The following is a 50132-nucleotide window of genomic DNA, read 5'->3' on the forward strand; positions in this document are numbered from 1 at the left end:
CAACCAATCAAAGGCAACCCCATCCTCGCGCACCATTTGAATTTCCATATCTCGCACTTGGACGCCGGAAGCCACGGCTAGTTGCATGGGCAGTTGTTCTCCGGGAATTTCTTCTCCGTTGCGGAATCGTCTAAACGGAAGGGCTGCGGCTTGCTCTCCGGTTCCAGAAACATTTGTATCGGGCGGCACTATCAACATCGACTGGGCAAACCGGTTAGCACGAATTACTTGACACTGTGGGTCGTCGGCGATCGTAATACCGACGGGTACAGCATCAAGTATCGATTGCAGTTCATTAACTCGTCGCTCTAGTTCTTGGTTGAGCCGTTGAATTTCTTTTTTGGTAGCTTTGCGTTCGGTAATTTCATGCACCGTCACATTCACGCCCAAAACGCGATCGTCCTCGGCTTTCAGCGGATAGAGACTCAACAGCCAATCCTGTTCGACTCCCGGCTGTGCTGAGTTCGTCCTGCGAACTTCGAGCTGTTGAAGTGGAACTTTAGTTTCAATAACTTGTCGGTAAAGCGGCTCTAAATCATCTGCCATTTCTGGCAAGATTTCGCGCAATGTTTTGCCGATGTGGGCGGCGGCTGGAACTCGGTTAATTTCTGCGAGGCGATCGTTGAGGCGCACAAACCGCAACTCAGTATCAAGGAAGCAAAGTCCGATCGGCGCGCTAGCATAAATCGCCTCGATTTCTGCTAGTTGTTGCTGCACTGTTTGCGCTTGTTTAACAAAAGCAGCCCGAGCCGCTTTCTCCTCGGTGACATCTTGAAAATAAACGGCAAGTCCCGAGGCGATCGGATAGGCTCGTACCGCATACCAAGCATTGAGCGGCGGATAAAAAGATTCAAAACTAACCGTAACTTGGAACGTGGCGGCGTTGCGATATTCCTTTTCAAACAAACTGCCCACTGATTCGGGAAACTCTTCCCAAATGCTGTTGCCAATCAAATCTTTCGAGGGTCGATTCAGCCACCGCGCTGCTTGCGAATTGAGGTAGGTAAAGCGCCAGTCTCGATCCAAAGCAAAGAACCCGTCGGAAATACTTTCGAGGGTGTCTGACAGTTGTGGCGCGGGCGCGTTACAGACTGGTTCGGGCTGAGGTTGAGCGATAGGAGTGAAGGTTGTTACTACCGCATAGGGAGTCGATCGATCTCCCTGAAATAAAGGTTGAGAATTGAGCGTCAACCAAATCAATTCTCCCTGTGGCCGATCAAAGCCCATGATGACATTTAAACAAGGTTGCCCGGTTTGCAGCGCCACCATCGCCGGATGCGTCTCGCCGGGAAAATCCGACCCATCTTCACCCACAGTCTTCCACCGACTGTTGATTGAAGTGCATAAAAGCATCTGTTCTGCTGTCATCCCCAACAGATCCTGGGCGTGACAATTGCAGCCCTGAATGCTACCGTCTGCCAATTGCAGAAGCATCCCTACATCGGTTGGCCAAGGCGCGGCTCGGTAGAACACTTTGTTAGAATCCGTTGAAACAGATGGGTCGATTTTTGCTTGGGGTTCAGTATTGCGTGGGTTTTGCATCGGTTTCTAACAACGCTCATTTTACTTTTGGCAAAGCAAATCGCGATCAATAATAGGGAAATAAGCAGAGGAACTTTTGATTTGAGCAGGGTGACACTTCAAACCTAAGATGGATGTCGATCATTCTGCGGTAATATCGATCTCTAGACAATTTATTTTATCGTAGAGTCCCACGTCTGAACCAGTCGCGGGATTGAGCACAGGCGACGGGGAATTTTCTGGCTGTTTCAAATGGCAGGTTAGTCCATCTCATTATTTTTCGCGTTGCTGCATATTACCAATGGCTGTTGCTCGTTTTCGGGTGCGAACAGATGGTACTTGCACACAGATAAATAAGTAGATGAAGCTTGCAAATACATAACCCCTCTCTCGCAGCGAGTGAAACGAAGCAATCGCTCTTGTTATCCCCGCCTTACATTCTGTTACATTGTAAACTTTATTTGCGCCTAACTACTTAGAATCCCCGTTTGTTTGTGTAAATCTAACCGGAAATTTAGGCAATATTTTGTTCGTCTCAACGGTAAATGGGCGATCGCATTTACCTGAATACAGGGTCGCCTACTTGCTCAATTCCCAACGTTTGTCTCACCTTTGCCGTTCATCTCACAAACTTAATCCTATGCACATATTCACAGCAGCCGATCGCACCTATATTCTGGGGTTAGCAGCACTTCTCAAGTCTGTAGATCTGAATATTAGCCAATCTGGGGAGGAGCCGGTCAAAATTAGCGTTGTATCTACCAGGATATATTCACAGCAAAAGGAACAGTTACAGAATTGCTGCAAATACCAGATTGAATGGCAAGAATTGCAATCTAATTACGGCCAACTTCTTTCGATATCAGGTTCTAAACTTCCTTACGTTAAATTGGAGCCGCGAAAATATACCAAAGAAACAGAAAGGCTGATTTGGCTCGACAGCGATACGATCGTTCTGGGCAGCTTAAAGCCGCTGTGGAACCTAGATTTTCAAACTCTGCCGATAGCAGCAGCCGCCAACTTCTGGGGAAATCCCAACAATTATCTAGATCCAAACCCTTATTTCAATAGTGGTGTTTTAGTTTACAACATGAAGCTTTGGGAGGAAGAGCAACTGTCGGAAAAGTTGCTCCAAAATGCTAGAACCCACGTTTGGGGCGATCGCGATCAAGGTGCATTAAATTCTGTTTTAGTGGGAAGGTGGAAGCAATTAGACCAAAGATGGAACAACCACAATACTGATGATATGTCAAGTAAAGTGATGCACTTTATGTCAAGACCAAAACCGTGGGAAAGCACTGCCCCCAATCAATTATGGCTTGATATGTTGTCTCAGACACCGTTTAAGGACGAACTAGAAAAAATTCCAAATAAGTTTAAGGGGCTGTCGAGCTTTCACGTAAAATACCAAAGACTTGACAGGTGGTTGAGCGAACCGATACTCAAGTTTAAGAGTTACCTGAAACAAAAAAAACGTTAAGGTCAAAATTGGTCTTTCATGCCGCGCAATCGAGCGAAGGTTTGCACTGGATCGGAGGTGTTGGCTGCTGATTGCAGGTTGGGAAAATCCCAGCGCAAAAATGGGTTTGTGCTTTTTTCGAGGCCGATCGATGATGGTATTGTAGGTTGCGATCGACTCCGCGCTTCCTTGACTTCGGCAAAGCGCTGCTGTAAATCGGGATTGTCGCCATCCACAGTCAAGGCAAATTGCAGGTTGTTCAGCGTGTATTCGTGGGCGCACCAGACTCTCGTACTATCGGGCAAGTTTCGCAGTTGCCCCAGAGAGGCTAACATTTGGGCGGGAGTGCCTTCTTTGAGCCTGCCGCAGCCTCCTGCAAATAAGGTGTCGCCGCAAAACAACTCGCCTGTTTCGCTGGGGTTGCTGGGGGGGAAATAGTAGGCGATGTGAGCTTTTGTGTGGCCGGGTAGGAAGAAGACTTCGGCGGTTCTGTTGGCAAAAGAAACTCGATCGCCCGCTTGTAAAAACACTTGCTGTCCGGGAATTCTGCCTCGGTCTTCTGCGCCACCGTAAACTTTAATTTGGGGAAAGCGATCGATCAGTTCCTGATTGCCGCCTATGTGGTCGCTGTGGTGGTGGGTAATGAAAATTTCGGTTAATTCGGCTCCGAGTGCTTGCAGTTGCTCTAATACTGGCTGCGATCGTGCTGGATCGACGACGGCTGCTGTGTGGCGATCGGGGTCGTGCAGCAAGAAAATGTAATTGTCGGAGAGTACCGGAAGCCGATAAACCTGCATAGAAAAGTGCCTCTCTCGGAAAAATATTATATAATTAAGTTAGCCAGAACGCTATCCGAAGGCTGATTGCAGATTTATTAAGTCCGCATATCTATCTTGGGAAGTAAAACTCTGATACGTTATTTCTGCTATTGATCCAAGTGATTTACGGTTGGTACGCAATATTTTTGGGTCAAGAACTGCAATCCACTTTAATTATTTTAGCGTAAAAGCGATCGAATAAATGCGAACATCTCACAACAAATCGAACTTAACAATTTCTCAAAAAGTCGATCGGATTGTAGCGTCTGGTAAGATTACTCGCCGGGAACATTTAGTTTTGACTTCGGCTATCCTGTCAGATGATAAAATTTCAGAAGAGGATCGACATCAGATTAATCGCATATTTGATTATATCCAAATTGGTCGCCTCAAGTTTATCGATTGAATAGAAAGACTTGCACAGTCAGCATCTATCTGGAGTGTAAAAAGCGTTTTTTAGGAGTGCGATCGTCCCGTCTCGCACAGCAAAGCCTATATATTTCGCTTTAATTCTCCGGCTCACGCGGAGTGTGAAAGCGTCAGATGTGGAAGTCTCAAATTAACAAGGCTATTGGCAATCCCAGCTACAAAAACAGGCAGAAGAAAATGAGTGCAGAAAAACAAACTATTTTGGTGACGGGCGGAGCTGGATATATTGGCTCTCACGCGGTATTAGCGCTGAAAAACGCCGGTTACGGTGTGGTGATTTTGGATAATTTAGTTTACGGTCACAAAGATTTAGTAGATCGGGCTTTGCAGGTGGAGTTAGTAGTTGGCGACACGAACGATCGCACTCTCCTAGACAACTTGTTTGCTACGCACAAGATTGATGCTGTAATGCACTTTTCTGCTTACGCTTATGTGGGCGAATCTGTTACCGACCCAGCTAAATATTATCGCAACAATGTCATCGGTACTATTACGCTTTTGGAAGCAATGCTCGCTGCTGACGTGAAGAAATTTGTGTTTTCTTCTACTTGCGCGACTTACGGTGTACCGCAGAAAATTCCTCTCACCGAAGACCACCCACAAAACCCGATCAATCCCTACGGTGCTACTAAGTTAATGGTAGAACGGATTTTGTCTGATTTTGACGCTGCGTACGATTTCAAGTCTGTTTGTTTCCGCTATTTTAACGCGGCTGGGGCTGACCCTAATGGGTTGTTAGGAGAGGATCACAATCCCGAAACTCACTTGATTCCGCTGGTGTTGTTCGCTGCTTTGGGAAAACGAGATTCGATCGCGATTTTTGGCACGGATTACGATACTCCTGACGGTACTTGCATTCGGGATTACATTCACGTTAACGATTTGGCATCTGCTCACATTTTGGGATTAGAATATTTGTTAAATGGTGGCAAATCTGATTTCTTTAATTTGGGCAATGGCGGCGGGTTTTCGGTGAAAGAGGTGATAGAAACGGCTCGCCAAGTGACTGGAAAAGAGATTAAGGCTGTTGAGTGCGATCGGCGTCCTGGAGACCCGCCTGCTTTGGTTGGCAGCAGCGAGAAAGCCATCAAAACCTTGGGTTGGTCTCCAGAATATCCCGACATTAAGAACATTATCTCCCATGCTTGGCAGTGGCACCAAAAGCGTCACAGCTCTTAGTATGTAGGGTGGGCATTGCACACCTTACCATTACACCAAAGTTTGATTAAATTGTTGTGGGGTGGGTTTCCCGCCCGCCCCAAAAATACAATATGCTAATAATATCTGCTAAGTCGGGGCAACTCGGAAATCGACTGCTGCTTTTTGCTAATTTTATTGCTTGGTCGATCGAGCATAATTTGACTGTTCTAAATCCGGCTTTTGACGAATATGCAGAATTATTTGTGGGAACCGCGGGGGATTTTTTGTGTTGTTATCCTCCTCCATGTTTTACCGCAGCAGGCAACAACTTTGTCAGAAGTAAATATTATAATTTTATTAAGTATTTAAGCAACAAAAAATTATTAAAAACGCAAGAAATAACCAGAAAAGAACCTTTTAGCTGGCTAAAATATCAGGAGATAGAACAAATCAAGCAGGGTTCAATAGTTTGTTTTCAAGGCTGGCTGTTTCGAGATGGCTGGTTTGTAGAAGATGTTTCCAAGTTACACAAGTACGCCGACCCGATTAGAGCCTACTTTGAACCATTAGAGCGATATAGAATCAATGTAGATCGTTTGATATTGAATTTAAAAAATAACTCTGATATGCTCGTCGGAATTCACATCCGCCAAGGGGATTATGCTCAGCATCAAAAAGGGAGGTACTTTTACACAACTGAGCAATATTTACAAGTCATGAATTCTGTGGTAAGGCTATTTGAAGGAAAAAAAATTAAGTTTTTGATTTGTTCTAATCTTCCGCAAAATCAGAGTTTATTTGAAAATTTTAACTGTGGATTTGGCAGCGGTCATTTAATTGAAGATATGTATGCTCTGGCTGAGTGCGACTATGTTGTCGGACCGCCTAGCAGTTATACTATGTGGGCTTCTTTTTATGGAAATAAACCTCTTTACATGATCGTAAATGTCAATAAAACAATTAACCTGAAAGATTTTGTACATTTTTATGAATGGCAAGGAATTTTTCACTATCGAGATGACTGGAGTGAGAGCTTTTGGGAGTGGACACACGCTCGGTAAATAAGTAAATCAATGAATTCAAATAAATTAGCACTTAAGGGATTTATCACTATTTTAACTGGTCTTTACTCTTTCCAGGATTGCGTTCATTTTCTGGCGTCTGTCAGGAAGTTTCACCGCGAACCCATTATTATTTTAATAGATAGAGTCCCTCTAATTTTATATCCTTTACTTCAGGTGTTTGGAAATGTCATATTGAAACCTGCACCGTCTCACGAAAACCCTGTTTTAGCGTCGCGGCAAGCTAAGCTGGCTTTGTACGGGGAATCTTTATTTGAGAAAACTATTTATATGGATTGTGATATTTGTTTGCTGTCGCCAATAGATGAGGTATTTGATTTTCTTGATGGGGTGGATTTGTTGGTAACGGAAGATGTGCAGCCTGCGATTGCTAAAGCTGCAAATTTATTAAGAGTCAAGCAGGATATTCTGTCAACTTTGCAGTCTGTCGGGTTGCCGCTAAACGAAAATAGCATTCAATACAATGGCGGATTTATCGCTTTTACGAAAAGCAGTAAAACTCAGGAATTGTTCACAAACTTTAAGAAATATTTCGATATGGTAGTGGCGCATCAAAATGTGTTACTATTGAAAGACCAGGGAGCTTTTGCGGCGGCTGTTGAATCGGTGAAACCGAAAATGACAACTTTGTCCCCGGTTTACAACTACTTGGATAAGTGGAAAGATGTTTATACGATCGACAAACCGATTAAAGTAATGCACTGCACTTATCCTTACCGTCCTCAGTACGCCAAGAACGTAACGCGATCGCTCTTTACTAGAATAGTCGATCGCACGGCTAAAATATTTTTACCCAATCAACTTAACAATCCCTGGCGTTTAAAATAATTAAAGTTTGTTGGCCAACTGCATCAAAAGCAACAAAATTCAGCCCCAAATTAAAAAAATTAGCCTCAACATATCCGAAAATTTACCTAGAAGAATTATTGCTGGCTGGAATAACAGTCTTGGGTTCATCATTGTGTTTTTTTTACCAAAAGACGCGTTGCTGCCCTTTGCCCTGGTTAAAAACCCGGTTGCTTTGGTCGGGAGTGCGTGAGTCCCCATCGCCTTGACAAAAGCTCGGTTAAGCAGGAAAATTAAACAAATGTTTTAAACAAAATACTCAGTGAAAGTTTCATTAGTAGTGAGCGATTTGTCAGGCGGAGGTGCAATTCGTGCTTTTTTATTAGCTCAAGTCTTGATAGAGCTTAAATGTGATGTAGAAATTGTTGGATTTCAGTTTGGTAAGGAATTGTACGCTACTCCTCCTAGAGAAATCCCAGTATGTGCGATACCGGGTAAAAATTATCCGGGGTTTTTAATGGATGCTCAAAAACTTTGGAAAAAAATAGATGGGGATATTATTTATGCAGTCAAACCTAAACCTACAAGCTTTGGGTTATCACTGCTGAAAAAACTGGCGAGTCGCCACTTTATAATTTTAGATATAGACGACTGGGAACTGAGCTGGTACGGCGGAGATGAATGGAAATACCGTCCCTCTTTCAAACAACTTTATCGAGATATTTTTAAACACAACGGTCAATTAAGAGAACCAGATAATCCCCTCTATCTCAAGTGGATGGAAAGTCTCATTCACAATGCTGATGCAGTCACCGTTGATACTGAGTTTTTAAAACAGCGTTTTGGTGGTGTATATTTGCCTAATGGTAAGGATACTGCAATGTTCGACCCTGCTAAATACAATCCTGAATTGAGCAGACAGCGTTACGGCTTATCCGGGTATAGAGTTCTGATGTTTCCGGGGGCACCGCGACCTCATAAAGGCGTGGAGGATGTTTTGATGGCCCTCGAACAGTTAAATGAGCCCGATTTAAAATTAGCGATCGTCGGCGGGAGTCCTTATGATGATTATGATGATAAACTTGTGAAACAATGGGGGCGTTGGATTATTAAACTGCCAAGGTTTCCAGTGGAGACAATGCCGTCGGTTGTAGCGGCGGCTCATATTGTCGTTGTTCCTCAGCGAGAAACTCTCACAGCCGTGGCTCAGTTTCCGCTCAAGCTGACAGATGGCATGGCAATGGCTAAGCCTGTTTTGTCTACGCGAGTGGGGGATATTCCAGAAATTTTAGGGGGAACGGGTTATTTAGTGGATCCGAGTTCTCCCGCTCAAATTTCACAAAAGATTCAATGGATATTTCAAAATTGGACAGCGGCTAATTTACAAGGAATGAAAGGGCGGGAAAGATGTGTAAAAAAATATAGTATTCAAGCAATGAAACCGATACTTTCAGATATAATCGCAGGTATGTAAATGTTATTTTAAAACTACTCACGGGAGGAAGAAAAACTGTCTGTTATTAAAGAATATTTTGAGATGCCGTACTGTTTAGCTGGGAATGCTTCATGTCTGCCAATAAGCTACTCCTAAAATTTGCCAGACGATATCCCGGCAGGATTTTCTTAACTGTGATGCTGGGCTTTTCTGGCGCTTTATTCAACGGTATCAGCACTACTATGATTGTACCAGTGCTTTTAAGTTTTTTAGAGGAAGCGATCGAGCTGCGTGGTGCTCCACCTCTAATTAAAACTTTGATGTATCCATTTGAGGGAATGCCCGGAAATCAGCGTTTAATGTTGATGACCGGGGCGGTTGTGCTGGCAATTTTTTTAAAAAATGTTGCGAGTTATATCAATACTTTAGTAGCTACTTCTCTGACGCGCTCTCTGACTTTTGATTTGCGAGAAGCCGGCTTGCGGTTGTTGTTAGAAGTAGATTTAGATTTTTACTCTAAAACTAAAGTCGGGGATTTAATTAATAGATTGGGCGGAGAGATTGGTCGGACTGCTAGTGCAGTTGGTACGGCTATCGGAATGTTTACTACCTCAATCACAGTTTTGGTGTTTGTGGGTCTGCTACTTTCGATCTCGTGGAAACTGACGGTGACAGCTACAGTTTTGCTGGCGTTAGTTGCTTGGACAAATCAATATATTATTAACCGTTCCAAGCATTTTGGCCACCTGCTTTCTGAAATGTCGAAAGATTATTCGGTGAGGGTGCTGGAAACGATTACTGGGATTCGGCTGGTTAAGTCAACGGGGAACGAGGAAAGGGAGTATCAGCGGATCAAGCATTTAATTCAAAGGCGAGAACAAGCGGATTTTCAGGCTCAGGTAAATTATGCGGCGATCGCTCCAATTAACGAAGTTGTTAATTTGATAGTTATAATTTTGATTGTATTCATAGGTCGCACAATATTTGCGAATGAGATAGAGTCTATTGCGACAATTTTATTAACCTATTTATTGGTACTGTTTCGATTGATTCCTTTAATTTCACAGTTGAATAGCGGGCGCAGTCAATTTGCAAATACGTCGGCTAGTGTAGAGGTGGTTAATGATTTTTTGAGCTGCGAGGACAAGCCATTTATGCTGAACGGTTCTGTGCCTTACACTCATTTGCGATCGGGAATTCATTTTAATAAAATATCTTTTAGTTATCCTAACCACAAAAATTTAGTTTTGCAAGGAATTGATTTGTTTCTACCCCACGGCACTACTTTGGCTTTGGTAGGAACTTCGGGTTCTGGCAAGTCAACTTTGGCAGATTTACTGCCGAGATTTTACGATCCTACTGAAGGTAATATCTCGATCGATGGCAGGGATTTGCGCGAATTCGATCTAAAAAGTCTCAGACAAGCGATGGGTATTGTTAGCCAAGATACGTTTTTGTTTAATGCTTCAGTGCGCGAAAATATTGCTTATGCTAGACCCCAAGCGACTGAGGAAGAAATTGTGGAAGCGGCGAAGGGAGCGAATGCTTACGAGTTTATCCAATTATTGCCGGATGGGTTGGAGACTCAAATTGGCGATCGGGGCGTGATCTTATCGGGAGGGCAGCGTCAGAGAATTTCAATTGCTAGAGCTCTGCTGCAAAACCCGGAAATCTTAATTTTAGATGAGGCAACGAGTTCGCTGGATACGGTTTCGGAAAGGTACGTGCAAGCGGCGATCGAGAAATTGAGTTGCGATCGCACAACGTTGGTAATCGCCCACCGCCTCTCCACAGTCCAAAAAGCCAACAAAATCGCCGTGATCGATCGCGGACAAGTAGTAGAAATGGGTTCCCACGAAGAATTGCTAGCAAAAGGAGGTTACTACACTCGCTTGTATTCAGTGCAATTTGCTGAAGAAACCGCTCGTGATGAAGCTCTAATTAGAGGTTCTTACGAAATTCGCACTCGCCTGACTCCCATGATAGCTTACCTCAAAATGCTAGTAGATGAAATGGTAGACTCTCCCGAAGAAAGAGACGAGTTAATCCGAGAATCATTTCACTCTGCTGCTAATATTTTCACTACTTTAGAATTTATAGAAAAGACTATTAAGCGTCAGGCTGTTAAAAAGTAGTCAGTTGGCAGGTGGCAGTTGTTATTTTCCCAATTCCCAATTCCCAATTCCCAATTCTCAATTCCCAATTACCATGTCTAAATATTATGTATTTTTTACTAGAAATGTTTTGCCACAACCCAATGTAGCGAGCTTAGTTCAAGTTGCACACTCTGCAAATGCCGCAGCAAATCTCGGTTATCCAGCAGTTTTGGTATACCTCCGCAAAGGATGGAATGCTTGGAATCCCGTTGATTTACTTCGTCCTTTTCAACCGAGGAAACGGGATGACAAACTTGCCAAAATTTACAATCTTCAGGAACAATTAAAAGTAGCAGATTTGCCCGTCCCGTGGCCGATAGACCTTTGGGACAGCAAGTGGACGAGTTCTAGTACAATAGTCTCAAAATACTACTTACCGATTCACCTGCTTAAATCCACTAAAATTGTCCACAGCCGCGACTGGAACTTTGTCAAAGCAGCAGTTAAAAACGGAATTCCCGCTATCTACGAACAGCACCACCATGAAAACAAGCAATTTGAATCAGAAATTGTCCGCAATCCTCTGTTTCAGATTTCCGTAACTGTTGCCGATACAGTGCGAGACAGCATGATTTTGAATGGGATGCCACCGGAAAAAGTAATTACGCTGCACAACGGTTTTAACCATTTGTTTCTCGCCCGACAAACAGAAGCAGCCCAGAATTGGCGACAGCAATTATTAGAAGATGACAGACAGCATTTAGCAGTTTATGCAGGCGGACTTTACCCGTTTAAAGGTGTTGATATGTTGGTGGATGTGGCTAAGGAATTGCCGCTGGTTCAATTTGCGATCGCGGGCGGTGATTCATCCCAAGTAACAGCATACCACCAGTTAGCAAAATCCAAGCAAGTTAACAACATTAAATTTCTCGGCTACCTCCCTCAAAATCAACTGGCTAGCTTGCTGCAAGCAGCCGATGTTTTGACTCACCCTCACTGTTTGACAGAAGCCGCGACGTTCACATCTCCTTTAAAATTCTTTGATTACATGGCATCGGGAACTCCGATTGTAGCGACGGAGATTGCATCATTAATGGAATTTAAATCGGGAAATATAGCAGCAACTTGGTGCGAACCGGATAACCCGCACCAGTTCGCGCAAAGCATTCGAGATTGTTTAACCAAATATCCGAGGAAAAGCGAAGGTTATGCAGAAACAATGGATTTTGTCAAGCAGTTTTCGTGGGAAAATAGGATAGAGAGAATTTTGAGTTATGTGGATGACCAAGTGCGATCGCAAATCATTCATTAATCCTGATCCGATAATTTTAAAATCCTCCGGGGCGAGTTTTACCAACAATCATCGCCTAAAATTAATAATCTCATAAACCCGCCCCGCCCCCACGCAAAAACCCGATTTATTATTAGATATGAACCAAAAAATCATCGGCACAATCACCACCTACCCAGGGATGAGTCAAAGCGACTGGCTGTGGCAACAAACCCCCCACAACTTCGGCAAATGGGGCAACATTCAAATGCTAGCAAATCACCCAGAACCCGACTTTTTACTGATGTATCAATTTGACTTTCCCCAACAACCCAAAAAGCAATCGTGGGTCGATAAAATACGTCGCTACAGGCATCAAAACGCAGAAAACGACATCCAAGAAAAATTGCGCGGTGTCCCCAAGGAACGCATAATTTACCTGATCCGCGAGCCGCCCTTGCCAGAAGTTATTGAAATTACTAAAGCCAACTACGAACAAGCCAAACTTTATTGCGGTTACGTTTCCGGACCTGACGATTTCGCCCCAAAACCCGATTATATGCCCGCGATTTGGTATCACTCTAACTCGTTTCGAGAACTCGATGAAATGCCTGCGCCGCCGAAAACTAAATCCTGTTCTTGGATTACTTCAGGTGTTAGCCGCAGCGCCAATCACCGCCAGAGATTAGACTTTATCAAATTGCTGCGATCGCAAGAATTGGATTTTGACCTTTACGGGCGAAACTTGCCAACTTGGGCGCGCGGGAACGGCACTGTGAACAATAAATGGCACGCCGTCGCACCATACTATTACAACTTAGCTATTGAAAATTATGCAGAAAACGATTTGTATGTCAGCGAGAAGCTTTGGGATGCTTTTTTAGCTTGGTGTTTGCCGATTTATTACGGCGGTTCGGCGGCGGATAAATTGTTGCCGACGGGGAGTTTTCTGCGGCTTCCCAGTCTGGATGAGAAAGGAGTAGAATTTATTAAAGAGGTTGTGGCTAATGCGGATTATTGGCATGAAGCGAGGGAGAAAATTGCCGAAGCCAGACAAATCATTCTCCATGAATTGAACTTGCTTAATTGGCTGTCTAAGTTTGTATCTTAGGAAATAGGGCAATGACCGAAAACCAAAATCAACCCAAAAAATACGATGCCGTCAAGGGCGGTGAATCTCAAGTGCCATTCGCTGCGGCTGTTTTAGGCGGGATTCCCGGCGTTAAGAGTCGTTTGGCTTCACCGATTGTCGAGGTAAAAATTGCTGCGCTGTCTGAAGCAATCAGATATGGAGATGTTGGTTTAGATTTGATCGTTGGGGCACTGCAAGATGAATCGCTGCAGGTGAAGTTGGCAGCCTTTTTGGTGCTGAAGGATAGAGATGAACCAAATATAAAAAAGCAGTTACAAAAATATTTTCCTACTTTTGACTTTGATGCGATAACAGTAAATGCTAAAGGAAAAGAAAACAGTCGCTGCCGTTATTATGCTCACTTCTTCGCCGAAGACTTGGGGAATGGAGTTGTGCTGGAAATGGTTTATATTGCCGGAGGCACATTTATGATGGGTTCGCCTAACAGTGAACAAGGACGATATGATTACGAAAATCCGCACCATCTAGTCACGGTACCGGCTTTTTTTGCAGGCAAATACCCCATCACCCAAGCACAGTGGGAAGCAGTAATGGGAAACAACCCATCGGGTTTCAAAGGTGAAAAACGTTGTGTAGAAAATGTATCGTGGGATGATGCCGTCGAATTCTGTGCCAAAGTCTCGCAAAAAAACGGGAAAAAATATCGCCTCCTGAGTGAAGCAGAATGGGAATACGCCTGTCGTGCGAAAACCACAACCGAATTTCATTTTGGAGAAAACATTACCCCGGATTTAGTCAATTATCACGGATACTACCCCTACGCAAACGCTCCCAAAGGACTTTCCCGTAAAGAAACAACCAATGTCGGGAGATTTCCCCCCAATGCCTTTGGACTGTACGATATGCACGGCAATGTTTGGGAATGGTGCAGCGATAGGTGGCACGAAAACTATAACGGCGCACCAACTGACGGAAGTTGCTGGGAAACGGGCACATCTGAATACCGTATGCTGCGTGGCGGTTCCTGGGACAACTATGCGGTCAATTGTCGCAGTGCCGATCGTAACTGGCTTTCGGCGGGCGGTCGCCGCAGGAAGATCGGTTTTCGCGTAGCTGCGGATTTGGCGTAGTCTCCGGTTTTCGGTTCTGTGCTGCGGTCACCCGGACTCGCCCTTTTCTGTTCTTTTACCCTTTAAATGATTCGGCGGTGGAAATCGCAACTACATAAACCAAGTCCGCCTTCGCGAGACTATAGATATGAACGGAATTTGCACGCTAGCCAACGATACAGTTTACGACCAACTAATTGCCTTGCTCAACAGTATTGAAATTATCTTAGGCTCAAATATTTCCGTCTGTATTTATCCTTTCGACGAGCAAATCGAGCAAATCAAAGCTGAAATAGTCAACCGTCCCAACGTCTTTGTTTATGAAGATAACGCATCTATTCAGCTATGGGATAAATTCATGCAAGCAGCCGCACCCGAGCGTTTGAACCGCAAAAAATTTCGGCTTTACGGCGCACACCGGCGCTTTTGCGCTTTCGACGGCCCGTTTGAAAAGTTTATCTATATGGATGCGGATACTTTGGTGATGAATTCCCTGGATGCGGTTTTTCAGAAGTTAGAGGAATCGGATTTTGTGGTTTATGATTTTCAATTTCGCGACCCAACTAAAGTATACAATATTCAGTCGCCAAAACTCCTAGAAATTTTTGAGCAAAATCGGATCGATTCGGAAATATTTTGTTCGGGATTTTACGCCAGCAAGCAAGGATTGTTTGAGCAAAATACTAGGGAATGGCTGTTAGCTCAACTGCAATCGGGCGAGGCGGAAATTCTCTATGAAGGTGCGGGAGAACAGCCGTTACTCAATTATATGGTGATGAAAACGGGGATGAATAGCTATAATTTTGCTTACAGCCTCCCGGATGGCGAAAAAACCGGGTGCAGCGTCACTTCTAAACATTTTGAAGAGCAAGATCAGATTTTGTACGACAAGGGAAACCGACTTACTTACATTCATTATATTGGTGTGCCGCCGGATTTAATTCGGAGAGTTTGTGCAGGGGAAAATATTGAGTTTCCCTATCGCGATTTGTTCCTGCATTACCGCTATCTCCGCGAACCGTCCAAGCGTCCGATTTTTGCCCAAGCGCCAAAGTCTTATACTGAGGTTTCTGCGCCGAATTTGTTAAAAAGGGTATTGAGAAGGTTGAGGAGAAATGTATGAGTCGCGGTATTTATATTGTTGCGAATGATAAGGTGATCGAAAGTGCGATCGCCCTTTTAAATAGCATACGTCTGTACAATTGTCAAGTACCTGTTTTTCTGATTCCCTTCGACGACAATTATCAGCAAGTCGCAGCCGCACTCAGCCGTCTCCACGACGTGCGATTGTTCCCAAATCTGGAGTTTGTGGAACAGTTTACCAGAGAAATTGGCCAAACGTTCGATCGCAACTTTTTAGCCCTCCCCAACAAAATGCGAAAACTCGCCGCCTGGTTTGGCCCCCTAGACGAATTTCTGTACATCGATACCGATATCATCGTCTTTGAAGACATCGCAGACAACTTAAACAAACTATCAGAAGTAGACTTTTTTTGCTGCGATTACCACTACCTCAGCGAAAAACTGCGAAATGTATTTTCACCTACTGTAAAAGAACAAAATATCTTTACAGACTCACAGCTTCAAGATGTATTTAACAGCGGTTTTTGGGCTTCCAGAAAAGGAACTATTACAGAATCGCAAATGTATGAGATTTTGCGAGAATGTTCGCAGCATCGAGAATATTTTGACTTTACTCAAAATGTCACAGACCAACCTATACTAAATTATATCATTCTTAAACTGATTCCCAAGCGCTGCAATCTTGTTAAAGATTCAGCAACCGAACCGGGAAGCTGGGCTGGTTCCAAGCATTTTCAGGAAATAAATTATGTTCTTTATGACAAAGGCAAAAGGTTAAAATATATTCACTGGGCTGGAATCCCGATTAAATCTGGCAGCCCTTATTGGAAACTTTGGAAACATTATCGTTATCTCAATGAGGAACAACCAAATTTAGTGCAAAAAATATTTCGGGCTTTCAGTAGGTGAGGATAAAATCATATGTTCTATCATTGTCAACAAGCTTTGAGGAACAGGCAAGATAGCTGTTCCACGATTCATAAATATTGTTGTATTTTTGACGCCAAACAAGCTTTGAAGAACAGGCAAGATGCCTGTTCCACAATCAATAAATTTTATTTCTTGTGGTGTGGGCATCTTGCCCGCACCTAAAAAGCAATATATATGCGCTGGGTTACTTATTAACTAAAAAACTATGGCTGATGGCATTTATATTCTGGCAAACGATTTTGTTTTCGACCAATTCGTGGCTTTATTAAACAGTCTCGAAGTCAATGGGGCGAAAAATATTCCTGTTTGCATTATTCCCTACGATGATAACTTGAAAAAAGTGCGATCGCACATTTCCACCCTACACAATGTCACCCTTTTTGAAAATACCGATTCCATCGATTTCTGGGAATACTTTGCGACTCAAGCTTGGACATCTCATCGCAAAGCTCAAAAAGTTTGGCTAACTAAAGGTTGGCAGCAAGTTCACTGTTTGGGAATGCACAGAAAATTTTGCTGTTTTGACGGCCCTTTTGATAAATTTATCTATTTTGATGCCGATACTCTGTTAATGGGTTCTCTAGATTACATCTATCAAAAACTTGATGAGTTTGATTGGGTAGCCAACGATTTCCAATACAAATCTGACCTCAATTATGTATTTGACTTATCCTCCCAAAAAGTCGCAGAAATTTTCAATTTTGAACGACTGCAATCACAGATTTTTTGTGCTGGTTGGTTTGCTTCAAAAAAAGATATTTTAAATTGCAATAATTCCAAGCAAGTTTTAGAAAAATTGATTTCAGGAGACTCGGAAATTTTATCTTTGCGGGGAACTGACCAACCTTTATTTAACTATTTAGTCGCCCGCAGCAATATCTCTTTTTACAACTTTGCATATGCTGAACCCGAACAGGTAACGGGAAATCATTGGTCTTCTCAATTTGAGGTGATAGATTATGTTCTATATGACAAAGGGCGACGATTGACTTACTTGCACTACATGAGTATTTCGGCTGCAAAGTTTACTCGATTGTGTGCTGGCGAAGATGTTGAGATTCCCTACCGAGACGTATTTCTCCACTATCGCTATTTGAATTCGCCGGAAACACAGCCAAAACTCGCGCCTCCAAATTTGTTGGTTCGCTTGGGGAGAAATCTCAAAACTTGGGGAAGTCAAAAAGTTAACAATTTTCAATTTAAGCTGCGGAATTTCTGGGATAGATAGCATCTAACTGTACAAAGACTGAATCCACTCCCATTCGCGCCTTAAGCCTTCTTCTAAAGCAACCTGCGGCTGATAACCTAAGATTTTCTTGGCTTTAGACACATCAGCGCTAGTGTGTCGGGCGTCTCCCCTCGCAGCTTCAGTAAAATCTATCCGAATAGGTCGATCGACAATTCTCTCTATTGTATCAATAACTTCTTTTAAAACTACCCGACTTCCCCCACCAATATTAAAAACTTCCCCCGCAGCTTCCGGAACCTCAGCCGCCGCTAAATTCGCCGCAACGCAATCGCTGATAAACGTAAAATCCCGCGTTTGCAATCCGTCGCCGAAAATTGAAATCGCCTCATCAAACAAAATCGACTTAAAAAACTTGTGAAAAGCCATATCGGGGCGCTGTCTAGGCCCGTAAACAGTAAAATAGCGCAGCGAAGTAGTCGGAAGACCAAAATTTTTGTAATAAAGCCCGCACAAACGTTCACCGGCTAATTTCGTAATTCCGTAGGGAGAAACCGGGTGCGGACAAGCATTTTCATTCGTGGGAAAAGATTCAGCATTGCCGTAAATAGAAGAAGAAGAAGCATAGACAAACTTTTGCAATTTTGGCGCATCTTTTGCAGCTTCTAACAATACTTGGGTGCTGTTAATATTGCGTTCGGTATAACTGCGAAAACCGTCGCCCCAGCTAGCACGAACTCCTGCTTGCGCCGCCTGATGAAATATTACCTTAACATCGGATAAAAGACCTCGCCAATTTAGAGACAAAATATCGCCTTCCACCAATTCAAAACCCGGATACTTCTCAAATCGTGCAATATTCTTGCGCTTGAGATCCGGATCGTAATAATCGTTGAACTCATCAACACCGATAACCGTGTCCCCTCTATTTAAAAGAGTTTCTACTAAGTTAGAGCCAATAAATCCCGCCGCACCCGTAACAACAACAATACTCATTAGATTTTAGATTTTAGATTTTAGATTTTAAAAATTTTACAGAAATTATTGCATAAGTTGTCCTATTCTTCTTTCTCTTTCTCTTCCTCTGCGTTCTCTGCGTTTCAAAAAACATCAAATAGGATAATCTTAGAGAACTATCAACCCCCTTCCTTCAGATAAAAAGAGGTTGATAGTTAACCTTTCATTGTTCAAAAGAATCTAAATCCAGCGCTTGGGAACCTCCGCGTTCTAACTCGATCAAAAGCTTACCCAACTGAGTCCAAACTAGCCAACCTGTGAGTACCGTCAGTGGCAAAGCTAGGGCATAAGAAAGTAGTTTTGGGAAGCCAAAAATCTCCATTCCAGAAGCTAAAAATACGCAAATACCGCCAGCCATTCCCAGAAAAGGTATGACCAATTGCAGCCTTGGCAGGTTAGCCAAGGTGCGAGTAGAACGATTTTTAGACCACTGTTGTACGGATTGTTTGAGAGTTGCTTCAAATGCTACACCGGAGGCCATCCCTGCTAGCAGTCCAGCCGACATTAAAAAATAGGGAGGTTCTGGAAAATAATACACGAATAATTCCTTAATTTGGGTAATTTGGGTAATTGGGAATTGGGAGTAGGTAATTGAGAATTGGGAATTGGGAATCGGCAAAAGTAGAATTATTTTTCTTTCTTCTTCCCTCTACCTTCTTCCTTCTTCCCTCTACCTTCTTCCTTCTAATTAAAACCGAGTTAGCGCCGCTGCTCCTGCTGTGGAAAACTCCGTCAAAGCGCCTAGAGCAACGTTGAAAAGGCGACCGGGCTGCAAATCTTCCTTGACTAAGTTCCACAGGCTGCGAACTTCTTCGGTGTGGATTCGATCGTCCTCAATCAAAGCTAACATTAGCTGGCGTCTCAAAAACGACCCTTCCTCTGACAGCAAAAATTGCAAGCCTAGTTGTGCTGTTGGTAGCAAGTCGAAACTACGATCGGATCGGGCGATCGCGATCATGTCCTCCAACCTGTTCCACTGGAATTTGCCATCTTTGAATAATACCTCAATCAGTCGCCGCCGCAGTGCCGGAGATTCTCCGTTCAACAAACGCCGCGCTACATAAGGATACGCCACCTCGACTATCTTGAAATTGGGATTCAGCGTCAGGGCCAAACCTTCTTCTGTCACCAGAGAGCGAATAATTAAGGCAAATTTCGCCGGCACCCGGAAAGGATAATCGTACATCAACTCCGAAAACTGGTCTGTAATCGTCTTGAAGTTAAAATCTGACACCTTTTCGCCGACGATATCACCCAGTACAGATTCCAACGCCGGAACGATCGGCATAATATCTGTATCTGGTGTCAAAAAGCCCAGTTTGACAAAATCCTTGGCTAACTCTAAGTAATCTTTGTTGATCAAATGAACGACAGAATCAACCAAAGTTTCTTTAGTTGTTTCTTCCATCTGATCCATCATCCCAAAATCAATGTAAGCCATGCGGCCGTCCGCTAAGGCAAACAGATTTCCCGGATGGGGGTCAGCATGAAAAAATCCGTGTTCCAGCAACTGCCGCAAACCGCTGCGGACTCCGACTTCAATTAAACTATCGGTATCCAAACCTGCGGCTTTAACACGTTCTATATCTGTCAGCTTGATGCCCTCAATCCATTCGAGAGTGAGAACGCAATTTGAAGTATAGCGCCAGTAAATGCTCGGAACTTTTACTGTCGGGTCGTCGGCAAAATTTGTAGCAAATTTCTCGGCGTTGCGTCCTTCATTGAGATAATCAATTTCCTCGAACAATTTGATACCGAATTCATCCACGATCAAACAAAGGTCGTGACCGAGATTCAGCGGCAACAAGGGGCCCAACCATCCAGCGGCCCAGCGCATTAAATAAAGATCCAGGCTCAAGACTGGCAGCAAATTCGGTCGCTGAACCTTCACTGCTACTGCTTCCCCGGTGAGGAGGCGAGCTCGGTAGACTTGACCGAGACTTGCCGCGGCGACAGGTTCGGGAGAGATTTCGCTATAGGTTTCGCTAATTTTGCGATCGAGTTCTGCTTCAATAATCTCGAAAGCGCGCACGGAGTCAAACGGCGGCAATTGATCCTGAAGTTTGATCAATTCTTCGAGAAAGTCTTTGCGGATCAAATCCGGTCTGGTAGAAAGGGCTTGGCCGACTTTAATGAAAGTGGGGCCCAAGCGAGTGAGTATTTGTCGCAGGTGGGCGGCCCGTTCCGGCTGGTGTGCTGCGACTTCGTGCTGCCAACTGTCCCACAGCATCCCCAGAACGAAGCCCGCAAAAGACCAAATAACGGTAATGGCGCGCCAAATTGCTTTCCAAGGACGGTTGCGGTAATACTGAGCGATCGCTTGTGGATCGTAGCGTCTAGCCTGAGTGAATTGATACTGAGGCACTCGTTTATTTTCCTCTTATCTTATGAAAATTACAGGTTAAATTGAGAATTGGGCATCGGCCATCGGGCATCGGGCATTAGGGATCAGGCATCGGGCATCGGGGATTGGAAGTCGAAAGTTCAAATATTATTTATTCTTTCTTCTTCGTTCTTCCTTCTTCGTTCTTCCCTCTTTCCTCTTCCTTCTTCCTTCTTCATCATTGACCGATCGCATTGCAAGGTTTAGGCGAGCGGAAAATGCACCCGTTCGAGGCGGATTGCTAGCCTAAATTTGTTTCTTTTCATTAAATATAGTACATAAAAGTACAAGTGATCGGTCAAAATACTTAACGGCTCTCCCTGACCGCTGCACATTCTCACAACACTGCAAGCCTGCAATTCTTTTCTCCTGCTGCGTTTCGCTCGCTTATGCCATCGCGCCAAAGCTACCGGATGCGATCGGCCTTTGCCAAGCAATCTTTAAGCCCATAAATCGTCCGCTCTTGTTGATCCCTCGACAGTTCCGGAAACATCGGCAAAGACAAGACTTCGCGACAAACTTGCTCAGCCTTTGGCAACTGACCTGCTTGATAACCCAAAGATTTGTAAACAGGTTGCAGGTGCAAAGGTAACGGATAGTAAACCATCGAACCGATGCCAGCTTCCTGCAACTGAGCCCGCATCCAATCTCGAAAATCGCCAGAGAGATTTTGCGCCTCTTCTGGACTTGTCAGCCGGATCGTGTATTGATTCCAAACTCCTTTTGCTTCCGGCAACTCTTTGGGGACGGCAACTCCGGGCACGCGGGAGAGAAATTCGCTGTAAAGTGCCGCTTTCTCCTGCCGCTGCGCGTTCCAACTGTCGAGATACCGCAATTTAATGCTGAGAATCACCGCTTGCAGGGCATCTAAACGGCTGTTGTACCCGATTTCTTCGTAGAAATATCTAGAAGACTGTCCGTGTTCTTTGAGCACTCGCATCGAAGCTGCGAGTGCAGGATCGTTTGTCGTCACCGCCCCACCGTCACCGCAAGCGCCTAAGTTTTTGGTCGGATAAAAACTGAAGCAGCCGACATGGCCGATGCTGCCGACTTTTCGAGACTGCCACTGGGCCCCGACAGACTGGGCGCAATCTTCAATTACGGCTAAGTTGTGTCGAGTCGCAATTTCCATCAACCGAGTCATGTCTACGGGTTGACCGAAGATGTGCACTGGCATAATTGCCTTGGTTTTTTCAGTAATTGCCGCTTCGAGGAGCTCGACATCCAGATTAAAAGTATCGCTGTCAATATCGACAAATACTGGAGTCGCGCCGACGGCGCTAATTGTCTCAGCCGAAGCAAAAAAGGTAAAAGGAGTGGTAATCACTTCATCGCCGGGGCCAATTTTGAGAGCTCGCAAAGCCAAAATCAAGGCATCCGTGCCGGAGTTGCAGCCAACGCACTCGGAAACGCCGATGTAGTCGGCGAACTCTCGTTCAAAACTCTTTACGGCCGGGCCGCCTACGTAGCCGCCAGAGGCAAGCACTTTTTGCACCGCAGCGGTTATCTCGTCGCCAATCTGCGCGTATTGGCGGGTTAAGTCGAGGGGGGGAACATTATTCACTCTTCACACCATAAATTTCAAGCATTATCAAAGCAAATTCTTGCAGCAAAACTGTTTCTCAGAAACCTTTATTGCAATATCTTATATTTGGACAGGCAAACAATCACATTATCGAAAGGGTGGGCCGGTGTTAATTCTGCTAGATTTTACAGATTTGGGTTGGGCTTTGGGGATGGTGGCGATCGCGATCGGGCTTTCGGCGTGGCAGGGATTGGGGCTGGAGGGGGCGATCGCGATCGCGGCGGGGCGCACCCTGATCCAGCTAATCTTAGTCGGATACGTGCTCGCAGTCGTATTTGACCCGGAGGGGAAAAATCCTTGGCTGGTTTTAGCAGTTTTAGCAATCATGCTGACAACAGCTAGCATGGTTGCCAGCAACCGCATCAGCAAAAAAATCAAGAACTTACTGCCCTTAGTTTGGGGTTCAATTTTTATCAGTACGGCCTTGACTCTCGCCTATACAAATTTGCTAATTTTGCAACCTGACCCTTGGTACGAACCGCAATACCTGATTCCTTTAGCGGGTATGATATTGGGCAATGCCATGAACTCCGGGGCGATCGCCGGCGAAAGACTTCTCAGTACAGTTAATAGCAGCCAGTTAGAAATAGAAACCCATTTAAGTTTAGGTTCCACTCCGCAGCAAGCAGTAAAACAGTACCGCAAAGATGCCATCAAAGCTGGATTAATCCCGCTCTTAAATACAATGACAGTCGTAGGAATCGTGACTTTACCCGGGATGATGACTGGTCAAATGCTGAGCGGTGTCAGTCCTCTCGATGCAGCATCTTACCAGATTTTGATTATGTTTGTGTTAGCACTGGCAACTGTAATCGCAACTCTGCTGTTGACTGAGGGATTGTCCCGGAAGTTTTTCAATCAAGATGCACAATTGATAAAATGGTAATTGGGAATTGGTGATTGTAGATGTAAATTGATTATGATTACCGTAGGGACGGGTTCACCAATATCTCCCATACAAATGATAAATATCATAAACCCGCCCCGCCCGTGACTTTATCGACCACAAGATCCGGTCGGGGCAGGTTTAGGGAATATCGGGCTGATCTTACTCAGCAGATCCAATGATTGGAATTAATCGTTCCTCGATTTCATCAATATAGGCTGTTAAGCCTGTATGAACACCGTTTTTTCGTAGAAGTTCCAGACTCGTCTCTTCCCAGCACTGTTGTTCGCGTTCCATCTTGCCACCTGTTAGCTTTTCGAGAACAACTTTAGGATTTCTAATGCGATCGGGTTCTGTCAATGAGTTAGAGCGTAGTCTGTGTGACTCCTCGCAAGGATTAAACGTCAATTGTGTCGTTATCTCTTTAAGGATTTGTTCTTCGTCTTTATTAGATGGAATAAACCCATTCAAAACCCAGGCTTCCCGCATTCTGTGGGGTGTACCAATAATAATTGCTAATTTAGGTTGTTGATCGATATGTTCTAAACGTGCTTGCTCGATATGTTCTCTTCGCTCAGGTTGACTGTCTAAATCACGCATAAAAATAACTGCTTTAATATCTCTCTTTTGTTTGTGTTGTAAAAAGCTGATTAATTTTATAATTTTATTAGCTGATTGACCATCAGTTTTAAACCTTCCATTTGATCTGAGGGTGGGGAATTTAAATTTATCGGAAAAACGTTTAGTTATATCATCGATATTTTTCCAGCAAGAATTCTCTGTACCAGCTTCTAAACCACTCCATTGAAAGTGGTGTTGCAGCGTCTCATGCTCTAACCACTCAACTTTCTCCACTAAAAGGCGCTCGGCTAATTTTGTAGCGGTTCGTGCATCTGCGCTACTTTCTACAATCACGACAAACTCAATCATTTCTTTCTCCTGCAACCACCCAATCTTCCCCTTCGGCATCCCAAAATTCGCCAGTGGTTAAAGTTTGTTTTGCCCATTCTACATCAGGATGTTCATCCAATCGTTTGCAAATAGTCACACCTGAATTGTTGTTACTTAATACGTGGACTTGAGACGGAATAAGTTCATCCACAATGTAAGGAGAATGGGTAGAAAAAATTATTTGGAGATTGGGGTTGTCTTGAATAATTTCGTTGAAAACAGCGATTAATTCTCGTTGCGCTTTTGGATGGAGTCCCTGTTCAACATCATCTAGTAACACTAAATTAGGTTGATTGGGATTCATCAAAACAGTCAGTAATCCGAGAGCGAGCATTGTTCCTTCGCTAATGGCATGGGCTGGAATACGCTTACCAGTATTCATGTCTAGGACGACTTCTTGCCCTGCAATTTCCTGACTTTCTTCGTAGGAGATAGATTTGCCATCGACTTCGATTAAGCGTTGGCGATTGACCATAACTTTAGCTCGCCTTACCCCTACCTCGCGTACACCTGGTACAATCCGTTTCAACATTTTCTGTAAAGATTGAAATTTATCTGGAGCTTCGTCACGAAGATAGTCTAAGGTAGGTGCTAAGCCTGAACCATCGAACTCAACTCGCGGTGTAATTGCATCACTGTAAGCTGCTTTGGCAAGATTACTGGCTACGAGCTTAAGATGAACTGCGTTTCTCAAAGATTGCTGAATTGGCTCTTCCGTAGTCATTAAAGAAGTTTCAGAGACTACGTGCCTATATTTCGGGTTTTTATCGGCTTTCCATGATGCTCTAAAAGCCCACTTATGATTAACGCTTTGTCTCCAGTCATAAGAAGCTTTCCAATCATTTCTATCTCGGTGTTTCCAAAAACCAGTTGCAGTAACAGACATATTACGTTGCCCAATTGTTGTAATAAATTGAGGCGCTCTTTCATGCTGAAAAATATTGTCAAATGATGAATTAGCAAGCAGACTTAGATAATGCAATGCTTGCAAAACTGATGTTTTACCCGAACTGTTTTGTCCTACGAGTGCGTGTAGGCGTGAACTATCTAAACTAAGTTCTGTATCTTTATGACTTTTGAAGTTATGAAGTTTGACTTTTTCTAGCATTTGATTGCTAATATTATTTTATACAGTTTGAGTGCCGATATTGTAGTGTGTGTTCGGATGTTCTAAGTTGTTGGCGCGGATCTAATTTTAACTATCCTGTTTCTTGAAACAATGAGTGGGGCGTTGCTCCTAGCCCGCCCCAAAAACTAAAATTAAATGCCGTAACAGCTTACTTCGGTTCGTGACTCCCAATTCGCTGACCTTCGCCATCGTACACCTGCATCGGGATTTTGGCGTTTTCTGCGATCGCCTCCAAAGCTTTTTGCAATGTTTGAACGTGCTTTTCTACAGCTTGACGAGTCTTAGTAGCATTGTTGTTGTTTGCTTGGATGAAGGTTTGTTGCAGTTTCTGCACGTAACCTGGAGTCATCTGCACCGCAATCAAATCTTTGCTAACAGTATAGTCGCAAATCTTGGGGTTGCCTTTGCAAGTTTTATCTAAATCGGTGCGGGCTTTTTGCAGGTTTCTTTCTTCCTGCAACCTTACTTCTGCTTGCTGCAAGGAATTTTTGTAGGAAGCGATCAGCGGTTGGGCTTTCTGAGAATAGGAAGTTGCCGCCGGCACTTGCTCCGCGTAACTCAAAGCTCTTCGCCAGGATTCTGATGCTTTAAACCAGGCGTTTTTGCCCTCAAAAATTTGAGCTTCCGCTGCTAAAGTCACAGCTTGAGTATACGCATTTTCCGAAATTCCTTCGACATTTTTGCGCTCGCGAGCTTCTGAAAGTTTGGTTTCATATTTAGGAACTAACAGTTTAGCTTGTTGGTAAGATGTCGTGTTCGTGGGAATTTCTGATAGGATGTCGAGGGATTCTTCCCAACCTGATTGCACTTGATCCCAAGTCTCGGCTGTCTGAGCTACTGCTTCGCGAGCTTCTGCTATTTGGGCTCTACTTTTGGCCGCGAGCAGCGTTTTTTCGGCTTTTTTCTCTGTGCTTAACTGGCGATTTCCAGTTGCTAAATTCTTCCCGTATTCTTTTGTCTTTCTCTGAGCAAACGGATAAACTGGGCTGTCTGGGGGGATTTCTCCGAGTTCGGCGATCGCACTTTGCCACAGAGCTTGCGCTTCCTGGCCGTCCTCGGCAGAATAAGGCGGATTTTGGGTTTTCTGGGCTGCTGACTGTGCGAGGCGCGCTGCATCGATCGCAGAGTTTAAATTCTGATTTTGCGAACGGTAGTTTTCCAGGGCGCTTTGAGCTTCACCGCGATGAATTGACCAAGAGGGAATCGGTTCCAAAAGGGCGATCGCCTGTTTTAACTGTCGCTGCGCTTCTTGGGGGCTATTGGCAACTTTTGACGTTTTCAGCGTCTTCGTCGAATTCTCGCTCAACTGTTTGGCATTAGCTAATGCACTGCATTCTCCGATGACGCAGGGGCGGCTCAGCATATAATAACCGCCTGCCAAAATTAGCGCCGCCATGCTGACCATTCCTGCTGCAGCCAGCATCGCAAACGGTGAATGCTTGGGTTTTTGGGCAACTGTTACCGCTTCCATATCCAGCGGATTGAAGGGATTGTCTGCAATATCTGTCGGTATAGCAGCTACTTTAAAGGCGATCGGATCGGAATTGCTGGAACTCTCAGACAAATTGGGGAAATATTCTTCATCCCACGCATCTTTACCATCCGTTTCTAACGGTATCTCCTCCTCTACATCCGCCGTCTGGGCAGCATTTTCTGTTAAGACTATCCCGGTTTCTTCTGCGGGGGTATTCTCGGTTTTTTTGAACAACTGCACTGTTTTTGGTCTTGACAAAACAGGGTTGTGCATGGTAAAAGAATGGAAAGCATAAGGCTGTTTTTGCCCGGTAATTTTTAGGCAAAGTCCAATCTGTTGAATAGATTCTGGTTCTATTTCGAGAATTGCTGCTTCTAGCACAGCAAAAGTCGGTTTGGCTTTGAGAACTAAACTGCGCGGGTGTTCTCCCACAACCGTTAAAGATTCATCTCGAAAATCACAACTAATATAAAGCGGTAAGTTTTTAAATCCGGCTGCTTGCAAGTGTTGCTGCAATTTTACTTCTAGAATTTGTGCGTTGCTTTGTCGCGTTGCTACTGTCATATTTTCTCCTCTGTCTGAACTCACCACTTTCGATTTTAGATTTGGAATTTTAGATTTTAGATTGCAGAACAGTCGGGATTTTTGATTGGTTTGAACTTTTGCCCCGCTTCATTCCAAATCTTAACTCTGAAAATTCAAGTTGCCACAAAATCTTAACTCTCAAATCTCAGCTTGCAAAGCCTGTCCATAACTTTCGCTGTAATAAACTTGAGTAACCTCAAAACGTCCGCCATATTGTTTGAAAGGTTCTGCTGCATAACCAAGTGGCAGCAAACAGCAAACATCTACTTCTTCGGGAATTTGAAAGGCTTCTTTCACCTTAGCGCTGACAAAACCTTCCATCGGACAACTGTCTACCCCAAAACTTTTAGCTGCAATCATTAAGTGGGCTACTGCGAGCATTGTATGTCTGTTTGTCCAAGTTTCTAGGGAGTCGAAGCAGGGACGGTTCTCGAACAATTGCGGGATTGCTTGTCGCATATAATCGGCTAAATTGTCATTCATTGCCCCTGTGGCTTTGCCCAATTCGATGACGGCTTCGGTGTTTTCGGGCCTGCCGGCGCGCCGATCGCCACAACAGATTAATACTGTTGGGGCTTCTACCACTTGGCGCTGATCGAAGGCGCAAGCTTTTAATTTTTGTTTGCTGGCTGGGTCTTGAAGTACGATAAATCGCCAAGGTTGTAAGTTGTAACCGGAGGGCGATCGCACTCCCAACCGCAAAATCTCTGCCAATATTGCTGGGGGAATCGGATCGGGTTTGAAGCTGCGCGCGGCCCGTCGGCTTTCGAGCGCGGTTTTAACATTAATTGAAGGTTGGATTTCAATTGTCATAGATAATTGGTAATTGGTAATTGGTAATCGGTAGTTGGGAATTGGGCATTGGGCATTGGGGTTGGGGCATTGGGCATTGGGATTGGTAACTTAAAAAAGTTGAATTGTTTTTCTTCCTTCTGCCTTCTTCCCTCTTCCTTCTGCCTTCTTCCTTCGTCATCCCAAGCCCAACTCGCGCTTGAGCAAATTAATCGACTTAGATCCGATGTAATTTTCGGAGCATATCAGTTGCGGGGGACGAATAATATCTTCTCTAGCCGCATTGATGGCAGCTTTTACTGTAGCAAAACTCGGTTGGTCACAAAAAATTGTTCTGGCCGATCGCACGATCGAGTTAATCTTGTACTCGTCTGACACCAAAGCCGTCATCACCAGCAAATCCTCTCCCCGGATGCTGTGGATGATGACTTCGGTCGATCGTAGCATTCCCGGACTCAGGCTCACGAGACCCAAATAACTGTCTTTCGGCAAACCCCCGACTAACTGGATTTCCTGGCTGTAGTCGTAGATGTCTACGGGAATAACTCGCACCGAACGCGGTGCCGAAATCGATTCTGCTTCTCCGATAAAATATCGACTCGTGATCACAGTTCCCGAAGAAATTTGATCCAAAAAAGTACCTAGCTGTTCCATAGGCACTAACTGTATGGGAATACGGAGAGCTTGTTCGAGTTCTTTCGCCATCAGTTCACCCACGCCGATGTCTTCTGCGGGGGCTGTGACGACCACGCGGGCGCTGCACCTGAGCCGCCAGTCAATTTCGGCCAAAAATAATTCCCTCGCTTGGTTGAGCGTACAGCCCTGTCCCAGCAGTTGATCTATACTTCCTTGCACTATTTTGTTGGCAAGGGGATATTCTTCGAGGATCGGAGATTTGAGTTTGTTGCCGCCTTCGTTGCCTTGAGCGCGGACGTAAATGCCCGATCCTGCTTGGGCTTCTACGAGTCCGGTATTTTCGAGCTGGCGGTATACTTTGCTGATGGTGTTGCGGTGCAAACCCGTCTGCATGGCTAGTTGTCTGGTGCTGGGCAAGCGGTGTCCGGGCGGAAATTGTCGCGAGGCGATCGCAAACCTGATTTGATTGAATAGTTGGGTGGATGCTGGAATATCGCTATCTGTTTGAATATGAAATTGAACCATTATTAAAGGCTCCGACGACTTCAACTTAGTATTTTTATAACGTCGAGTACCGCGCCTAGGATTGCTCCGATATCTCTGTCTATAGCATAATCTTATTTGGTTGATCTGCAGCAGCCGTTCTGCCACAGGGCGATCGCGCCGAAGAAGCGATTAATCGCAGGCTTCGGAGTTTCTCTCAACAATCAGGTACTTTCAAGTCTTAGTTTTATTTACTCTGAGATTTTGAGCTCGCTTGCTATTTTTCTACCCGTCACCAAATAAGTCTGCATTTCCCCTTTACCTTTAATCTCGATCTCGCCACGATCTTCAAATTCATATTTATCCTGGAGCAACTCATAAGTATAGTGGCTGACTTGAATGCGACCTGCTATGCCATGAGATTCCATGCGGCTGGCTGTATTCACCGCATTTCCCCACAAATCGTAAATGAATTTTTTAGTGCCAATTACCCCCGCTACCACCGGCCCGCTATTAATCCCGATGCGGAGGTCAAATTTCGTATCTAGCTTCACATTTAATTCCTTAATTGCTGCTAGCATATCCAGCGCCATTTCGGCGATCGCCTCTGCGTGGTCTGGACGTTCAATGGGAATACCGGCTGCTACCATGTAAGCATCCCCGATCGTCTTGATTTTTTCTAAGCCGTGCTTCTCACTCAGTTGATCAAAAGTTGAGAAAATTTCATTCAGTAAGTATACTAATTTAGTGGCGGGCATGGTAGTAGAAATTTGGGTAAAATTCACCAAGTCAGCAAAAAGAATTGTTGCTTTTTCAAACTTGTCAGCAATCAACCCAGGCTTATGCTTCAACCTGTGGGCGATCGGTTCTGGCAAAATATTTAGCAGTAAACTTTCAGTTTTTTTCTGTTCTTTCCTGAGTGCAGATTCCATCTGCCTGCGCTTGGTTATGTCGTGAAAAAACACAGAAATGCCGTCGTGAGAAGGAAAAACCCGGACTTCCAACCACACTTTTAAGGGACGATAATATTTTTCAAAAGCCACTCCAATTTGTTTGGCTACAGCTTCATGATACTCTTTATAAAAATCAGAATTTACGAATTCGGGAAACTCTTCCCAAAAATTTTTACCATAAAGTTCTTCCTGCGAGCGCTTCAAAAATTGCGATCCTTTGTAATTGACGTAAGTAAATCGCCACTGGGTGTCAAAAGCAAAAAAAGCATCGCTCATTCCTTCTAAAAAATTGACAATTTGCTCGTCTGTAGAACGGAGTTTTTCTTCTACTTGTTTGTTCTTGATCTGTGCGCGCTTTAATTTAGTCAGATTGATTCGCAACTCCATGTGGTTGATAATTTGCCGTCCTAAAGTCTGCAGCGCTTCTAGCTGTTCTGGGGCGAGATTACGAGGGATTGTATCTATGGCGCACAAAGTGCCGATCGGATAACCGTCAGGAGTTACTAGCGGCGCGCCAGCATAAAACCGAATATTTGGATTGGAAGTTACTAGCGGATTGGCGGCAAAGCGATCGTCATCTAAAGCATTGGGTACAACTAGCAATTCGTTGGGATTTAAAATAGCATGGGCGCAAAAAGCTGACTCTCTCGGAGTTTCGGGCGCTTCCAGACCGACTTTTGATTTAAACCACTGTCTGTTAGAATCTATTAAGCTTACTAAAGCAATAGGAGTGCCGCAAATATAGGAGGCTAAAGCTGTTAGATCATCAAAAGCTGCTTCGGCCTCTGTGTCGAGAATGTTGTAGCGGTGAAGTGCTTCTAGCCTCTCTTCTTCGTTGCTGGGCAAAGGTGCAGCTTGCATCGGAGGCGGTGAGGATATAGGTTTACGAACAATGCGTGGAAGTATTAGTGCTGCGATTTTTCTGACTTGCGAGAGCAATTTTTTAACTAATATCAAAAGACTTGTTTGCCAACCTTTATTCATCTTTATTTATTTTTTTTCACCCCTGATGGAACTGCGTATGTGCGATCGAACTCTGCTCTACTTACGTATTTACCGCAACTAACTCCTCAATCTGCAGAGCTTTTGTGGGCAATTTCCCAGTCAATACTTCTCTACCCTCATCGATGACAAGTATATCATCTTCTATGCGTATCCCCCGCACATCGGCAAATTTTTCCAACTCCTCCCACTTAACAAAATTTTTATATTTGGCACGATTTTCAGAGTTATTCAAAATTGCCGGAACTTGATAAAATCCCGGTTCGATTGATACCAGCATTCCCGGACGCAAAACTCGATTCAGTCGTAAAAATCCCAAACCAAACCGACTGCTTCTGGTTCTTCCGGCTTCATAACCAGCCAAATCTCCTAAATCTTCCATATCGTGAACATCCAAACCGATTAAATGTCCGATACCGTGTACAAAAAATAGCGCGTGAGCATCCATTTCTACCAAATCTTCAACATTGCCCTGCAAGATACCCAAATCTACTAATCCTTCCGCCATAATTTGAGCAGCTAACAGATGAATGTCTTGATATTCCACCCCCGGACTAACTTGATCAATACAAGCATCGTGTGCTGCCAAAACTACATCATAAATCGCTTTTTGAGTCGGAGAAAACTTGCCAGAAACCGGCCAAGTGCGAGTCACATCAGCCGCCCATCCCGTTGATGTTTCTGCACCAACATCTGCTAACAGCAAATCTCCGGTTTGTAGGGAATTGTGATAATGTTCACTGTGCAGCACTTCTCCATGCACAGTCACGATACTAGGATAGGCATAGGTCATATTTTTGGAGATGATGACACTTTCCATTGCAGCGCGCACCCCTGCTTCAATTTGAGCATTTCGAGTGGCCGCCATTCCCGCTTTGTGAGCTTCTACGGTGACAGCCGCAGCTTGACGCAATTCGGCCAAACTACCTGCATCGTGGCTCAGGCGCAGAGATACGATCGCCTGAGTTAATTCTAGGTCGATTCCGGTTGGCGAGTTGGGCGGTGCCAGAGGGCGATCTAGAATTTGAGACTGTTGCAACTGAGTCCAAGAATCCTGAACGGCGATCGTTGCTGCATTGGTTGTTAGCGGAGCCCTCGAAGAGGATCGGGCTTTCAATTCGGCCATTGGGAAAGCAGCATCAGCCCCAATTAGTTCGGCAATTTCTGCTCTTTTCGGCATTTCTCCGTGCCAAAGAGTGCTGCTAGCAGGTGCGTCATCTAAGAACAATTCTAATTTCCCCGACTCTAAGCGAATGGCAGCATTTTCTAAGGGCAAACCAGCAAAATATAGAAAGTGACTGCTGGCACGAAAGGGATAAGTAAGTGCCGGATAATTGCGAGGAATGCTGCGCCCCGACCATAAAATTACCGGAAAACTAATTAAACTGGCTAGTTTTTGCCGCCGTTGCTGTAAAGTATTAGTTAACAAATCATAACCTTCTGTAATTTTCATGGGTAGAAACCGATAAGTTTGAGTTTGGTTTGCAGTCAGCGGGAAGTTTTTGCATTCTCAGCATTAAAGCACTAAAATTCAGACTGCCAACTTTGCAGACATTTTTGAGAAAACTCTCATCTTTATCTGATTTTTGGCTAGCATTTATAGGCTGTCTTTTTTATAGTCTTTGTCGTCATCGCCGGGATGATTTGGTTAAGCAGTAAGCCTGAGCCACAGACAGGAAAAAAAGGCTGAAAGTGCTACTCCGCAGGCAATTAGCAGAAATGTCACAACACCCGCAATTAATCAAACTCCTTGGTCGGGTTTTTGTTGATTGGGTGAGGTGAGCGATCGCCTATATTGACGGTTTGATCTTTTAGACTTTAAAGTATAAGTAAAATTAACTGCAAAAACATGAAAATTTCTCACAAAGCTCCTCAAACTTCAGCGCAAGTACGCGATTGGCCGATCGCACACTTACCGGGATTGAGCAAGGAAAACCAATCTCAACTGGAAGAGTGCAGCATCACCACAACCGGACAACTAATTCGCATGACGAAAACGCAGGCGGCGAAAGTGTTGCTAGCCAATCAATTACAGATTAACATTCAATATGTTAATAAATGGGTAGCGATGGCAAATTTGGCTCGAATTCCAAGTGTAGGGTGTCAGTATTGCGGGCTGTTACTTCACGCCGGCGTTGCTTCTCCGGCTCAATTGGCTCAAATGCCCGTGGAGAGATTGCACCAACAAGTTTTAAGGCTGCACGTAGCGACAATGCAGCGCAATGACTTGACTCCTTCAGTCGATCGCGTGCAAAAATGGGTTCAACAAGCTAGATTAGTCAGTAGTCATTAGTCATTAGTCATTAGTTAGTAGTCATTATTATGTCAATTCAAGTTTACGGAATCCCGAACTGCGGAACCTGCAAAAAAGCTTTCCAGTGGCTCAAAGATAGCAATGTTAATTACGAGTTCATTAACACAAAAGAACAGCCGCCGACTCGCGAAACAATTCAAAGCTGGGTAACTGCTTTGGGTTTTCAACCCATGCGAAATACTTCCGGTCAATCTTACCGCGCTTTGGGCGATGACAAGAAAAATTGGACTAGCGAACAGTGGGTGGAGGCTTTTGCTAAGGATGCGATGCTGCTGAAACGTCCTCTTTTCGTTAAAGATGGAACGGCTGTTTTAGTAGGTTTCAAAGAAGACGCAATTAGAGAAAAACTGGAGATTTTAACAGCCTGAGTTCAGCCTGTTGTTCGCCGCAAAAACTTAAGTTCGCCCATATCATCCGTGAAACCCCAACGCTCGTAAAACGGCATCATGTTCGGCAAACAATTAAGATAAAAATGCTCGACAGCTTGCAGTTGAGGATGACTTAAAACTGCATCCATCAACTTCGCACCCAGTCCCATTTTTCTGTGTGTCGGCTTGATAATCACATCAAAAATCATTGCTCTGTATACGAAATCGGTAATGACGCGGGTAATGCCAATTAGTCGATCGCTCTCATCGACAAAACCAATGATAACATCAGTAGAAGCCAGCATTTTCACCACATCTTCCCGCGTCCGCTTGTCGCTCCAAAACTCGTTTTTGTACAAATCCATCAAGTCGGAAACCTGGCTTTCGGTCAAAGTTTCGACCATTCGGTACTTATCCATTTGATCTGTCATACTCTACTTTACCGTAATCTAGTTTAATTGCGCGATCGGCAATATCAAAATAGCGATCGTCGTGACTAATCACAAAAACCGTTTTCCCCCGCCGCTTCAACTCCGGTAGCAACTGCTTGTAAAAAATATCCCGGAAAAACGGGTCTTGATCCGAAGCCCATTCATCAAACAAATAAATCGGTCTATCTTCTAAATACGCCGTCAGCAAAGCCAGCCGCTTTCGCTGTCCCTGAGACAAAGCCGTAGTTGACAAAACTCCGTCTTTCACCTGAACTTTATTCTCCAAATGAAACTCTCGCAAATATTCAGCCGCCTGCTTGTCCAAATCGTGATTAGTCATCCCCAAAAGCCTTTCAAACAGATAGAAATCCGAGAAAATCGCAGAAAAGTTCTGCCTGTACCACTCTCGATTTTCCTCAGTAATTGGCTGGCCATCTAAGAGAATTTTTCCCGATTCAGGAATGTACAAACCAGTGATTAGCTTAGCGAGAGTTGACTTACCGCTGCCGTTACCGCCAATTATAAACACTAATTGACCCGGATGAAACTTCAAATTAAGCTCGCCCAAAATAAAATTGCTGTCTTCTTTTTCTCCCGGATAGCTGTGAATTACTCGATTTAACTCCAGCGTCTCCCACTCAGCAGTTGGAAACGGTTTAACCGTTGAATTTATCTCAGCTTGACTCGCCAAAGCCAATCCCATTCTCTCTATCTTTTCCACCGAAGTATTAGCACGAAAAATTGCCGGCAACCTTTGCAAAATATTCTGAAATGGAGACATCAAATAGGTACTTGTCAGAATATAAGCTGACAAAACAGGTGTAGAAACTGGCACAAATTTCGGCAAAGCAAACAGCAGCAAACCCATCAGCATAAAAAACAGCAACTGACCGACTCCAATCGCAACTGCGCCAGTATTCAAAGCAGTCACGTTATAATCGCGGGAAGCATCAGCACTCACCTGCAATTGTTCCGTAAAAAACTCTTGGCGGCGCAACGAATGCAGTTTAAGTTCCTTAATCCCATCCGTAATACTGCGAAAATGCTTAAATAATGTATCTTGTTCTTCTCTGGCTAAATCGAAGAATTTCCGCATTTTGCTGAGCAACAACTGCACCGTGCCAATCATCAGCACCAAAAAACAAAAGACAACAACAAAAACCGTACCCGAAATCGTGCTTAAATAAGTTAAGCAGCCCACGATAACGGCGATATCAACACAAAGAAAAGGAATCAAAAATATAGTATTAGAAAGCGTTCCCACATCATCAGTCAGAGTTGCCAGCAAGCGGTTAGCGCCCAACTCTTCCAAATTCCGCAAAGGAGTAGACAAAATGCCACGGCTCAAACTCAGACGCAAATTATAAACAGCTTCTTGAGAGAGATAAATTAATAAAAATTGGGATACAAAGCCACTCAAAAGAGCCAAGATTGCTAATCCCGCAAAATACCAGACTAAATTACCATTGGAATTGTCGCTGATTGCACGGTTAATTAGGGAAATTAACGTAGCGCTGCAACCGCCGCTGATTAAGCCTGTGAGTATGGCGATGGAAACATTTAACCAAGAAGCTTTTAATAGTAACCAAATTACATTCATCTAATTTTACTCTTAATTGAAATTTTGAAACTCACGTGCAAACCAACGAAATCCCCGACTTCTTGGTAACAATCTCGATTACTACTGAATAAATTTGATTCAGCAGTCGAGTCTCTTGATATTCGCATCCCCCAATAGCATTAATTTTCTTCTTGTACTTCCGTTTCCTGGGTTTCAAATACAACCTGCTCATAAATATCGAGCATCGACATTTGCACTTCCACTGAAGCGAAGGAAACTATTGCTGATTCTCCCTCATATTCCCGAAACAACCATTCATTTGATTCGGTTTTAATATATTGTGCGACTAAAAACTCAGATTGATTGACTAACAGATATTCACGGAATTCAGGGATAGATCGATAAAACCGAAACTTATCCTCTCGATCAAAATCCTTGGTAGACTTAGAAAGCACTTCCACAATCAGCACAGGATTGAGTATTTCATCTTTCCGTCCCTCTGTGCAAACTAATTCTCCTTCAACTACCATCACATCTGGATAAGTCCCGCGTCGATACCGAGGAATCCACAACCGCAAATCGCTCATAAATGGTCTAGCATTCTTTCCCCGCAAAGCAGATTTTAAGAACGCATAAATATTACCGATTATCTGGCTGTGATTAATACTACCACCCGTCATTTTTACAATTTCTCCATCCCGGTATTCATTTCTAAACTCAGCAGTTTCCTCTAAATCCCGGTACTCATCTGGAGTATAAAACTTTGCCTTACTTTGTACTAACATTGTTGCCTCTGTACTAACTTTTATCTGCGTTAATCTGCGTTAATCTGGCTACATCTGCGGTTAAAAATCATAATTAACAGTATATCACAACAAAAAAGAAACGCCCAACTGCAAAGAGTCAGGCGTTTTCCACTATTTCACAACCAGGACAAATTAATCCCGACGAGACACTAAATTCGATTCAATGTTCGCACCCACAACAGGTTGCACATGACTCAATGCCGACTGCAAGATGGGAGTTTTGGTAATAGCATCATTAGCCAAATTAAACAAAGGGTTCGACAAAATTCCCGCCAATGTTGTCGCAACTAAGGTGAGTACAACGCTGACTTGCAAAGGCCGCATTCCCTGAAGATTCCAGCGAACTTCGGGATAATTTTTTACCGCGTCTGACATTTCTTGAGGTTCTTTTACTACCATCATCTTGACAACGCGGATGTAGTAGTAAATCGAAACTACGCTGGTAATTAATCCCAGAATAACTAAGCCGTAAAGTCCTGCTTGCCAGCCTGCCCAGAACAGATAGATTTTGCCGAAAAATCCAGCCAGGGGCGGAATTCCACCGAGAGAAAGCAGGCAAATACTTAAGGCTAAAGTTAACAGCGGATCTTTTTGGTACAAACCCGAATATTCGCTAATTTGGTCGGTTCCAGTCCGCAGCGAGAACAGGATGATGCAGGCGAAAGCACCCAAGTTCATAAACAGGTAAACCAACAGATAAAATATCATGCTGGAGTAACCGGCTTCTGTTCCTGCAATCAAACCCAGCATCACAAAACCGGCTTGGGCGATCGACGAATAAGCCAAAAGCCGCTTCATGCTAGTCTGGGCGAGGGCAACCACATTTCCCAACACCATGCTGAGAATGGCTAAGGCCGTGAATACGAAGTGCCACTGTTCGGTAAGTGCGGGGAAAGCAGTTGTTAACAAGCGGATTGCTAGGGCAAAACCGGCTGCTTTGGAACCGACAGAAAGGAAGGCAACAACCGGTGTAGGAGAACCTTCGTAAACGTCAGGAGTCCATTGGTGGAAGGGAACCGCAGAGATTTTGAAGGCGATGCCGGCGATCGCAAAAACCAAAGCAATCACCAAACCGAGAGATTGACCTTCATCCACAGTAGAAAGGTTAGCCGCGATCGCACTTAACTTCGTTTCGCCGCCCGACAACCCGTACAGCAGCGAAATCCCGTAGAGAAACACCGCTGAAGAAGAAGCCCCAATTAACAAATATTTCAAAGCAGCTTCATTGGAACGCGGGTCGCGTTTTGTGTAACCTGTCAGCAAATAAGACGAGATACTCAGAGTTTCCAACGAAATAAAAATCATCACCAATTCATCAGCGCCGCTGAGGAACATTCCCCCCAAAGTAGCGCTAAGCAAAATGCCGATGAATTCCGCTAAAGCAGTACCAGTTTGCAGTACATAGCGGACGGATATCAAAATAGTGACAGCCGCACTCAAAGCGATAATTCCGCGAAACACTAAACTCAAGGCATCGCTGTTAAAACCGCCCAGAAACGAGATGGTATCCGTATTATCCCACTGCAAACACAAGGCAGCGACGGCGGCTAGCAAACCCGCAACGGCAGCGTAGGGAGTCCAACCCGAGGAACTGCGGCCTACGATTAAATCGCCGACGAGAACCACCAAGAGGGTGATGATGACAATTCCCTCTGGCAAGATAGTTCCAGCATTTAGCTGGGCAGCAAGAGTAGCAAAATCCATATTTTCAGGCAGGTTGGGTAGTACAAGCCGCAAAGGCTGTAATGGGCTGTGAACTTGTAAAAATTCTTTACCAAACACAGATTGTATCGCGGAAGCTCCCTCATGCTCTCTGCGTTGCGAGTGTGAGCTTTTGTATTACAGTATAATACAAAGAAGTAGGTTCGCAGTTTCGCGTTGACTCGCCGGCTGCGGGCAACTGCGAACCAGTTTTAATGTGCCGCTTATGCCATCCACAGAATTCGATCGCCCCGCACTTACAGCCCGCGCCGTCGCAGCATCGGTGTCTGTTGCCTCTGCAGCCGGCATTCGCGTAAACGACCCCCACGTGCTTGCTGACACCTATTCCGTGCGAGTTCACCTGAAACCTGCACCCATTGTGGCTCGGATCGCTACCCTAACCCCCGTAGTGCGATCGCCAGTCGAGTCTTGGTTGGCCCGCGAACTCTCTGTCGTCGCCTTTCTGGCTGCCAAAGGCGCTCCTGTAGTCCCTCCCAGCGATTTTTTACCCCCGGTTCCCCACCATTGCGACGGTTTGACGATGAGCTTCTGGCGCTACTTTGAACCAATCTCTGATGCTTTGCCCGATGGGGCGACAGTCGGACGAATGCAAGCTGAACTGCACGCGGTTCTGCGCGATTACGCGGGCGATTTGCCGCTGCTGGCGCCGCCCCTCAACGATATTCCGCGCGGGCTCGAAAGGCTCGAACAGCTTGGCAATATTCTGCCGAAAAGTGACCTGACGCTGCTGCAAACAACTTACGATCGCCTGCTTGGGGAGTTAAGCAATTCAGTCAGCGTGTTGCAGCCGCTGCACGGAGATGCCCATGCCTTAAATTTAATTCCAACTGCGAAAGGATTGCTGTGGAACGATTTTGAGGACACTTGCACCGGTTCTATCGCCTGGGACTTGATTAACCTCGACGATGAGGGGATGGCCGCTTATCCGAATGCGCCCGACTTTGCCACTCTAGAACCGTACCGTAAAATGCGACAGCTACACGCGATCGTTTGGGTATACGCGATATCACCCGAGTTACCCGACTGGATCGCAACTGCTAAAACCATGCTCGATAACTTGCACATACTTAAGTCCTAATCATCTTTATTGTGGAACAGGCCCGAAAGCCTGTTCCTGAATATGCTGCCACTTTAAAAACCCCGATTCAAATTGAGTTTGGGTAAAAACTATTTCGCTTTTATATTTTATATTTTATATTTTATAGTTTCGGGTGAGCCGATCGAGCTGATAAAATAGTAACGGTCGTGCCAAATAATATTTAGCTAACAGGTAAATATTAGGTCTTTGCCTCACTTTAAAAACTTCCGAAAAGTAGAAGTAGTTCCCCACGATCCAAGATGGCGAATTACCTTCCTTAAAGAGTCAAAACAGATTGCATGAGCAATGGGAGAAAAGGCGGTCACCGTTCACCATATCGGTAGCACAGCGATGCCGAGCATTTATGCAAAACCGATTATTGATTTCTTAATTGAGGTCAAATACCTTGCTAAAGTAGAAAGTTAAACCAATAATTCGGCATGACTGATTCGCTAAGTGCCTACAAACAGGAGATTCTCAATGACTTCAACAACCCTCCCGACTACGAGAATGAATTTCACAAACAAGCTGCAACTCGGTTAGTAGAATTGCCAAAAGTGCGATCGGGCCAGCTTGTTCTAGATATCGCCACCGGAACAGGTTTAGCGACTATTGCGGAGGATGCACTTAGGTCGATCGGACTCAAGAAAATATAAATCGCCTTTTCTACACCAGGAATGCTTTAGATAGTATGTCTAAATTACTTAATTACATCTGTATCTTTATTATTACCGGCTGCCTAATGTTTGCTTGTCATTTACGGGAGCCTCTAAAAGTAAAACCCCCTCCCCTAAAAGTATCTTGTGTTCCTTTTGTTGGCTATACACCTCTCATCATTGCTCAAGAGAAAGGATTCTTCAAAGCGCAAGGGGTAGACGTGGAACTCAGCTATGTAGACTACTCACAATTCCAAGACGCGGATTTCAGTGCAGGGAAGTATGATGGGATCGGATTGACCTTGGGCGATTTGGTGATATTGAGTGCCACAAATCCTGATATGCAAGCTGTAATGGTTGTGGATGAATCCACAGGTGCAGATGTGGTAGTCGCGCAATCAGAGATTAAAACAATCCCTAACTTGAAAGGAAAAAAGCTTGGTGCACATCTAGGCAGCTTTAGCGAAGTTTTCGTTACTGAGATGTTGAAAACCTCTCAACTGACGAGCGATGATGTTAGCCTGGTCAAAGTCGAGGCTTTAGAAGTTCCCGATCGCTTACAAAACAATGCTATCCAAGCAGGACACACTTGGGAACCGTATCTTTCTGAAGCATTAAAATTAGGGGCGCATATCCTGTTTACCAGCAAGCAAACCCCAGGCTTAATTTTAGATTTGGTCGCGTTTCGGGGTGAGGTGATACGCGATCGCCCCGAAGATATTCGCGCCTTTGTGCGAGGCTGGCTTCAAGGCTTGTCCTATTGGGAAGCAAATATTCCCCAAGGAAACGCGATCGTGAGCAAAGCGTTGAATATTCCCATCAAGAGAATCTCTTTCAAGGGAATAGACCTCACTGACCTTGCAGAAAATCAAAAGTTCTTTCAATCAGACAGTCCTAATTATATCTACAAAACCGCCAAAAAATATGCGGACTTTTTTATTCGCGCTGGCAATGTGACCCGCCTTCCCAATCTAGAAACCTTGTTCAATTCTTCTTTCTTAACCCGCCCTCCTAGTCTGAAACCATGAAGCGCTCCTTTTTCAACAGCATCTTTATTATTATTACCTGCTGGCTGCTGTTTGCTTGTCATTCTCCGGAATCTCTAAAAGTAAAACGTCCTCCCCTAAAAGTAAGTTTTATCTCTTTTGTTGGCCATAGACCTGGCATCATTGCTCAAGAGAAAGGATTCTTCAAAGCGCAAGGGATAGACGTGGAACTGAGCTATGTAGACTACTTACAATTGCAACAAGCAGATTTCAGTGCAGGGAAGTATGATGGGATCGGATTAACCTTGGGAGATTTTATGATCTTGAGTGCCACAAATCCCGATATCCAAGCTGTGATGGTTGTGGATGAATCGACAGGTGCAGATGTGGTAGTCGCGCAATCGGACATTAAAACAATTCTTAACTTGAAAGGAAAAAAGCTTGGTGCAAATCTAGGCGGCTTTAGCGAAGTCTTCGTTACTGAGATGTTGAAAATCTCTAAGCTGACGAGCGATGATGTTAGGCTGGTTAAAGTTGATGGTTTAGACGTTCCCCAGCGCTTACAAAACAATGCTATCCAAGCAGGGCACACTTGGGAACCGCATATTTCTGAATCATTAAAATTAGGAGCAAAAATTTTGTTTACAAGCAAACAAACCCCAGGCTTAATTTTGGATTTGATCGCGTTTCGGGGTGAGGCCATACGCGATCGCCCGGAAGATATTCGCGCCTTTGTGCGAGGCTGGTTTCAAGGCTTGTCATATTGGAAAGCAAATATTACCGAAGGAAACGCGATCGTGAGCAAAGCATTGAATATTCCCAGCAATACAAGACCTTTCGAGGGAATAGACCTCACTGGCTTTGCAGAAAATCAAAAGTTCTTTCAATCAGACAGTCCTAATTATATCTACAAAACCGCCAAGAAATATGCCGACTTTTTTATTCGCGCTGGCAATGTGACCCGCCTTCCCAATCTAGAAACCTTGTTCAATTCTTCTTTCTTAAACCCCCCTCCTAGTCGGAAACCATGAAGCGCTCGTTTTTCAACAGCATTCGTACAAAGTTAATCGTGTCGTTTCTCCTCGTTGCTCTAATTCCGTTGCTGTTGTTAGCATTTATCAACAAGCAGACAACTCAAAAGGCATTGACCGACAACGCACGACAAGCCCTATCTGCGGCGGCTAACGAAACCGCTAACAGAATAGACGGGTTTATCGATGCAAATCTCAATGCCGTGCGCGTAGAAGCGATTTTACCAGGTTTGTCTGCCTATCTGGGCCTACCTCCAGAACGGCGAAATGGTAGTCCCCAAGAGATGTTAGCGACTGAAACCTTAACCCGGCTCAGTCGCAAAGATATGCTTAATATTATCTCCTATGCCTTGCTCAACTTAGAGGGACGGAATGTACTCGATACGAATACACCGGATGTTGGACGAGATGAATCCGGTCAAGATTACTTCCAAGAACCGCTCAAAACTCAACTATCTTTTGTTTCTAGTATTAGGCAATCGCCGACAATTCCCAACCTCGTGACGCTCTTCTTTAGCAGTCCTGTTCGCGATGCGAAGGGAAATATATTGGGTGTATTGCGGGTGGCATACAATGCCACATCTGTCCAGCAGTTGGTGACTCGGGAAACTGAACACGCAGGTGCGAAATCGTTAGGAGTTCTTTTAGATGAACACTATATCCATCTGGCACATAGCACTACACCTGAACTCCTTTTCAAATCGATTGTGCCTTTGCCGCCCAATGTTGTAGCGAAACTGCAACGCGAAGGGCGTTTGCCTAAGACTCTAACGAAAGAACTTGCAATCAATTTGCCTGACCTCAAGCAAGCTTTAGACACTAAACAGCCTTATCTAACCACACGATTGGCAGCTACGGGTAATAATGAGTTGAGCCTCTTAGCGATCGCCCGCCTGAAATATAAACCTTGGTCAGTTCTTTTCGCACAGCCGATTGCCGTTGCCCTAGCACCTGTAGAAAAACAAATACGTGATGCACTTCTTTTATTAGCAATCATCGCCACAATTGTAACTATCATCGCTTTGGCGATCGCACAACTATTAACAAAGCCTGTGATTTACCTCACCGAAGCCGTTGCCCAGTTTACTGCGGGTCACTTAGATATGCGTGTGAAGATGCGATCGCGAGACGAAATTGGTCTGCTGGCACGATCCTTCAACAGTATGGCGAGGCAAATCCAAGAATCCTTTGAAACCCTCGAAGACAAAGTTAAAGAACGAACAGCAGAACTCGCTAATGCTAATCAGGAAATCATTACCCTGAACGAAAAACTCAAAGTAGACAACCTCCGCTTAGGTGCAGAATTAAATGTGGCGCGTCAGATCCAGCAAATGATTTTGCCTAACCCTGAGGAACTGGAAATTGACGGACTAGATATCGCCGGATACATGGAACCCGCTGATGAAGTAGGAGGTGACTACTACGACGTGCTACAGATCGATGGTGTTGTCACACTGGCGATCGGTGATGTCACCGGACACGGCCTGGAAAGCGGCATTCTGATGCTGATGGCGCAAACCTCAGTTCGCACCCTGCAAGAGATTCGTGAACTAGACCCCGTTCGATTCCTGGATGTACTCAACCGTACCCTCTACAAAAACGTACAGCGCATGAACTCTGAGAAAAGTCTGACGCTGGCGATTTTGAGCTACTCCGAAGGACTCATTAGCATCAGCGGTCAGCATGAAGAAACGTTAGTTGTGCGAAAAAATGGAGATGTTGAGCGCATCGATACGATGGAGTTAGGCTTCCCGATCGCTTTAGATGATGATATCGCAGACTTCATCAGTCACGTCCTGATTGAGCTAGAACCTGGAGATGGGGTGGTGCTTTATACTGATGGCATTCCAGAAGCCTATAACATCGGCAAAAAGCAGTATGGACTGAAGCAATTGTGTCAAGTAATTGGTCAAAATTGGCACAAGTCTGCAGCAGGAGTTAAGGATGCGGTGATTGTAGATGTGCGGCAACATATCGGTAAGCAGAAAGTGTTTGATGATATTACTTTGCTAGTCTTTAAGCGGCAGGGTGACGTTACTGAAAAGGAAAATTTACTTAATGATATCATCGTCCAAAAATAGCTGATACAATGAAGAACAAAGTTTGACTAATACTTTATGAAAGTAAAATACCAAGAAAGAATTGATTTAACAGCAGACGAGTTAAAAATAATTCTGTCCGAGCAGCGCACTCTACCTAATAAACAAAAAATTCAGGCACTTTATTGGTTAAAAACAGGAGCGAGTCAAAGCCTTACAGATGTAGCTGAACGTTTAGGCGTACATAGAATTACTGTACATAGATGGTTAAAACAATATAGTGCTGGCGGTCTGTCATAACTGTTAGAAATACGGCAAGCAACTGGTAGACCCCGAATAATTCCTTCAGCGGTAATAGCCGGAATATCAGACAAGTTAAGTGAAAAATCCTGTGATTTTAAAACTTATAAATAAATTGGTCAATGGGTAGAATAGAACTATCAAGTATCAGTTAAATATCAAACATTACACAAGCAAGTACACTATCGCATGAAAGCCAACTTAAAGGAACAAAAGCCTGTGAGTAACAAAAAGGCTCAGGAGGCCGCCATTGAGTTTAAAAAAAATTAAAAAACTTGATTAAAAACGATTGAAATGAACAAAATAACAGCTTTTAAAGTAAAATTTATAGGTAAAGTAAAAGGAAATTTCAAACTTTATTATTTAGAGAACTATAGCAATCAGAAATCATTGGTCAATTTCTTACTTCCTCCCCTTGATAAGGGGAGAGTTGGGTGGAAAAAAAAATTACGACTGATTTAGTATTGCTATATTAGCTTTAATCTATCTGACGTTTTTTGAGGTGGAGCTACTTAGAAGATGGTTGGGGAACTGCAACGGTGGTAACACGGACATTCGGATCGAGGGCGTCACCTTGAGAGTAAATATAATCAAATGCCGATCGATCTTTAAGCATATTTGCTCGCAAAAATAGCGCGCTCCAACGGGCGATCGTTTCAATACCCACGGCTCGCTCTAAGGTAGCAGTATTGCGATCGGGGTTCGCACCAGCGGGGTTATTAACATTGGTAATGCCGAAGTGATTTGCACCCATAACAGTAATCAAAGCTTTGGGTGGTGTTTGAATTTGGTCAAAGGTGCTTTGAGATCGATCGGGCAGGGCGACACCATCGATATCGCCTTGAATCAACGCCACTGCAATGCCATCATTAGCGATGGGTACAAATTCATTAGCAATGGGATTCCGCAAGTTAGCTCCAAAAAATGCACCCGCTAATAGTTCTTTCGGGCGCGTAAATGGCTCTTGACACAAATACAATTCTGGGAGGCATTTATTAGCAATCACCGATAACCCCACTGCACCCCCAAAAGAATGACCCAATAAACCAAGGCGCTGCGTATCGATAACAGACGCAATCGGAGATGTGGGCTTTGTGTTTTCGATCGCCATTTGCGACAAAACCGCCGCAATTTGCGAAGTTTCCGACGCCAAATTAGGCGGTAAAGTGGGATTGAAGGGCGAAGGGCGCAAATGGTTCGGAACGACTACCACAAAGCCGTACCGCGCCACGTGGCTAGCGTAATCTGAATAAAATGATTTATCTACAAGCGCACCTTGCAATAAAAGTACAATGGGGAAAGAGTAATTACCCGAATTAAGATCCGATGGTTTAGGATAATAAATGTCAGCTAAATCGTTATTAGCAGATATCATCGTACTGTAAAAGCTGGTTTCTTTAAATGGCGGTGCATAATCGATTGTTGTGGCAAAGACTTTGCTAGCAACGACAACAAACGCAGCAATTGCACAAACAATTGCTAGGGTTTTTGCTGAAAAAAAATGAGGGTTGAAATTTATCATTATTATTATTATTTTGGGTTTGAGAGTGCGTGCATAAGCTACGGGAAAAAACAAGTCGGTGACCGTTGGCAATTTAAGGAGCGTTGCCGGAAAATATTTCGGACTCTGTGGCTAAAAGTATCAACTTGTGATTAATAGAAATTTGTTTCAAAATTACAAATACACTGACTCACAAATAAACAAAATTTCTGATTTTACACCATGTTTGACTACTTTTATTTTAGTGTGGCTTATAACCCGCCTAAGTCTTCTTCAGAAAAATATTTTTTACTGTGATGAATCGGAATTTCGATGACCAATGTCGCCCCTTGAGCAGGTCTCGAAAGACAACGAAGTTGCCCGCCGTGCTCGTCCACTACAATAGCATAGCTGATCGATAACCCCAAACCCTTTCCTTGGCCCACTTGCTTCGTTGTAAAAAAGGGTTCAAAAATGCGTTGTTGAATCTCTTCTTTTATGCCCGGCCCATTATCCGTAATATAAATACCCACTTGAAAATCGGAGAGTAACTTCGTGCAAATAGTAATAGTAGGGATGTGGCTGTTATCATCGGCCTCTTTTTCCCAACTTTTTTGTGACTGCAACGCATCAATCGCATTGCTCAGGACGTTCATAAAAGCCTGATTCATTTGCCCCGCATAACATTCTATCTTTGGCAGAGCCTCATACTCTTTTATCACTTTAATTATCGTTTGATCTGCTTCATCTTTCAGCCGATGCTGCAAAATCATCAGCGTACTATCAAGTCCTTCATGGATATCCACCGCTTTTAACTCAGCTTCATCGAGTCGGGAAAAATTCCGCAGCGATTGCACTATTTCTTCGATTCGCTCAGCTCCTATGCTCATAGAAGCAATTAACTTCGGCAAGTCCTTCCTGAGAAAAGTGAGATCCATCGCCTCTAGTTGTTCCTGGATAGCTGCTGTGGGATTGGGAAAATCTTCTGCGTAGAGTTGCACCAGCCTCAGCAAATCTTCAGTGTACTCCCTTACGGGCGAGAGGTTCCCTTTAATGAAGCTAATCGGGTTGTTAATTTCGTGAGCTACCCCTGCTACGACATTCCCTAAACTTGACATTTTCTCGCTTTGAATTAGTTGAGCTTGTGCATTTTGTAACTGTTGTAAAGCCAGCTCTAGCTGCTGAGATTTCTCCCGCTCTTTAGCTTCGGACTCCTGCAATCGCGCATTTTGCTCGTGCATTTTTTTTTGCAACCGCTGAATAGTTAGTTGATTTTCGACACGAGCTAAAACTTCTTCTAAATCAAATGGCTTGGTGATGTAGTCTACTCCTCCAACAGCAAATGCTGTGACTTTATCCAATACTTGATTTAAGGCGCTCAAGAAAATCACTGGAATACCCGAAGTTCTGCCATCCGCTTTTAAATGTTGGCACACTTCGTAGCCGTTCATCTGGGGCATCGTGATGTCCAGCAAAATCAAATCTGGCGGGGTTGAACGCGCTGCTTTTAATGCCATTTCCCCGTTTATTACCCCCCGAACTTTATATCCTTTGTCGCTCAGCATAATGGATAAAAGACGCAGGTTGTCTGGGGTATCGTCAACCACTAAAATATTGTCAACATAAAATTCTAATTTCTGGGTGTTCATGGGATAAATTTTTCTGTTAAGTCAGTAATTTTATCATATCTAAAATTATGAATCCAATCGGTGATAATCTCCGCAGAAGAAGTATTGGATTCAGGGATTGTGGCGACTAAACTTAAAATCAGGTCAGCATCTGCATCGATAGCTCCATGATGTAACTGTATCACCCACTCCGTAGGCATTGTCGCCAAAGTTGTCCTTAAAATTTCAGTTTTTTCCCCTTCTTTTACACTCAAGTCTTGACCCTCAAGCTGAGATAATGTAAAGTTCGGTAAATCTTCATAAATATACTGTACCCCTAAATGTTCAGCCATTTTGGCAAAAATAACTTCTTCTTGGAAAGGCTTGCTCACAAAATCGTCACAGCCTGATGATAAAACAATGGCTCGCTCTTCCTCAAAAGCGCTAGCACTCAACGCAACAATCGCGGTAGGCTCATCTTGAATCTTGGCTTTAATTTGTCTGGTAGCCTCATACCCGTCTATCACAGGCATTTGCATATCCATCCAAATTAGGTGAGGTTTCCAAGTTTCCCAGATTCTAATAGCTTCTTGACCATTTACTGCTTCGCGCACCTCCAAGCCAAGCGGTTCGAGAAGATGAATCAATAGCAAACGGCTCTCCCATTTATCATCAACCACCAAGATGCGATATGGGGGTTGGTTGGGTTGTAAACCAATTACCCGCTTTCTTGATTGTCGAGGTTGAACTTCAGCCATCTCAGGGGAGCTAATTTGGATATCAAAACTAAAAATTGTTCCTCGATTCAAGGTACTGTTGACGGTAATGTCTCCTCCCATCAGTTGTACGAATTGTCGGCTGATGGGTAAACCCAAGCCTGTTCCTTCTTGAGATTTCCGACCTGCGTCACTCTGCACAAAAGCCTTAAATAGATAATCTAGCTCAGTAGGAGCAATGCCGTAACCAGTGTCTTCCACTTCAAACGTAATAGTCCGTGGTTCGTTGTCTATGGGGGACTTTTGTTTCGCACTAATTGCTGCAACCCGAAGCGTTACACTGCCCTTCGTAGTAAACTTAATCGCATTTCCTAACAGATTAATCAAGACTTGACGCAATTTATTTTCGTCAGTTTTTACATACTGAGGAATGTTAGAGTTGATGTGCCAACTGAGCTGTAAACCTTTAGAATCAGCTTTGAGTTTGAGCATTTCTTCGAGAGAATGAAGCAAATGATACAGGTCAAAGCTAGTAGGATTTAAGGTAATCCGACCTGCCTCGATTTTAGACATTTCCAGCACGTCATTAATCAGCGTCAGCAAATGCTCGCCAGAACGGCTAATGATGTCGATCTGTCCCTGTTGTATGTGAGAAAGGGATGAGTCGCGCGCCAGCACTTGGGTAAAGCCGAGAATTGCATTGAGGGGAGTTCGTAATTCGTGACTCATTTTTGATAAAAATTCGCTTTTAGCCTTGTTAGCCGCATCTGCAACTTCTTTGGCTTTTTGTAAGGCCGCCTCTGCTTTTTTACTTTCCGTAATATCGCTTGCTGTGCCCGTTATTCCTAGAATATTTCCCTCGGAATCCCGCACTACAAGTGAATTAAACCGGAGATTGATAGGTCTACTATCTTTAGCTAATTGTATGGTTTCATACTGAAATACGGACTCTCCATTCAGCATACGTTGGAATATTTCGCTATCTTTGGGAAGTTGTTCAGGTATCTGAAACTCACTGAATTTTCGCCCTATCATTTCTTCAGGGCTGTAGCCAAAAATTTGTTGGACGGCAGCGTTGACGAAGGTATAACGCCCTTCAACATCAACTGACCAAATCATATCCTGCGATGTTTCAACTAAGTCACGGTATTTAGCCTCGCTTTCTTTTAGCGCTTCTTCTACCCTTTGACGATCGGTAATATCGTTAATGACTAAGAGAATACACGCTTCTCCACCCAACTCAATAATATCTGCTGATACCAGCATCTTCCTCACCTCGCCTGATGAAGTACAAAAATCAAATTCCTGATTCCGAAGCACTCCTGATTCTTGCAAGAGCTGCTTGTATCTGTCACATTCTTCTAAATTAACCCAAAAATTCAACTCAATTGCTGTAAAACCAATTACCTGTTCGCGAGAGTAACTAAAAGTGCTGAGGAAACTGTCGTTCACTTCGATGTAGCGTCCATCTGCAAATCTGGCGATCGCGATCGGGTTAGGACTGGAACGAAAGGCTTTAGAAAACTTTTCTTCAGACTTGCCCAAGGCTCTTTCTGTCTGCATTCTGACAGCCATTTCCTGTTGCAATTCTTGCGTTCTTTCTATAACCTTACATTCCAGCGTTCGCGAGTATTCGCCTAATTGCTCGTAAAGTTGAGCATTCTCAATAGAAATAGCAATTTGGGCAGATAACAGTTTTAACAATTCTAGGCGATCGGTAGTAA

Annotated in this window: 43 protein-coding genes (1 of these 43 only partly in view); 23 read left to right on the plus strand and 20 right to left on the minus strand. The window is 44.1% G+C overall.

All coding sequences use genetic code 11. The features are described from left to right. On the minus strand, window positions 1-1542 hold the beginning of the coding sequence (locus tag QUA23_RS15480; RefSeq protein WP_333076773.1) for a PAS domain-containing protein. 3558 nt of this gene lie to the left of the window's left edge; the window shows 1542 of its 5100 coding nt (coding positions 1-1542); it begins with the start codon at window positions 1540-1542; the stop codon falls past the left edge of the window. A 619-nt stretch (window positions 1543-2161) separates the two neighbouring features. Here QUA23_RS15480 and QUA23_RS15485 point away from each other — a divergent pair. Next, complete coding sequence (locus tag QUA23_RS15485; RefSeq protein ID WP_333076771.1) at window positions 2162-3001, plus strand: glycosyltransferase; 840 nt, start codon at window positions 2162-2164, stop codon at window positions 2999-3001. A 2-nt stretch (window positions 3002-3003) separates the two neighbouring features. Here QUA23_RS15485 and gloB read toward each other — a convergent pair whose 3' ends face one another. Further along, entirely contained in the window at window positions 3004-3777 is a 774-nt protein-coding gene (gene gloB, locus QUA23_RS15490; protein WP_333076770.1) for a hydroxyacylglutathione hydrolase, read from the minus strand. Window positions 3778-4000: 223 nt separating this feature from the next. On the opposite strand from gloB, the gene QUA23_RS15495 reads away from it, so the two are divergent. From QUA23_RS15495 to QUA23_RS15550, 12 genes are all read left to right on the plus strand, one after another. Then, window positions 4001-4204 carry a hypothetical protein gene (locus QUA23_RS15495; RefSeq protein WP_190659093.1) on the plus strand — a complete coding sequence of 68 codons (204 nt, stop codon included), beginning with the start codon at window positions 4001-4003 and terminating at the stop codon, window positions 4202-4204. 200 nt (window positions 4205-4404) lie between these two features. Further along, a complete protein-coding gene (gene galE, locus QUA23_RS15500; RefSeq protein ID WP_333076815.1) occupies window positions 4405-5406 on the plus strand; it encodes a UDP-glucose 4-epimerase GalE in 1002 nt (333 codons plus the stop codon). A gap of 92 nt (window positions 5407-5498) precedes the next feature. After that, entirely contained in the window at window positions 5499-6428 is a 930-nt protein-coding gene (locus QUA23_RS15505; RefSeq protein ID WP_333076769.1) for an alpha-1,2-fucosyltransferase, read from the plus strand. A gap of 12 nt (window positions 6429-6440) precedes the next feature. Further along, window positions 6441-7277 carry a hypothetical protein gene (locus tag QUA23_RS15510; RefSeq protein WP_333076768.1) on the plus strand — a complete coding sequence of 279 codons (837 nt, stop codon included), beginning with the start codon at window positions 6441-6443 and terminating at the stop codon, window positions 7275-7277. A gap of 280 nt (window positions 7278-7557) precedes the next feature. Next, window positions 7558-8709 carry a glycosyltransferase family 4 protein gene (locus QUA23_RS15515; protein ID WP_333076767.1) on the plus strand — a complete coding sequence of 384 codons (1152 nt, stop codon included), beginning with the start codon at window positions 7558-7560 and terminating at the stop codon, window positions 8707-8709. Between the two features lie 92 nt (window positions 8710-8801). After that, window positions 8802-10805 (plus strand): ABC transporter ATP-binding protein, encoded by a 2004-nt coding sequence (locus tag QUA23_RS15520; protein ID WP_333076766.1) that lies wholly within the window; start codon window positions 8802-8804, stop codon window positions 10803-10805. A 73-nt stretch (window positions 10806-10878) separates the two neighbouring features. Beyond that, entirely contained in the window at window positions 10879-12078 is a 1200-nt protein-coding gene (locus QUA23_RS15525; RefSeq protein ID WP_333076765.1) for a glycosyltransferase family 4 protein, read from the plus strand. A 118-nt stretch (window positions 12079-12196) separates the two neighbouring features. Beyond that, window positions 12197-13147 (plus strand): glycosyltransferase family 10 domain-containing protein, encoded by a 951-nt coding sequence (locus tag QUA23_RS15530; protein WP_333076764.1) that lies wholly within the window; start codon window positions 12197-12199, stop codon window positions 13145-13147. An 11-nt stretch (window positions 13148-13158) separates the two neighbouring features. Beyond that, a complete protein-coding gene (locus QUA23_RS15535) occupies window positions 13159-14259 on the plus strand; it encodes a formylglycine-generating enzyme family protein (protein WP_333063084.1) in 1101 nt (366 codons plus the stop codon). Between the two features lie 127 nt (window positions 14260-14386). Continuing rightward, window positions 14387-15361, plus strand: coding sequence for an Npun_R2821/Npun_R2822 family protein (locus tag QUA23_RS15540; RefSeq protein WP_333076763.1), 975 nt, complete (start codon window positions 14387-14389; stop codon window positions 15359-15361). Next, window positions 15358-16230, plus strand: a complete 873-nt coding sequence (locus QUA23_RS15545) for an Npun_R2821/Npun_R2822 family protein (protein WP_333076762.1) — start codon at window positions 15358-15360, stop codon at window positions 16228-16230. The genes QUA23_RS15540 and QUA23_RS15545 overlap by 4 nt, the downstream gene beginning before the upstream one ends. A gap of 226 nt (window positions 16231-16456) precedes the next feature. Next, window positions 16457-17479, plus strand: a complete 1023-nt coding sequence (locus tag QUA23_RS15550) for an Npun_R2821/Npun_R2822 family protein (RefSeq protein ID WP_333076761.1) — start codon at window positions 16457-16459, stop codon at window positions 17477-17479. 3 nt (window positions 17480-17482) lie between these two features. Here the strand turns inward: QUA23_RS15550 and QUA23_RS15555 are convergent, their stop codons facing one another. The 4 genes from QUA23_RS15555 to QUA23_RS15570 form a co-directional block, all read right to left on the minus strand. Next, window positions 17483-18433: an NAD-dependent epimerase/dehydratase family protein gene (locus QUA23_RS15555; RefSeq protein WP_333076760.1), complete on the minus strand. Its 951-nt coding sequence runs from the start codon at window positions 18431-18433 to the stop codon at window positions 17483-17485. A 184-nt stretch (window positions 18434-18617) separates the two neighbouring features. Next, window positions 18618-18992 (minus strand): hypothetical protein, encoded by a 375-nt coding sequence (locus QUA23_RS15560; RefSeq protein ID WP_333041041.1) that lies wholly within the window; start codon window positions 18990-18992, stop codon window positions 18618-18620. A 150-nt stretch (window positions 18993-19142) separates the two neighbouring features. Then, on the minus strand, window positions 19143-20819 hold the full coding sequence (locus tag QUA23_RS15565; RefSeq protein WP_333076758.1) for an AarF/ABC1/UbiB kinase family protein: 1677 nt from the start codon (window positions 20817-20819) through the stop codon (window positions 19143-19145). Between the two features lie 424 nt (window positions 20820-21243). Then, window positions 21244-22401 (minus strand): DegT/DnrJ/EryC1/StrS family aminotransferase, encoded by a 1158-nt coding sequence (locus tag QUA23_RS15570; protein ID WP_333076757.1) that lies wholly within the window; start codon window positions 22399-22401, stop codon window positions 21244-21246. 127 nt (window positions 22402-22528) lie between these two features. Between QUA23_RS15570 and QUA23_RS15575 the strand changes: the two genes are divergently transcribed. Continuing rightward, the gene (locus tag QUA23_RS15575) at window positions 22529-23308 is read left to right on the plus strand and encodes an ABC transporter permease (RefSeq protein ID WP_333076756.1); all 780 of its coding nucleotides are present in this window, start codon (window positions 22529-22531) and stop codon (window positions 23306-23308) included. Window positions 23309-23470: 162 nt separating this feature from the next. On the opposite strand, the gene QUA23_RS15580 is transcribed toward QUA23_RS15575, so the two are convergent. From QUA23_RS15580 to QUA23_RS15610, 7 genes are all read right to left on the minus strand, one after another. Further along, window positions 23471-24238 (minus strand): hypothetical protein, encoded by a 768-nt coding sequence (locus QUA23_RS15580; RefSeq protein ID WP_333076755.1) that lies wholly within the window; start codon window positions 24236-24238, stop codon window positions 23471-23473. Continuing rightward, complete coding sequence (locus QUA23_RS15585; protein ID WP_333076754.1) at window positions 24231-25367, minus strand: AAA family ATPase; 1137 nt, start codon at window positions 25365-25367, stop codon at window positions 24231-24233. The genes QUA23_RS15580 and QUA23_RS15585 overlap by 8 nt, the downstream gene beginning before the upstream one ends. 169 nt (window positions 25368-25536) lie before the next feature. Then, a complete protein-coding gene (locus QUA23_RS15590) occupies window positions 25537-27426 on the minus strand; it encodes a hypothetical protein (protein ID WP_333076753.1) in 1890 nt (629 codons plus the stop codon). A gap of 159 nt (window positions 27427-27585) precedes the next feature. Then, window positions 27586-28260, minus strand: coding sequence for a nitroreductase family protein (locus tag QUA23_RS15595; RefSeq protein ID WP_333076752.1), 675 nt, complete (start codon window positions 28258-28260; stop codon window positions 27586-27588). Between the two features lie 156 nt (window positions 28261-28416). Then, entirely contained in the window at window positions 28417-29400 is a 984-nt protein-coding gene (locus QUA23_RS15600; RefSeq protein ID WP_333076750.1) for a GntR family transcriptional regulator, read from the minus strand. Between the two features lie 209 nt (window positions 29401-29609). Continuing rightward, window positions 29610-31295: an adenylate/guanylate cyclase domain-containing protein gene (locus QUA23_RS15605; RefSeq protein ID WP_333076749.1), complete on the minus strand. Its 1686-nt coding sequence runs from the start codon at window positions 31293-31295 to the stop codon at window positions 29610-29612. 61 nt (window positions 31296-31356) lie between these two features. Continuing rightward, window positions 31357-32766 carry an aminopeptidase P family protein gene (locus QUA23_RS15610; RefSeq protein ID WP_333076747.1) on the minus strand — a complete coding sequence of 470 codons (1410 nt, stop codon included), beginning with the start codon at window positions 32764-32766 and terminating at the stop codon, window positions 31357-31359. A gap of 396 nt (window positions 32767-33162) precedes the next feature. Between QUA23_RS15610 and QUA23_RS15615 the strand changes: the two genes are divergently transcribed. Next, window positions 33163-33606 carry a DUF4332 domain-containing protein gene (locus tag QUA23_RS15615; protein WP_333076746.1) on the plus strand — a complete coding sequence of 148 codons (444 nt, stop codon included), beginning with the start codon at window positions 33163-33165 and terminating at the stop codon, window positions 33604-33606. A 29-nt stretch (window positions 33607-33635) separates the two neighbouring features. Then, window positions 33636-33995 (plus strand): Spx/MgsR family RNA polymerase-binding regulatory protein, encoded by a 360-nt coding sequence (locus QUA23_RS15620; RefSeq protein WP_333076744.1) that lies wholly within the window; start codon window positions 33636-33638, stop codon window positions 33993-33995. 2 nt (window positions 33996-33997) lie between these two features. On the opposite strand, the gene QUA23_RS15625 is transcribed toward QUA23_RS15620, so the two are convergent. The 4 genes from QUA23_RS15625 to QUA23_RS15640 all read right to left on the minus strand — a co-directional run bounded on the left by QUA23_RS15625 (window position 33998) and on the right by QUA23_RS15640 (window position 38497). After that, complete coding sequence (locus QUA23_RS15625) at window positions 33998-34426, minus strand: GNAT family N-acetyltransferase (protein ID WP_333076742.1); 429 nt, start codon at window positions 34424-34426, stop codon at window positions 33998-34000. Next, entirely contained in the window at window positions 34407-36026 is a 1620-nt protein-coding gene (locus QUA23_RS15630) for a cyclic peptide export ABC transporter (RefSeq protein WP_333076741.1), read from the minus strand. The genes QUA23_RS15625 and QUA23_RS15630 overlap by 20 nt, the downstream gene beginning before the upstream one ends. Window positions 36027-36166: 140 nt before the next feature. Next, window positions 36167-36772, minus strand: a complete 606-nt coding sequence (locus QUA23_RS15635; RefSeq protein WP_333076740.1) for a Uma2 family endonuclease — start codon at window positions 36770-36772, stop codon at window positions 36167-36169. Between the two features lie 153 nt (window positions 36773-36925). Further along, complete coding sequence (locus QUA23_RS15640) at window positions 36926-38497, minus strand: NAD(P)H-quinone oxidoreductase subunit N (RefSeq protein ID WP_333076739.1); 1572 nt, start codon at window positions 38495-38497, stop codon at window positions 36926-36928. Window positions 38498-38720: 223 nt separating this feature from the next. Here QUA23_RS15640 and QUA23_RS15645 point away from each other — a divergent pair, with 223 nt between their 5' ends. The 7 genes from QUA23_RS15645 to QUA23_RS15675 all read left to right on the plus strand — a co-directional run bounded on the left by QUA23_RS15645 (window position 38721) and on the right by QUA23_RS15675 (window position 44605). Beyond that, entirely contained in the window at window positions 38721-39593 is an 873-nt protein-coding gene (locus QUA23_RS15645; protein WP_333076738.1) for a phosphotransferase, read from the plus strand. Between the two features lie 306 nt (window positions 39594-39899). After that, complete coding sequence (locus tag QUA23_RS15650) at window positions 39900-40019, plus strand: GrpB family protein (RefSeq protein WP_333076737.1); 120 nt, start codon at window positions 39900-39902, stop codon at window positions 40017-40019. Window positions 40020-40033: 14 nt separating this feature from the next. Beyond that, complete coding sequence (locus QUA23_RS15655) at window positions 40034-40249, plus strand: hypothetical protein (protein ID WP_333076736.1); 216 nt, start codon at window positions 40034-40036, stop codon at window positions 40247-40249. A gap of 35 nt (window positions 40250-40284) precedes the next feature. Further along, window positions 40285-41277 (plus strand): ABC transporter substrate-binding protein, encoded by a 993-nt coding sequence (locus tag QUA23_RS15660; protein ID WP_333076735.1) that lies wholly within the window; start codon window positions 40285-40287, stop codon window positions 41275-41277. Next, complete coding sequence (locus QUA23_RS15665; RefSeq protein WP_333076734.1) at window positions 41274-42266, plus strand: ABC transporter substrate-binding protein; 993 nt, start codon at window positions 41274-41276, stop codon at window positions 42264-42266. Before QUA23_RS15660 ends, QUA23_RS15665 begins: the two co-directional genes overlap by 4 nt. Further along, window positions 42263-44347 (plus strand): SpoIIE family protein phosphatase, encoded by a 2085-nt coding sequence (locus tag QUA23_RS15670; RefSeq protein WP_333076733.1) that lies wholly within the window; start codon window positions 42263-42265, stop codon window positions 44345-44347. The genes QUA23_RS15665 and QUA23_RS15670 overlap by 4 nt, the downstream gene beginning before the upstream one ends. A gap of 36 nt (window positions 44348-44383) precedes the next feature. Then, a complete protein-coding gene (locus QUA23_RS15675) occupies window positions 44384-44605 on the plus strand; it encodes a helix-turn-helix domain-containing protein (RefSeq protein ID WP_333076731.1) in 222 nt (73 codons plus the stop codon). 508 nt (window positions 44606-45113) lie between these two features. Here the strand turns inward: QUA23_RS15675 and QUA23_RS15680 are convergent. From QUA23_RS15680 to QUA23_RS15690, 3 genes are all read right to left on the minus strand, one after another. After that, window positions 45114-46127 carry a poly(ethylene terephthalate) hydrolase family protein gene (locus QUA23_RS15680; protein ID WP_333076729.1) on the minus strand — a complete coding sequence of 338 codons (1014 nt, stop codon included), beginning with the start codon at window positions 46125-46127 and terminating at the stop codon, window positions 45114-45116. Window positions 46128-46357: 230 nt separating this feature from the next. After that, a complete protein-coding gene (locus tag QUA23_RS15685) occupies window positions 46358-47734 on the minus strand; it encodes a response regulator (protein WP_333076728.1) in 1377 nt (458 codons plus the stop codon). Continuing rightward, the coding region (locus tag QUA23_RS15690) for a PAS domain S-box protein (protein ID WP_333110420.1) at window positions 47731-50132 on the minus strand (2402 nt) is incomplete at its 5' end. The genes QUA23_RS15690 and QUA23_RS15685, both read right to left, overlap by 4 nt.

This window comes from Microcoleus sp. Pol1C5 (genome assembly GCF_036701115.1).
Classification (GTDB): domain Bacteria; phylum Cyanobacteriota; class Cyanobacteriia; order Cyanobacteriales; family Microcoleaceae; genus Microcoleus.

What these genes read in the sequence shown, in the direction of transcription:
- QUA23_RS15485 (WP_333076771.1), top strand. Translation starts at nt 2,162, where the DNA reads ATGCACATATTCACAGCAGCCGATCGCACCTATATTCTGGGGTTAGCA.
- gloB (WP_333076770.1), bottom strand. Translation starts at nt 3,777, where the DNA reads ATGCAGGTTTATCGGCTTCCGGTACTCTCCGACAATTACATTTTCTTG.
- QUA23_RS15495 (WP_190659093.1), top strand. Translation starts at nt 4,001, where the DNA reads ATGCGAACATCTCACAACAAATCGAACTTAACAATTTCTCAAAAAGTC.
- galE (WP_333076815.1), top strand. Translation starts at nt 4,405, where the DNA reads ATGAGTGCAGAAAAACAAACTATTTTGGTGACGGGCGGAGCTGGATAT.
- QUA23_RS15505 (WP_333076769.1), top strand. Translation starts at nt 5,499, where the DNA reads ATGCTAATAATATCTGCTAAGTCGGGGCAACTCGGAAATCGACTGCTG.
- QUA23_RS15510 (WP_333076768.1), top strand. Translation starts at nt 6,441, where the DNA reads ATGAATTCAAATAAATTAGCACTTAAGGGATTTATCACTATTTTAACT.
- QUA23_RS15520 (WP_333076766.1), top strand. Translation starts at nt 8,802, where the DNA reads ATGTCTGCCAATAAGCTACTCCTAAAATTTGCCAGACGATATCCCGGC.
- QUA23_RS15525 (WP_333076765.1), top strand. Translation starts at nt 10,879, where the DNA reads ATGTCTAAATATTATGTATTTTTTACTAGAAATGTTTTGCCACAACCC.
- QUA23_RS15530 (WP_333076764.1), top strand. Translation starts at nt 12,197, where the DNA reads ATGAACCAAAAAATCATCGGCACAATCACCACCTACCCAGGGATGAGT.
- QUA23_RS15535 (WP_333063084.1), top strand. Translation starts at nt 13,159, where the DNA reads ATGACCGAAAACCAAAATCAACCCAAAAAATACGATGCCGTCAAGGGC.
- QUA23_RS15540 (WP_333076763.1), top strand. Translation starts at nt 14,387, where the DNA reads ATGAACGGAATTTGCACGCTAGCCAACGATACAGTTTACGACCAACTA.
- QUA23_RS15545 (WP_333076762.1), top strand. Translation starts at nt 15,358, where the DNA reads ATGAGTCGCGGTATTTATATTGTTGCGAATGATAAGGTGATCGAAAGT.
- QUA23_RS15550 (WP_333076761.1), top strand. Translation starts at nt 16,457, where the DNA reads ATGGCTGATGGCATTTATATTCTGGCAAACGATTTTGTTTTCGACCAA.
- QUA23_RS15555 (WP_333076760.1), bottom strand. Translation starts at nt 18,433, where the DNA reads ATGAGTATTGTTGTTGTTACGGGTGCGGCGGGATTTATTGGCTCTAAC.
- QUA23_RS15580 (WP_333076755.1), bottom strand. Translation starts at nt 24,238, where the DNA reads ATGATTGAGTTTGTCGTGATTGTAGAAAGTAGCGCAGATGCACGAACC.
- QUA23_RS15585 (WP_333076754.1), bottom strand. Translation starts at nt 25,367, where the DNA reads ATGCTAGAAAAAGTCAAACTTCATAACTTCAAAAGTCATAAAGATACA.
- QUA23_RS15590 (WP_333076753.1), bottom strand. Translation starts at nt 27,426, where the DNA reads ATGACAGTAGCAACGCGACAAAGCAACGCACAAATTCTAGAAGTAAAA.
- QUA23_RS15595 (WP_333076752.1), bottom strand. Translation starts at nt 28,260, where the DNA reads ATGACAATTGAAATCCAACCTTCAATTAATGTTAAAACCGCGCTCGAA.
- QUA23_RS15600 (WP_333076750.1), bottom strand. Translation starts at nt 29,400, where the DNA reads ATGGTTCAATTTCATATTCAAACAGATAGCGATATTCCAGCATCCACC.
- QUA23_RS15605 (WP_333076749.1), bottom strand. Translation starts at nt 31,295, where the DNA reads ATGAATAAAGGTTGGCAAACAAGTCTTTTGATATTAGTTAAAAAATTG.
- QUA23_RS15610 (WP_333076747.1), bottom strand. Translation starts at nt 32,766, where the DNA reads ATGAAAATTACAGAAGGTTATGATTTGTTAACTAATACTTTACAGCAA.
- QUA23_RS15615 (WP_333076746.1), top strand. Translation starts at nt 33,163, where the DNA reads ATGAAAATTTCTCACAAAGCTCCTCAAACTTCAGCGCAAGTACGCGAT.
- QUA23_RS15620 (WP_333076744.1), top strand. Translation starts at nt 33,636, where the DNA reads ATGTCAATTCAAGTTTACGGAATCCCGAACTGCGGAACCTGCAAAAAA.
- QUA23_RS15625 (WP_333076742.1), bottom strand. Translation starts at nt 34,426, where the DNA reads ATGACAGATCAAATGGATAAGTACCGAATGGTCGAAACTTTGACCGAA.
- QUA23_RS15630 (WP_333076741.1), bottom strand. Translation starts at nt 36,026, where the DNA reads ATGAATGTAATTTGGTTACTATTAAAAGCTTCTTGGTTAAATGTTTCC.
- QUA23_RS15635 (WP_333076740.1), bottom strand. Translation starts at nt 36,772, where the DNA reads ATGTTAGTACAAAGTAAGGCAAAGTTTTATACTCCAGATGAGTACCGG.
- QUA23_RS15640 (WP_333076739.1), bottom strand. Translation starts at nt 38,497, where the DNA reads ATGGATTTTGCTACTCTTGCTGCCCAGCTAAATGCTGGAACTATCTTG.
- QUA23_RS15645 (WP_333076738.1), top strand. Translation starts at nt 38,721, where the DNA reads ATGCCATCCACAGAATTCGATCGCCCCGCACTTACAGCCCGCGCCGTC.
- QUA23_RS15650 (WP_333076737.1), top strand. Translation starts at nt 39,900, where the DNA reads ATGGGAGAAAAGGCGGTCACCGTTCACCATATCGGTAGCACAGCGATG.
- QUA23_RS15655 (WP_333076736.1), top strand. Translation starts at nt 40,034, where the DNA reads ATGACTGATTCGCTAAGTGCCTACAAACAGGAGATTCTCAATGACTTC.
- QUA23_RS15660 (WP_333076735.1), top strand. Translation starts at nt 40,285, where the DNA reads ATGTCTAAATTACTTAATTACATCTGTATCTTTATTATTACCGGCTGC.
- QUA23_RS15665 (WP_333076734.1), top strand. Translation starts at nt 41,274, where the DNA reads ATGAAGCGCTCCTTTTTCAACAGCATCTTTATTATTATTACCTGCTGG.
- QUA23_RS15670 (WP_333076733.1), top strand. Translation starts at nt 42,263, where the DNA reads ATGAAGCGCTCGTTTTTCAACAGCATTCGTACAAAGTTAATCGTGTCG.
- QUA23_RS15675 (WP_333076731.1), top strand. Translation starts at nt 44,384, where the DNA reads ATGAAAGTAAAATACCAAGAAAGAATTGATTTAACAGCAGACGAGTTA.
- QUA23_RS15680 (WP_333076729.1), bottom strand. Translation starts at nt 46,127, where the DNA reads ATGATAAATTTCAACCCTCATTTTTTTTCAGCAAAAACCCTAGCAATT.
- QUA23_RS15685 (WP_333076728.1), bottom strand. Translation starts at nt 47,734, where the DNA reads ATGAACACCCAGAAATTAGAATTTTATGTTGACAATATTTTAGTGGTT.